Source organism: Ruegeria sp. D3 (genome assembly GCF_056534465.1).
This window is the reverse complement of sequence record NZ_JBQFPK010000002.1, coordinates 396,853-454,523: the sequence shown is the minus strand read 5'-3', so window position 1 is coordinate 454,523 and position 57,671 is coordinate 396,853. Positions and strand designations below refer to the sequence as shown.

Annotated in this window: 53 protein-coding genes and 1 tRNA gene (2 of these 54 only partly in view); 23 read left to right on the top strand and 31 right to left on the bottom strand. The window is 57.3% G+C overall.

The features are described 5' to 3' along the window. The 7 genes from ACR0DX_RS04605 to ACR0DX_RS04575 all read right to left on the bottom strand — a co-directional run. On the bottom strand, positions 1–1,199 hold the 5' portion of the coding sequence (locus tag ACR0DX_RS04605) for an ABC transporter permease (protein WP_480845310.1). It extends 13 nt beyond the left edge of the window; 1,199 of the gene's 1,212 nt are visible here — the first part of the coding sequence; it begins with the start codon at positions 1,197–1,199; its stop codon lies off the left edge, out of view. Between the two features lie 5 nt (positions 1,200–1,204). After that, positions 1,205–2,476, bottom strand: a complete 1,272-nt coding sequence (locus ACR0DX_RS04600) for an ABC transporter permease (protein ID WP_170353071.1) — start codon at positions 2,474–2,476, stop codon at positions 1,205–1,207. A 65-nt stretch (positions 2,477–2,541) separates the two neighbouring features. Further along, positions 2,542–3,630, bottom strand: a complete 1,089-nt coding sequence (locus ACR0DX_RS04595; RefSeq protein WP_170353070.1) for an extracellular solute-binding protein — start codon at positions 3,628–3,630, stop codon at positions 2,542–2,544. 98 nt (positions 3,631–3,728) lie between these two features. Next, positions 3,729–4,820 (bottom strand): ABC transporter ATP-binding protein, encoded by a 1,092-nt coding sequence (locus tag ACR0DX_RS04590; RefSeq protein WP_170527354.1) that lies wholly within the window; start codon positions 4,818–4,820, stop codon positions 3,729–3,731. 148 nt (positions 4,821–4,968) lie between these two features. Next, positions 4,969–5,676, bottom strand: coding sequence for an aspartate racemase/maleate isomerase family protein (locus ACR0DX_RS04585; protein ID WP_170353068.1), 708 nt, complete (start codon positions 5,674–5,676; stop codon positions 4,969–4,971). After that, positions 5,673–6,818, bottom strand: coding sequence for a M24 family metallopeptidase (locus ACR0DX_RS04580; RefSeq protein WP_170353067.1), 1,146 nt, complete (start codon positions 6,816–6,818; stop codon positions 5,673–5,675). Before ACR0DX_RS04580 ends, ACR0DX_RS04585 begins: the two co-directional genes overlap by 4 nt. Continuing rightward, complete coding sequence (locus ACR0DX_RS04575; RefSeq protein WP_170353066.1) at positions 6,815–7,858, bottom strand: pyridoxal-phosphate dependent enzyme; 1,044 nt, start codon at positions 7,856–7,858, stop codon at positions 6,815–6,817. The genes ACR0DX_RS04580 and ACR0DX_RS04575 overlap by 4 nt, the downstream gene beginning before the upstream one ends. Positions 7,859–7,942: 84 nt before the next feature. Between ACR0DX_RS04575 and ACR0DX_RS04570 the strand changes: the two genes are divergently transcribed. Together ACR0DX_RS04570 and argE are read left to right on the top strand one after the other, a co-directional pair. Continuing rightward, positions 7,943–9,127 carry a M24 family metallopeptidase gene (locus ACR0DX_RS04570; RefSeq protein ID WP_170353065.1) on the top strand — a complete coding sequence of 395 codons (1,185 nt, stop codon included), beginning with the start codon at positions 7,943–7,945 and terminating at the stop codon, positions 9,125–9,127. Next, the gene (gene argE, locus ACR0DX_RS04565) at positions 9,124–10,281 is read left to right on the top strand and encodes an acetylornithine deacetylase (protein WP_170353064.1); all 1,158 of its coding nucleotides are present in this window, start codon (positions 9,124–9,126) and stop codon (positions 10,279–10,281) included. The genes ACR0DX_RS04570 and argE overlap by 4 nt, the downstream gene beginning before the upstream one ends. On the opposite strand, the gene ACR0DX_RS04560 is transcribed toward argE, so the two are convergent. From ACR0DX_RS04560 to ACR0DX_RS04535, 6 genes are read right to left on the bottom strand one after another with little or no spacing between them, the layout of a single operon-like run. Continuing rightward, positions 10,278–11,144 (bottom strand): urea carboxylase-associated family protein, encoded by an 867-nt coding sequence (locus tag ACR0DX_RS04560; protein ID WP_480845304.1) that lies wholly within the window; start codon positions 11,142–11,144, stop codon positions 10,278–10,280. The genes argE and ACR0DX_RS04560 overlap by 4 nt on opposite strands. 27 nt (positions 11,145–11,171) lie before the next feature. Continuing rightward, positions 11,172–12,650: an aldehyde dehydrogenase gene (locus ACR0DX_RS04555; protein WP_170353062.1), complete on the bottom strand. Its 1,479-nt coding sequence runs from the start codon at positions 12,648–12,650 to the stop codon at positions 11,172–11,174. Positions 12,651–12,658: 8 nt separating this feature from the next. Then, positions 12,659–13,693: an LLM class flavin-dependent oxidoreductase gene (locus ACR0DX_RS04550; protein ID WP_480845302.1), complete on the bottom strand. Its 1,035-nt coding sequence runs from the start codon at positions 13,691–13,693 to the stop codon at positions 12,659–12,661. After that, positions 13,693–14,610 (bottom strand): flavin reductase family protein, encoded by a 918-nt coding sequence (locus tag ACR0DX_RS04545; RefSeq protein ID WP_170353058.1) that lies wholly within the window; start codon positions 14,608–14,610, stop codon positions 13,693–13,695. The genes ACR0DX_RS04550 and ACR0DX_RS04545 overlap by 1 nt, the downstream gene beginning before the upstream one ends. Next, a complete protein-coding gene (locus ACR0DX_RS04540; RefSeq protein ID WP_480845300.1) occupies positions 14,607–15,383 on the bottom strand; it encodes an alpha/beta fold hydrolase in 777 nt (258 codons plus the stop codon). Before ACR0DX_RS04540 ends, ACR0DX_RS04545 begins: the two co-directional genes overlap by 4 nt. After that, complete coding sequence (locus ACR0DX_RS04535; protein ID WP_170353054.1) at positions 15,355–15,954, bottom strand: amino acid synthesis family protein; 600 nt, start codon at positions 15,952–15,954, stop codon at positions 15,355–15,357. Before ACR0DX_RS04535 ends, ACR0DX_RS04540 begins: the two co-directional genes overlap by 29 nt. A 105-nt stretch (positions 15,955–16,059) precedes the next feature. On the opposite strand from ACR0DX_RS04535, the gene ACR0DX_RS04530 reads away from it, so the two are divergent. From ACR0DX_RS04530 to ACR0DX_RS04510, 5 genes are all read left to right on the top strand, one after another. After that, positions 16,060–16,899 (top strand): LysR family transcriptional regulator, encoded by an 840-nt coding sequence (locus ACR0DX_RS04530; RefSeq protein ID WP_170353052.1) that lies wholly within the window; start codon positions 16,060–16,062, stop codon positions 16,897–16,899. Between the two features lie 77 nt (positions 16,900–16,976). Next, a complete protein-coding gene (locus ACR0DX_RS04525) occupies positions 16,977–18,227 on the top strand; it encodes a sarcosine oxidase subunit beta family protein (protein ID WP_170353050.1) in 1,251 nt (416 codons plus the stop codon). 14 nt (positions 18,228–18,241) lie between these two features. Beyond that, positions 18,242–18,529, top strand: a complete 288-nt coding sequence (locus ACR0DX_RS04520; protein ID WP_170353047.1) for a sarcosine oxidase subunit delta — start codon at positions 18,242–18,244, stop codon at positions 18,527–18,529. After that, positions 18,526–21,468: a sarcosine oxidase subunit alpha family protein gene (locus tag ACR0DX_RS04515; protein WP_170353045.1), complete on the top strand. Its 2,943-nt coding sequence runs from the start codon at positions 18,526–18,528 to the stop codon at positions 21,466–21,468. Before ACR0DX_RS04520 ends, ACR0DX_RS04515 begins: the two co-directional genes overlap by 4 nt. After that, on the top strand, positions 21,461–22,021 hold the full coding sequence (locus tag ACR0DX_RS04510; protein WP_170353043.1) for an aminomethyltransferase family protein: 561 nt from the start codon (positions 21,461–21,463) through the stop codon (positions 22,019–22,021). The genes ACR0DX_RS04515 and ACR0DX_RS04510 overlap by 8 nt, the downstream gene beginning before the upstream one ends. Here the strand turns inward: ACR0DX_RS04510 and ACR0DX_RS04505 are convergent. The 6 genes from ACR0DX_RS04505 to ACR0DX_RS04480 form a co-directional block, all read right to left on the bottom strand. Continuing rightward, positions 22,018–23,022, bottom strand: coding sequence for a helix-turn-helix domain-containing protein (locus ACR0DX_RS04505; RefSeq protein WP_170353042.1), 1,005 nt, complete (start codon positions 23,020–23,022; stop codon positions 22,018–22,020). The two genes, ACR0DX_RS04510 and ACR0DX_RS04505, sit on opposite strands and share 4 nt — an antisense overlap. Positions 23,023–23,090: 68 nt before the next feature. Next, positions 23,091–23,693, bottom strand: a complete 603-nt coding sequence (locus ACR0DX_RS04500; protein WP_170353040.1) for a YrbL family protein — start codon at positions 23,691–23,693, stop codon at positions 23,091–23,093. Positions 23,694–23,863: 170 nt separating this feature from the next. Next, positions 23,864–25,273 (bottom strand): hypothetical protein, encoded by a 1,410-nt coding sequence (locus ACR0DX_RS04495; protein ID WP_480845295.1) that lies wholly within the window; start codon positions 25,271–25,273, stop codon positions 23,864–23,866. Further along, positions 25,273–26,019 carry a methyltransferase domain-containing protein gene (locus ACR0DX_RS04490; RefSeq protein WP_170353036.1) on the bottom strand — a complete coding sequence of 249 codons (747 nt, stop codon included), beginning with the start codon at positions 26,017–26,019 and terminating at the stop codon, positions 25,273–25,275. Before ACR0DX_RS04490 ends, ACR0DX_RS04495 begins: the two co-directional genes overlap by 1 nt. A gap of 9 nt (positions 26,020–26,028) precedes the next feature. Then, a complete protein-coding gene (locus ACR0DX_RS04485; protein ID WP_170353034.1) occupies positions 26,029–26,415 on the bottom strand; it encodes a GtrA family protein in 387 nt (128 codons plus the stop codon). Beyond that, positions 26,412–27,371, bottom strand: coding sequence for a glycosyltransferase family 2 protein (locus tag ACR0DX_RS04480; protein ID WP_170353032.1), 960 nt, complete (start codon positions 27,369–27,371; stop codon positions 26,412–26,414). Before ACR0DX_RS04480 ends, ACR0DX_RS04485 begins: the two co-directional genes overlap by 4 nt. Before the next feature lie 400 nt (positions 27,372–27,771). Between ACR0DX_RS04480 and ACR0DX_RS04475 the strand changes: the two genes are divergently transcribed. The 5 genes from ACR0DX_RS04475 to ACR0DX_RS04455 are packed head-to-tail and all read left to right on the top strand — an operon-like array spanning position 27,772 to position 32,285. After that, entirely contained in the window at positions 27,772–28,902 is a 1,131-nt protein-coding gene (locus tag ACR0DX_RS04475; RefSeq protein ID WP_170353030.1) for an ABC transporter substrate-binding protein, read from the top strand. 54 nt (positions 28,903–28,956) lie between these two features. Beyond that, positions 28,957–29,877, top strand: coding sequence for a branched-chain amino acid ABC transporter permease (locus ACR0DX_RS04470; protein ID WP_170353028.1), 921 nt, complete (start codon positions 28,957–28,959; stop codon positions 29,875–29,877). After that, positions 29,874–30,860 (top strand): branched-chain amino acid ABC transporter permease, encoded by a 987-nt coding sequence (locus tag ACR0DX_RS04465; protein WP_170353026.1) that lies wholly within the window; start codon positions 29,874–29,876, stop codon positions 30,858–30,860. Before ACR0DX_RS04470 ends, ACR0DX_RS04465 begins: the two co-directional genes overlap by 4 nt. After that, complete coding sequence (locus tag ACR0DX_RS04460) at positions 30,853–31,602, top strand: ABC transporter ATP-binding protein (RefSeq protein WP_480845291.1); 750 nt, start codon at positions 30,853–30,855, stop codon at positions 31,600–31,602. Before ACR0DX_RS04465 ends, ACR0DX_RS04460 begins: the two co-directional genes overlap by 8 nt. Next, positions 31,599–32,285, top strand: a complete 687-nt coding sequence (locus ACR0DX_RS04455) for a branched-chain amino acid ABC transporter ATP-binding protein (protein ID WP_170353022.1) — start codon at positions 31,599–31,601, stop codon at positions 32,283–32,285. The genes ACR0DX_RS04460 and ACR0DX_RS04455 overlap by 4 nt, the downstream gene beginning before the upstream one ends. 41 nt (positions 32,286–32,326) lie before the next feature. Here the strand turns inward: ACR0DX_RS04455 and ACR0DX_RS04450 are convergent. From ACR0DX_RS04450 to pyrH, 9 genes are all read right to left on the bottom strand, one after another. Continuing rightward, a tRNA-Ser gene (locus ACR0DX_RS04450) sits at positions 32,327–32,416 on the bottom strand. 90 nt (positions 32,417–32,506) lie between these two features. After that, positions 32,507–34,933, bottom strand: a complete 2,427-nt coding sequence (locus ACR0DX_RS04445; RefSeq protein ID WP_170353021.1) for a DUF3772 domain-containing protein — start codon at positions 34,931–34,933, stop codon at positions 32,507–32,509. Then, positions 34,933–35,967 carry a cysteine synthase A gene (locus ACR0DX_RS04440; protein ID WP_170353019.1) on the bottom strand — a complete coding sequence of 345 codons (1,035 nt, stop codon included), beginning with the start codon at positions 35,965–35,967 and terminating at the stop codon, positions 34,933–34,935. Before ACR0DX_RS04440 ends, ACR0DX_RS04445 begins: the two co-directional genes overlap by 1 nt. A gap of 69 nt (positions 35,968–36,036) precedes the next feature. After that, positions 36,037–37,152, bottom strand: a complete 1,116-nt coding sequence (locus tag ACR0DX_RS04435; protein WP_170353017.1) for an NUDIX domain-containing protein — start codon at positions 37,150–37,152, stop codon at positions 36,037–36,039. Between the two features lie 28 nt (positions 37,153–37,180). Beyond that, entirely contained in the window at positions 37,181–37,621 is a 441-nt protein-coding gene (locus tag ACR0DX_RS04430) for a TrgA family protein (protein ID WP_170353015.1), read from the bottom strand. A 16-nt stretch (positions 37,622–37,637) separates the two neighbouring features. Beyond that, on the bottom strand, positions 37,638–38,846 hold the full coding sequence (locus tag ACR0DX_RS04425) for a class I SAM-dependent methyltransferase (RefSeq protein ID WP_170353013.1): 1,209 nt from the start codon (positions 38,844–38,846) through the stop codon (positions 37,638–37,640). Positions 38,847–38,915: 69 nt separating this feature from the next. Then, positions 38,916–40,340 carry a cryptochrome/photolyase family protein gene (locus tag ACR0DX_RS04420; protein WP_170353011.1) on the bottom strand — a complete coding sequence of 475 codons (1,425 nt, stop codon included), beginning with the start codon at positions 40,338–40,340 and terminating at the stop codon, positions 38,916–38,918. 47 nt (positions 40,341–40,387) lie between these two features. Beyond that, positions 40,388–41,614: an aminotransferase class V-fold PLP-dependent enzyme gene (locus tag ACR0DX_RS04415; protein WP_170353009.1), complete on the bottom strand. Its 1,227-nt coding sequence runs from the start codon at positions 41,612–41,614 to the stop codon at positions 40,388–40,390. 209 nt (positions 41,615–41,823) lie between these two features. Continuing rightward, positions 41,824–42,567 carry a UMP kinase gene (gene pyrH / locus ACR0DX_RS04410; protein WP_170353007.1) on the bottom strand — a complete coding sequence of 248 codons (744 nt, stop codon included), beginning with the start codon at positions 42,565–42,567 and terminating at the stop codon, positions 41,824–41,826. Positions 42,568–42,663: 96 nt separating this feature from the next. Between pyrH and miaA the strand changes: the two genes are divergently transcribed. The 5 genes from miaA to ACR0DX_RS04385 all read left to right on the top strand — a co-directional run bounded on the left by miaA (position 42,664) and on the right by ACR0DX_RS04385 (position 50,379). Further along, positions 42,664–43,557, top strand: a complete 894-nt coding sequence (miaA, locus tag ACR0DX_RS04405; protein ID WP_170353005.1) for a tRNA (adenosine(37)-N6)-dimethylallyltransferase MiaA — start codon at positions 42,664–42,666, stop codon at positions 43,555–43,557. 324 nt (positions 43,558–43,881) lie between these two features. After that, complete coding sequence (locus ACR0DX_RS04400; protein ID WP_170353003.1) at positions 43,882–45,552, top strand: ABC transporter substrate-binding protein; 1,671 nt, start codon at positions 43,882–43,884, stop codon at positions 45,550–45,552. A 121-nt stretch (positions 45,553–45,673) separates the two neighbouring features. Then, positions 45,674–46,720, top strand: a complete 1,047-nt coding sequence (locus ACR0DX_RS04395) for an ABC transporter permease (RefSeq protein WP_170353001.1) — start codon at positions 45,674–45,676, stop codon at positions 46,718–46,720. A 13-nt stretch (positions 46,721–46,733) separates the two neighbouring features. After that, a complete protein-coding gene (locus ACR0DX_RS04390) occupies positions 46,734–48,197 on the top strand; it encodes an ABC transporter permease (RefSeq protein ID WP_170352999.1) in 1,464 nt (487 codons plus the stop codon). Positions 48,198–48,291: 94 nt separating this feature from the next. Further along, positions 48,292–50,379 carry an ABC transporter ATP-binding protein gene (locus ACR0DX_RS04385; RefSeq protein ID WP_170724163.1) on the top strand — a complete coding sequence of 696 codons (2,088 nt, stop codon included), beginning with the start codon at positions 48,292–48,294 and terminating at the stop codon, positions 50,377–50,379. Between the two features lie 59 nt (positions 50,380–50,438). Here the strand turns inward: ACR0DX_RS04385 and ACR0DX_RS04380 are convergent, their stop codons facing one another. Further along, positions 50,439–51,017 (bottom strand): lytic transglycosylase domain-containing protein, encoded by a 579-nt coding sequence (locus tag ACR0DX_RS04380; RefSeq protein WP_480845344.1) that lies wholly within the window; start codon positions 51,015–51,017, stop codon positions 50,439–50,441. A 207-nt stretch (positions 51,018–51,224) separates the two neighbouring features. Between ACR0DX_RS04380 and ssb the strand changes: the two genes are divergently transcribed. Together ssb and ACR0DX_RS04370 are read left to right on the top strand one after the other, a co-directional pair. Next, positions 51,225–51,731: a single-stranded DNA-binding protein gene (ssb, locus tag ACR0DX_RS04375; RefSeq protein ID WP_170352995.1), complete on the top strand. Its 507-nt coding sequence runs from the start codon at positions 51,225–51,227 to the stop codon at positions 51,729–51,731. Between the two features lie 18 nt (positions 51,732–51,749). Beyond that, positions 51,750–52,820: a site-2 protease family protein gene (locus ACR0DX_RS04370; protein WP_480845284.1), complete on the top strand. Its 1,071-nt coding sequence runs from the start codon at positions 51,750–51,752 to the stop codon at positions 52,818–52,820. Here the strand turns inward: ACR0DX_RS04370 and aroB are convergent, their stop codons facing one another. Both aroB and ACR0DX_RS04360 read right to left on the bottom strand, forming a co-directional pair. After that, positions 52,821–53,933 (bottom strand): 3-dehydroquinate synthase, encoded by a 1,113-nt coding sequence (aroB, locus tag ACR0DX_RS04365; protein ID WP_170352991.1) that lies wholly within the window; start codon positions 53,931–53,933, stop codon positions 52,821–52,823. After that, on the bottom strand, positions 53,934–54,521 hold the full coding sequence (locus ACR0DX_RS04360) for a shikimate kinase (protein WP_170352989.1): 588 nt from the start codon (positions 54,519–54,521) through the stop codon (positions 53,934–53,936). 79 nt (positions 54,522–54,600) lie between these two features. On the opposite strand from ACR0DX_RS04360, the gene ACR0DX_RS04355 reads away from it, so the two are divergent. From ACR0DX_RS04355 to ACR0DX_RS04340, 4 genes are all read left to right on the top strand, one after another. Beyond that, positions 54,601–54,750, top strand: a complete 150-nt coding sequence (locus ACR0DX_RS04355) for a hypothetical protein (protein WP_170352987.1) — start codon at positions 54,601–54,603, stop codon at positions 54,748–54,750. Then, complete coding sequence (locus tag ACR0DX_RS04350) at positions 54,740–56,263, top strand: hypothetical protein (protein WP_170352986.1); 1,524 nt, start codon at positions 54,740–54,742, stop codon at positions 56,261–56,263. The genes ACR0DX_RS04355 and ACR0DX_RS04350 overlap by 11 nt, the downstream gene beginning before the upstream one ends. A gap of 2 nt (positions 56,264–56,265) precedes the next feature. Continuing rightward, positions 56,266–57,219 (top strand): tyrosine recombinase, encoded by a 954-nt coding sequence (locus ACR0DX_RS04345; RefSeq protein WP_170353152.1) that lies wholly within the window; start codon positions 56,266–56,268, stop codon positions 57,217–57,219. An 81-nt stretch (positions 57,220–57,300) separates the two neighbouring features. Next, positions 57,301–57,671: the 5' end (the start) of an HlyC/CorC family transporter gene (locus ACR0DX_RS04340; RefSeq protein ID WP_414478911.1), read on the top strand. 919 nt of this gene lie beyond the right edge of the window; only the first 371 of its 1,290 coding nucleotides appear in the window; it begins with the start codon at positions 57,301–57,303; the stop codon falls past the right edge of the window.

The window sequence follows — 57,671 nt, the reverse complement described above, 5'->3', positions numbered from 1 at the left end:
AGACCCCGCAGACGCTCGGACCGGCGGCGCAGCAATTCAACCGTGGTCAACAGCGCGATTGAGATTACCACAAGGATTGTCGCCACCGCCAAAATGGTCGGGCTGATCTGTTCGCGCAGACCTGTGAACATCTGCCATGGCAGCGTTTTCTGGCTGGCCGAGCCGACGAACAGCACCACAACCACCTCATCAAACGAAGTGATAAAGGCGAACAAGCCACCTGAGATTACACCCGGCAGGATCAGCGGCATCTGGATCTTGAAGAAGGTCCGCACCGGCCCTGCCCCCATGTTCGCCGCTGCACGGGTGAGCGACTGGTCAAAGCCGACCAAGGTCGCCGTCACAGTGATGATCACGAACGGAATGCCCAGAACCGCGTGCGCAAGAACAACCTTAACATAGCCCACAAAGTTCTTGTCCATGCCCAGCGTTCCTTCAAGGAACCGGCCGATATCGCTGTAGAAAAAGAACATGCCGGTGGCCGAGATGATCAGCGGCACGATCATGGGTGAAATCAGGATACCCATAATCGCCCGTTTGCCCGGAACGTGGCTCTGGCTGAGGCCGATGGCCGCCAGTGTGCCCAGCGACACGGAGATGATCGTCGCAATCGGTGCGATGATCAGCGAGTTCTTGAAGCTGCGCTGCCATTCATTGTTGGTGAAGAAGTCACGGTAATGCTTCAGTGAATAGCCTTCGGGGTCCAGCCGCAGCATTTCAGGCGTGAAGGTAAAGAAATCCTGCGCGTTGAACGACAGTGGCAGAACCACAAGGATCGGTGTGATCAGGAACACAAATATCGCACCGCAGATCACCCGGAAAGTATAGTGCCAGAACACCTGTCGACCGGTCATATAAGGCAGCAGTTTTTGGCGGTATCGTCCTTCGTAAAGCCAGAAGATGAAGAAGGCAAAAAACCACCCCATCAGCAGGCCGATGATCAGGCCAGTCGCCCCAGCGAACACAATGCCCAGCACGCCCATCCCAAGGATCGTGATCCAGCGGGCGACACGCTCATTGTCCAGGACATTCATGTAAAGCCAAGCCAGACCCGCCATCAGAGCGGCTCCGACCACGATACCCAGCAGGACACTGCCCTGCCCGGCGCCGACGAACATACCGACGAAACCTCCGGCGATGGCCACAGCGGGCAGAACCACCGACATGGGTTTGCGGGATATTGGTGTTAGTGCTGCCATCGTCTTTATCCCAGCTTCACGTTGTCGATGCCTACGATCTTGTCATAGCACCAGTAGAGTAACAGAACGACCGCCAGCAGGATCGTCCCGAGCGCAGCCGCCAATCCCCAGTTCAGCGAGGATGAGATGTGGTACGCAATCCGGTTCGAGATGAAGACACCCTTGGTCCCGCCAACGATTTCCGGCGTGATGTAGTAGCCGATGGCAAGGATGAACACGAGGATCGACCCCGCGCCGATGCCCGGAATGGATTGCGGGAAGTAGATGCGCCAGAAAGTCGTCCAGTTCGTTGCGCCCATGGATTTCGCGGCGCGGGTGTAGGATTCTGGAATGGTCTGCATCACCGAATACATCGGCAGTATCATGAACGGCAGCAGGATATGCGTCATCGCGATAATCGTGCCGAACTGGTTGTTGATGATCACCAATCGCGCGTCATCCGCTACCAATCCCAGCCAGACCAGCGTTTCGTTGATCACCCCCTGTTGCTGCAACATCACCTTCCATGCCGATGTCCGCACCAAAAGCGAGGTCCAGAACGGCAGCAACACAAGGATCATCAGCAGGTTCGACACCCGCATCGGCAGGGTCGCCAGGATATATGACACCGGATAGGCAAGTAGGATGCACGAAGCAGTGATGATCAGCGACATCATCAGCGTACGGCCAAACAGCTTGATCAGGATCTGTTTGTCCTCAGGCTGCGCCTGCGCACCTTCGGGCGTACGGCGCATGTCGATTGCGTTCAGGAAATATCCGTTGGTGATCGGAACAGCGTGGGTCTTGATGGTGCGCCAGGTTTCGACATCCCCCCAACCGTCGTGAATGTCGATCAGCTTGTCCTTGAACGGGCCATCGGTTTCAGGGTCAAGTTTTTTAATCTGGCGGCCCGAGCGACGGAACATCGAGGACATACCCGTCTGCTCATAGTTCAGGCGCGAGCCAAGCCGGGTGTGTGTCTTTTCGTCAATGGCAACGACCATATCTTTGATGAACGCGGCGTATAATGCCTCATCCGGTAGTTCGCCGCTTTCCGCATCCCAGTTCTTCAACTCGACCACGGTCAGGGGCAGCGTATCAGCCACAATCCCGTTCTCGACCGAACGGAACAACATGGACACGATCGGGATCACAAAGGACAACAGCACAAACAGCAGCAACGGCGCAATAAGGGCCAGCGCCCTAAGTTTGCGACGTCTTAACGACCGCGCCAGCGATTTTTTCAGAGGCGTGCCGTCAGCGGCCAGCATCGGACCTGATTGAGTTGCGTCAGTCATCTGCGTCCCTTGGTCTTTTGGTGGGTTGGGGCCAAAACCGGCCCCAACCATTTGTCACAAAAGGCTTATTGTGCCAGCCACGCCTGGAACTTGGCGTCGATATCGTCGCGGTAGTCTGCCCAGAACTCGTAGTTATACAGGAACGTATTCTTGGCGTTTTCCGGGTCGGTCGGCATGTGCGGTGCCATGTCGATGCCCAGATCGGCGTGCTGACCAACCAGCGGCGCCGACGAGGCACGGGCCGGACCGTACGAGATGTACTTGGCCTGATCCGCCAGACGCTGGGTGTCAGTTGCGAACATGATGTAGTCCAGCGCGCGCTGCTGACGCTCTTCGCTCAGACCGGCGGGGATGATCCAGCCATCCAGATCGAATACCTGCGCGTCCCACAGCATGGCGACGGGCTGTTTCTGCTCTTCGATCACGCTGAACAGACGACCGTTATAGGTCGAGCCCATGATGACTTCGCCGTCGGCCAGCAACTGCGGTGTGTCGGCACCGGCAGACCACCAGACTACGCTGTCCTTAATAGTATCCAGCTTGGCAAGAGCCTGATCCTGACCTTCCGGTGTCGCCAGAACGTCATAGACGTCGTCCTTGGCTACGCCATCACACAGAAGCGCCCATTCCATATTGTTGATCGGACGCTTTTCCAGCGAACGTTTGCCGGGATAGTTTTCCAGATCGAACACGGCGCAGATCTCGGTCGGAGGCGTGTCACCCACCAGATCGGTACGATAGCCGAAAGTGGTCGAGTACACGATCTGCGGGATAAAGCAGTCACTGACCAACAGATCACCGAAATCTTCGGATGCGGGTGTCCCGTCAGGTGCGGCGGCCAGTTGGCTGTCGAAATCGATCTCCATCGCCAGACCTTCGTCGCACAAACGAATCGCATCCGCTGCAACAACATCCACCACATCCCAAGTGATGTTGCCCGCTTCGTTCATCGCGCGCAGTTTAGCCACCGCCTCAGCCGAGCTGTCATCGTTAAGGATGGTGACGCCTGTCTTTTCCGAATAGGGCTCGTGATATGCTTTCAGCTGCGACTTGGAATAAGCACCGCCCCAGGACACGATGGTCATTTCTTCGGCCATCGCACCACCGGCTACGGCAGCAACCGCACTTGCCATAAGAGTGGTTTTAACTTTCATGTTTAACTCCCTGTTATACCCGTTACTTTTACTTTCTTAGGCCGGATCACGGGGCAAACCAGCCAACTCTTGCCCCGCAGACGCGGGGGGTTCTGTGTTCAGGCGTCCAGCGCCCGGCAATCATGCGCCAGCCAGCCGATTTCGACCTCTTGACCCGGCGAAAGACGCACCGCATCTGGCGCGTTGCGGGTCTTGATGATGAAGTCATCGTTCCCGGCAACCGACAAACGAAAACGGAATACGTCGCCCATATAGATGAACTCTTTCACCGTCGCTTTGAGCGTATGTGCATCAGCGTGCAAGCGATCCTTGTTGAACTCGACCCGTTCAGGCCGGATAGAGACCTTGGTCCGTTCGCCCGCCTTCGTCACATTCACCGGCTTGGCGTCAATCTCGGATCCATCGTCCAGCGCAACAACACACGAGTCGCCGTCAATCGACTTAACGACACCTTCCAATGTGTTGTTTTCACCAATAAATTGAGCCACAAAGCTGTTTTCTGGCTCTTCATACAGCAAATCGGGCGGCGCAAGTTGCTGAATTCGTCCGTCGTCGAAAACAGCCACACGGTCCGACATGGTCAACGCTTCGGTCTGGTCGTGGGTTACGTAAACAGTGGTAATACCCAGCTCATGCGCCAGACGCGTGATTTCGAACTGCATATGCTCGCGCAACTGTTTATCCAACGCACCCAACGGCTCGTCCATCAAAACAAGCTCGGGTTCAAAAACTAGTGCGCGGGCCAATGCGATCCGCTGCTGTTGACCACCGGACAACTGAGCGGGGCGCCGGCTGCCAAATGCCCCCATCTGAACCATATCTAGGGCGCGTTTCACTTTTTCTTCGCGCTCGTCCTTCCCGATTTTTCGAACTTCCAGCGGGAAAGCGAGATTTTCGGCAACCGTCATGTGCGGGAAAAGCGCATAGTTCTGAAAAACCATGCCAATCCCCCGCTTGTGGGGCGGAATATTGTTGATCGGACGACCATCCAACATGATCTCGCCATGGGTTGCTGTTTCGAACCCGGCCAACATCATAAGGCAAGTGGTTTTGCCTGACCCGGACGGGCCGAGCATTGTCAGGAACTCACCTTTAGGCATTGAAAGATTAAGATCTTTTACGACAAGGATCTCGCCGTCGTAAGATTTCTGGACACGCTGAAACTCGACGAACGCTGCGTCATTAGACATTACCAACTTGGCTCCCCTGTCTGTCCTTGCTTGCCCGGTTTATCCGGATCTCAAGGACCTGTCAGAGCCCATTTAAGGACAAGCAGGACGGGCGACGCAACCAAAATATGTCAGGAGAATGACAAAGAAAGCGCCACACGCCTGATATTCAGGCGTCATTCAAGCGTCGCATATGCCACGCAAGGCTTTGATTGCTTGAAAGAACCGGCTTTCCCAGCCGACTTTCAATTTCTGGCAAAGCGTCAAAAGTCCTTAGATTCGTGCAGCTTATAAAAACACCCTCGACCGCCGAATCAGAGCCCAGGTTAAGCGCCGCGTCGACTAGCGATTGGCGGGATATTCGAACAACTTTGGATTCCTCGGACTCACCGAATGAGCCAAAAACGTCCATTGTCACCCCGTTTTTTGCGAAGGCACGGCGTAATGGATCGTTCACTTCTTCGATATAGGGCGACAGCAAAGCGAATTTGGAAACACCTTTTGCCGCAGCGCAGGCGGAAGCTGCACGCAGCGGGTTCGTGACGGTCGCAACGTTGCAGGTCTTTTGAACCATGCGCTCGACCATAGCTGAACCGATCACGGAGCTGGCCGAGGTGCAGCCATACCCCACAACCTTATAAGGCCGGACTTTGGGCAACAGATCTGAGGCTGCAGGAAGGGCGTTCTCCATCTGGGCCAGCGTGCCCGTTGTCACCTCTGCGCCGCTGGGAATTCTGGAAACGTAAATCGGCGCGCGGCAATGTGCGAAATACGCGCTGAATTCCGGTTCAATCGTTTCGTCCGTCTGCAAAACGATCAGGCCCATCGGGTTGAGCTGCGGGTCGTCCTCTTCCAGTTCATAGGGTAAATAGCTCATATCACAGGCAACTCCGGCCCAAGCCGAGGGCTGATGAACCGCGGCGCGTCTTCGGTAATCACGATGTTCTCTTCGTGAACCAGAATTTTGTCGCCAACGGCTATTCCGGGTTCGAGCGTCAAAACCATGCCGGGTTGCAACACAGTATGATCGTCGGGAATCAACGAAGGCCATTCTGTGAGGGACATCCCCAGGCCATGCCCCAGACGCCCAGCCCCCGTATCCGCATTTTGACGTGACAGAACACTGTTCATTGCGTGATGCAGGTCGGAAGCGGTCGCGCCCGGCTTTGCAATCTCGAATGCTGCATCAGACGCCTCAATCAAGGTTGCATACGCAGAACGCACTGACATCGAGGTCGGACCAATGGACCAGTTTCGGTCGTAGTCACAAAAATACCCGTCCCACACCAAACCAGTGTCCAACATCAGGACATCTCCGGCCTCCATCGCCGTATCTCGGGCCGGAGAGATTACATCCGTATATCCCCCCTGCTCGGCACCGCCCGCAAGATAGGGCACCCAATCGGCGCCTTCCTCCAGACACAGCATTTGGAACTTTCTAAACACCTCATCAACGGCAATGCCAGATCCTGCGATTTCAGGAACACGCTGAAAAGCCCGCGCGGCAATCGCGCAGGCGGTTTCGATTTTCGCGATCTCCGCCGTTGATTTGATCATCCGAAGGCCGCGCATAAGTTCCGCATCGCCAGCAACCCTCCGCGAGCCCAATAGCGATTGAAGGCGCAACAAATCGGCCATCGGCATACGGACATGGGTTTCGTGCCCATCAGGCAAACCAACAGTGGCATCCGTCGGAGTGACCTCGATCAGGGTTTCCGCCAACAGACTAACGCCGTCATCCAACAAGTCCGGCGAGCTCCAGGTTCGGATATCGTCGATCCAGGTTTGCCCCATCAGTGCAGCACCAATAGAGGGGATAACGGCAATCGGTTTTCCACTGACCGGAACCACCAGAAACCAAGGTCGGGTCGGGCTTTCCCAAAACCGGGTCAAGTAGCCGGTAAAGTACCGAATCTCGGGTTCAGTTGTCAGCAGCAAGGCAGACAAGTCCGCTTGGACCATCATCTTTTGCGCACGCTGCAACCGGGCGGTGAACTCAGCAGTGTCGAACCCTCTCATTCCGCAATCTCGGACAGAAAGCACAGAACCTTGGCGTCCGCACCAATTCCTAAACGCTGCAGCACTTGGGCATTCATGGCAGCGGCAATCCCTGCCCCACCGGATGCCGTCGTTGCCACCCCAGCCGCCGCCATCGCAGGCAAATGCTGAACAACCTCGTCATCGGTCAAAGTCAAAAACGCGTCGGCATCTCTGGCCAAGCCGTTCAGAGCGATCAACGAAGGTTCTTTGCAATCCAGACGTCCCATTATGCTGTCAGGGCCATCCGCGAAAACGCAGGCCCCGGCCTCGATACTCGCTTGTAGCGCGGGGGCAGACTCGGGCTCGACCACGATGATTTTGGGCGCGTCACCCCAGACATGGCGCGCATAGGCCGCCACCGCGCCGGCCAGCCCGCCAACCCCGGCCTGCAGCATGATGTGGCTGGGCATTTCCGGACATTGACGCACGGCCTCGGCAGCCATCTGCAGATACCCCTCCATAAGCATATGCGGAATTTCGATATATCCGTCCCAAGAACTGTCGGACAGCAACGTCCACCCGTTTTCCTGTGCGGCTTGGTTGGCGGCCTCCATACTGGCGGCATAATCGACGCCTTGCCGCACAACCTGCGCCCTTTGCGCGCGGAGGCGGTCCGCGAAACTCTCCGGTACAGTTTCGGCGATATAGACGACCGCCTGCGCGCCAAATACCCGCGCGCCTGCGGCGACGCTCATGCCATGGTTTCCTGCACTGGCCGTGACATAAGTTCGACTGTTCAATGTATTGCGGTCCGGCGCATCCGTTGCCTCGGCCGCGTGCCGCGCGATCACGTAGGCCGCCCCAAGCGACTTGAAAGACCCAAGATTCATGCGGCCGCGCTCGTCCTTGATCCAAAGATTGGCCACGTCGGCAAGCTCTTTTGCATCGACCAATGGAGTTTCACCCGCAGCGGGGCATTGCGACAGAAGATCGGCTACGCGGGCTGCATCAATGGACGGGTACGGAGCAGAAGCGGCAAGTTTCCGGCCTCCGCGATGTGGATTAAGTGTGATCTTCAATGGGGCGTCTTTCCTGAGTTGCCCATTGACGTGACTGCATTCGTCCAGTTCTGTCAACATAACTCGAACACGACTGGAGCTGCTATGCCTCATGCCAATCCGGCCTTTTCACGCGCCGAATATGATCGCCGGCTTACCAAGACGCGTTCCGCAATGGCAGCCGCTGGTTTAAATGCCCTGTTTGTGCAGGACCCATCGAATATGGCGTGGCTGACCGGGTATGAGGGCTGGTCCTTCTACGTGCATCAGGGCGTCGTCGTTCTACACGATGCCGATCCAATCTGGTGGGGCCGCAATCAGGACGCCAACGGCGCGCGGCGCACGGTCTGGATGAGCGATGACCGCATTCACGGCTATGCAGATAACTATGTTCAATCGACCGAGCGGCACCCAATGCAAGACCTTGCTAAGTTGCTGCTTGAAAATGGCCTTGGGCAGGCGCGTATCGGGGTTGAGTTGGACAATTACTATTACTCGGCCAAGGCGCATCTGACATTGGCCGCCGAATTGCCTCAGGCCACGTTGGTCGATGGCAACGCTTTGGTGAACTGGCAGCGTGCCGTGAAATCCGGTGAAGAGATCGCCCTGATGCGCAAAGCTGCGCGGATTTCGGAACATGTGATTGATGGGGTGATAGAACGGATCGAACCCGGCCTGCGCAAGAACGAACTGGTGGCGCAGATTTACCATGACGCGGTCTCGGGCGTGGGTGAGGATTGGGGAGACTATGCCGCCATCGTGCCCCTTCTGCCCTCGGGGCCCGATGCCGCTGCGCCGCATCTGACATGGGATGGCGCGCCATTCAAAACCGGGGAGTGCACCTTCTTCGAGCTCTCGGGCTGCTATCGCCGCTATCACGCACCTTTCTGCCGGTCGGTATTTCTGGGTCAACCGCCCGACCACCTGCTGCGGGCCGAGGCCGCGCTGGTCGAGGGGCTTGAGGCTGGGCTAAACGCCGCCCGCGCTGGCAATCGGGCGCGCGATATCGCTCTGGCGCTGGCCGCCCCGCTAGAACGCGCCGGGATCGAACGCGGCGCTCGATGCGGGTATCCGGTGGGTCTCAGCTATCCGCCGGATTGGGGTGAGCGCACCATATCCTTGCGCGCGGAAGATGAAACCGTTCTGGAACCCGGCATGACGTTCCACTTCATGCCCGGTCTTTGGATGGACGACTGGGGGCTTGAGATCACCGAGACCATCCTGATCACCGACTCCGGCCCTGCAGAATGCCTGTGCAACCGGCCCCGCAAACTGTTCATGAAACCATGACCCTGACCCGAACCAAAGATATTCTAGCCGATCTGATTGCGTTCGAGACGGTCTCGGCCGACAGCAATCTTGAGATCATCCGATTCCTGACCAACCACCTTCAAACCTTGGGTGCGCGCTGTATCGAGACGCGCGATGAGACAGGCAAGAAGGCCAATGTCTTTGCCACCCTCGGCCCCGACATACCCGGCGGTATCCTGCTGTCTGGTCATACGGATGTGGTGCCGGTGGCCGATCAGGACTGGACCACAGACCCGTTCGAAATGGTCGAGCGTGATGGCCGCCTGTATGGGCGCGGCACCTGCGATATGAAGGGGTTTATCGCGGCATCGCTCGCCTTTGCCGAAGCGTTGGACGTCGAAAAACTGACCCAACCGCTGCATTTCGCCTTTACCTATGATGAGGAAACCGGCTGTCTGGGCGCGCAGAATTTGGTCAATGACCTCTCCGAACGCGGCATTGTTCCGGACATTGCCATCATCGGCGAACCGACCGAAATGCGGGTGATCGAAGGCCATAAGGGTTGCTTTGAATACACCACGCGTTTTACCGGTCTGGAGGGTCACAGTTCGGCCCCGGATGACGGCGTGAATGCTGCCGAATACGCCGCGCGCTATGTCAGCAAGCTGTTGGAATTGCGCCAGGTTCTGAAATCCCGCGCCCCTGCGGGCAGCTTGTTTGAACCCCCATGGACCACGATCAATGTCGGGTTCTTCAACGGCGGCGTAGCGCATAACGTGATCGCCAGCAAAGCCGAGATCGGCTGGGAAATGCGCCCGGTTCAGGCCAGCGACGCCGATCTCGTCAATCAGACGCTCAGAGATTACGTGACCCATACACTGTTGCCCGAAATGCAGGCTGTCCACCCCGAGGCCAGCATCACCCAAGACGTGGTGGCCGAGGTGCAAGGGCTGGAGCCGATGGAGGACAACGCCGCCCGCAAACTGGTGGCCGAGCTGACCGGCGCCAATGGCACCGGCACCGTCGCCTTCGCCACCGAGGCCGGTCTGTTCCAGCAGCTTGGCGTTCAAGCTATCGTCTGCGGCCCGGGCTCGATCACACAGGCGCACAGGGCCGACGAATATGTCGAGATCGAGCAGCTGGACCTGTGTTGCCGGATGCTCGACCGATTGGGCCGCCGCCTGACCGCCTAGCCCGCGCCGTGGGTCCGGTCATAGGCGGAGCGCGGCGGCTGAACATGGGCCGCGCGGGCATCCGCGCCGGGGTCATAGACCTCCATCAGCAGCGGATAGCAGGCGGCCACGTCCGAGGAATGTTCGGATGAACAATCGCCGCCGGGACAGGCCGACAGCCCCACGATCAGGTCAATCTCGGCGTAAAACTCAAGAAAATCGCCCGGTCGCACCGGGCTGGCCTTCATGAAATACTGCCCTGTGTCGCGGGTAAAGCCGGTACACATGAAGACATTCAGCACGTCATGCAAATGCATCTCGGCCTCGTGCAGCGGCAGATCGCAATGATCAGCCAAGGCGCGGGTCAGGTTGGAATGGCAGCAATAGTGATAGTCGTCCCCCGACAGCAGCCGTCCTGTATAGGGATCACAGCGCGTCCCGATCACATCATGGACCGAGCCGCCATAGGCATCGAACCCGTACCAATCCAGCGTATCCCCCACAATCGTCGCCATCGGGCGCATGTTGGGAAAGCTGGACCACATGCGGTCGCCGGTCGATAAATGCGTACCGTGCAAAGCGCGAGTTTTACCGGAATAGAACCGCTCGGACAGGTCGTGCTTGTTCCACATGTTCAGATCGCCGACCTGCGGACCATCCACCGATACCACGCGCACAAAGGCCCCGGCGGGCACCTCGATACAGGCCGCGTCACGCGGGGCCGCCGTGGCCTCAGCCGTTTTGGCCGCGCTTTGCCGCAGGGCGTTCAACCCCGCGATATCGGGTTGCGGCAACGTATCCGGCGGATAGCAGACGAGCGGAGGGATGTCCTTACGCTCCCCCGCATCTGCGGGGGCTGGGAAGTGGGGTGTCTTCAGTTTCATGCGCGCTCTCCCTGTGTTTCCACAGGTTTAGCGCATCACAAACGGGTTCGCCATCGGCTCTTGCGCGGTGCTGATCCACGTGGTTTTGGTGCGGGTGTACTCCAGGATCGCTTCAACCCCGGCCTCGCGCCCGTAACCTGACTGATTGAACCCGCCAAACGGGGCAATCGGGGAAATCGCACGATAGGTATTCACCCAGCAAATCCCCGCGCGGATGCGTTTCGACACCCGATGCGCCCGCGCAAGGTTCTGCGTGAAGACGCCGGAACCCAGACCGTAAGGCGTGGAATTGGCAAGCGCGATGGCCTCTTCTTCGGTCTCGAACGGCAGCAGAGACATGACCGGACCGAACATCTCGACCTTCAGCGTCTCGGTCTCAGGCACTGCACATTCGACCAGCGTGGGCGTCATATAGTTGCCCGGTCGATCTGCGGGCGCGCCGCCAAAGCGTATATTGGCCCCCTGCCCCTGGGCTGTGGCCAGTGTCGCCTCAATCTTGCTGACCTGCGCGGCGGTGCACAGCGGGCCGACATGGGTGTCGGGCTGCAGCGGATCGCCCAGCCGAATGGCGCTGGCCTTCTGTGAAATCTTTTCTATCAGCGGCTCAAGGATCGAACGATGCACCAATCCCCGCGTCCCCGCCACACAGCTTTGACCCGAGGCCCCGAAATTCCCGGCGATCAGCCCGTTTGCAGCCCCGTCCAGATCGGCGTCGTCAAACACAAGGATCGGAGATTTCCCGCCCAGCTCCAGCGAGGTCACCGCGAAATTCTCGGCCGAGTTTCGCACCACGTGGCGTGCAGTCTCGGGCCCTCCGGTAAAGGCAATGCGGTCCACATCCGCGTGGCGAGTCAGCGGGATGGCGCAGTTCTGGGCATCACCGGTGATGACCGAAACGACGCCGGGCGGGAACCCGGCCAATTCGATCAGCCGCGCGAATTCCAACATCGGCGCGGGGGCGATTTCCGAGGCTTTCAGAACCACCGAGCACCCCGCCGCAAGCGCCGGACCCAGCTTGGTGGCCGTCAGGAACATCTGCGCGTTCCATGGCACGATAGCGGCAACAACACCAATTGGCTCGCGCGTGGTAAAGACATGCATGTCGGGCTTGTCGATGGGCAGTACTGTGCCCTCGACCTTGTCGGCAAGCCCCGCGAAATAGCGATAATAGTCAGCCACATAGCCCGTCTGCATCGCCGTTTCCGCCAGCAGCTTGCCGCTGTCGGTGGTCTCCAGCTCGCCCAACTTCTGCGCGTGCTCCGCCACCAGATCGGCCAACCGGTACAGCAACTTACCGCGCGCTGTCGCCGTCATGTCGCGCCATGCGGGGTCGTCCAACACGCGCTTGGCTGCGGCCACAGCGCGATTCACGTCATCGGGCGCGGCGCAGGCGAACGTGGCCCAGCCCTGCCCGGTGGCCGGGTTTTCCGAGGTCATGACTTGCGCATCCGCGCCCTCGGACCATGCGCCGTCAATGAAAAGCTGAAAATGTGGAAGGTTTCCCATGGTGTTCCTCACTTAAAGGCTGGCATGACTTCGTCGATGAACCGCGCCAACGAGGCGCGCTTGCGGTCATTGGTCATGCCGCTATCGACCCAGAACGAGAACTCATCATATCCCAAATCCTCGTACCGTTTGATCCTGTCGATCACCTGCTGCGTTGTGCCAACGGTCAGGTCCTGGCCTAGTTTCTCGGTCGTATACATCGGGTTGGCGTCCATCTCCTGATCCGAGATCGGTTCGATCAACCCTTGCTGGACGGGCCGCTTGTTCAGGAACCATGCGCCGAAGTAGTTGTAATAACGGCGCAATTCCTGCACACCCTGCGCCACGTCATCTTCATCCGCACCTACATAGGTGTGATGCAACAGCATGATCTTGGGGCGTGGGCCGGAATAGCTTTCGCAGGCGGCATTGAAACGGCCCATCAGCGTTTCGATCTCTTCCATGCCCTGCCACAGCGGTGTGACCTGAATGTTGAACCCGTTGTGAACACCGAATTCGTGGCTGTTGGGATCGCGCGCGGCGATCCAGATAGGGGGGCCATTTTCCTGATACGGTTTCGGGGCCGAGGTGGCCGCCGGGAACGAATAGAACTCGCCCTCATGCGCGTAATCCCCGCGCCAGATTTGCGGCACCAGAGGGGTGCATTCGCGCATGCGCTGCCCGGCCTCCCACGCATCCATGCCGGGCATCAGTCGCTCGTATTCATAGGAATAGGCCCCGCGCGCGATCCCCAGCTCGATCCGGCCCTTGGTCATCTGGTCCGCCGCCGCGGCCTCACCCGCCAGCTTGATCGGATGCCAGAAGGGCGCGATCACCGTACCAGTGCCCAAGCGCACATTCTTGGTGTGATGCGCCAGATCGACCAGAGACAGGAACGGATTCGGCGCGATGGTAAATTCCATCCCGTGATGTTCACCCGTCCAGACCGCGCGCATGCCGCCATCATCGGCCATTTTCACGAGGCTCACGAACTCATCATGCAACACGTCATGGGGCTGATCGGGTGTCAGACGTTCCATATGGGCAAAGAGAGAAAACTCCATCAACCGGCTCCTTTGTCGAAACTGTGCAGCTCACCCCGGTCGGCATCGCCAAGGTAGAGCGAAAAATCCCCTTCGCGCGCTTCCAGCGCAAAGCGTGTCATCATTTTGCCCACCGACGGGGTGGCATAGGTCAGGTTGGGCAGGTGTTCGATGGCGATCCATTCGGTCCCATCGGGGGCCGCTGCCCCGGCGGATGAGGCCAGAAAGAACGTGTAATGCAGCTTGGTCGTCGCGTCGTTGAACGAGGAATAGACCTGCTCTAGCCGCGCCTTGATCCCCCGGTCCGCCAGACCCTGCGCCAGCCGCAGACGCTGCCCGCCGGGCTCGGCACCGGCGATGTGGAAGGGACTGTGGGTGGTCCCCTTCCGCTCCATCAAAACCGCGTCACCGGCCCGGATGATCGCGCCGCAGATAGTGGGCTGATCGCTGTCCATCTCCTGTTCCAGCCCTAGGCTGAAATACGAGCCGCCGACATAACCGAGCCCCCGGCCCCCGGCATGCGAGAAATCCGTGACCTGCCCGATCAGCACCGTATGGTCACCCGCCGGGATCGTCTGATGAGTCGAGCAACAGAACTGCGCCAGCGCACCGTCGATCAGCGGCAGATCATGGGCCCCTGTGCTGTGGGCCACTTTGGCGAAACGGTCGCCCTTATAGCTTGCGAACGTGTTCGAGGCGTCCTGCTGCCCCTCGGCCAGAATGTTGACGGCAAAGTGGCTGCAGCCCGCAAACACCTCATAGCTGGATAGAAACTTGCCCGGACAGACCAGCAACAAAGGCGGATCCAGCGAGACGGACGAGAACGAATTGGCCGTGAACCCGACTGGGTTGCCTGATGCATCGCGGGTCGTCACCACGGTCACACCGGTCATGAAACTGCCGAAAGCGTCGCGCAGCGCGCGGGGATCAAGCGTCATGAATGGCACTCCTTAACAAACGACAACAGAGTCGCGTTGACCTGTTGGGAATGTGTCATCGGCATCATGTGAGCCGCGTTCGGGATGATCTCGGCCCGCCCGTTCGGGGCAAGCGCGGCCATGTCTCGCGACATGCGCGGGGTCGAGTTCGGCTCATCCTCGCCCGTCAGAAACAGTGCTGGACAGGAGATCGCAGCCAACTGCTCGGCAGTCGGGCCGTTGCTTTCGGCGAAGACGGTATAGGCGGCCTTGTAGGCGCGTGGATCGACCTTTTGCAGCCAGCTATCGCAGGCGTCCCGCTCGGGGGATGCCCTGTCATCGAACCAGCGCTGCAACGTGGTCGAGGGGTCATTGGCCCGCTCGGCATCCAGCGCCTGAGCCCGTGCCAGAACCGCCGTACGGGCCTCATCCGGCCGCTGGAAAATCGCGTTCAGCGCGGCCACGCCTTTGACGTTTCCGCCCTCTGCAGCAATCCGGATTGCGATCAGTGCGCCCATCGAATGCCCGATCAAAACGGCCGGTTGGTCGATCAGCGCCGCCACGGGTACGGCATAGCTCTCTAGTCCCTCCACCGGGTTAAACGCTGAGTCCCCGTGCCCCGGCATGTCCGGGCACAGCACCCGGAACCCAGCCGCGACCAGAGCGTCAATCTGCGCGCCCCACGCCTCGGCCCGCAGGCCAACACCGTGCAACAGGATGACCAGCGGCCCCTCACCCGCGTCAATCGCGGCGAGGCCGCCGATCTCAGACCGAGGCCGGGTTGTCCACGTCATGTCCCAGATCCTTCAGGTCTTGGTAGCGGTCTCCGATGCGATGATGTGGCCGCCCCGTCGTCGCCCCGCCCAGCACCACCACGACCTCATCTGCGCGAGGCGCATCAGGGACGGAGAATTGTAGCGTCAAGTAATGCGACCGGCGGCCCGAATCGTTCTTGTCCATCATCGGCACCATGATCGGCGTATTCGCCGGGCCGCGCGTGTTGGTGAAGGACAGGTAGGATTTGGCCCCCACCGCCTGCCGGTAGAAATTGCCGAAATGCAGCGTGTGGATCAGGCCCGAGGCATGTTCAACCTCACCATCCAAACCCACCACGGCCGCCTTGCCATAGGCTTCGATCGCCTCACCGCTACCGGCCAGCGCCACCATCCGCTCGGTCATCACCTCGCCCAGCACCGGACCATAGGCCAGAATTTCGGGGCGCAGGTCTTCAACATACCGTCCGGCCCAAGGGTTCTTGATCACAGCTGCCACGGCGAACATCCGCCACGGGCGCTCCGCCGGGCGGAAACCTTCGATCAGAACCTCTTCGTCGTACGTCACAATTTTGCGGATTTCTGGCTGCACGGTGTCCTCCTGCGTGTTTCACGGAATATCCACGGCAGAGTCATGTTTTGACAAATGAAAGAAGTTCAGCCTTAGGTATTACCATCACTACTAGGTAGGTTACCGATGGCCAAAACTCTGCCCCCGCTGACATGGTTCAGATCCTTCGAGGCCGCCGCCCGACGGCTAAGCTCCACCGCCGCTGCCGATGAGATCGGGTTGACCCAATCCGCCGTCAGCCAGCAGATCCGAGCGCTGGAAACGCGGCTGGGCGTGGTTCTGTTTCACCGCCACGCGCGGGGGCTGTCCCTGACGGATGAAGGGCGCAAATTACTGCCGCAGGTCGAGGCCGCGCTTGAGATGCTGGAAACCGCAGCCTCTCCCTATCTGACCGAGGAGAAGGCGCGCCACATCACCGTTGCGGCTTCGATCAGTATCATCGAATGGGTGATCGCCCCCGCTCTACCCGCGTTTCAGGCGCAACACCCGGAGACCTCGGTTCGATTTGTCAGCACGATCTGGCCCGACGAATACGCCGCCGCGCGTGCTGATGTGGAAATCCGCTTTGGGTCGGCGAAACAGGTGGGCAAGGACGCGGTGGCGCTGCAGCCCAATCGGCTTGTGCCGGTGAAATCCCCAGCTCTGGCAGGTGATGACCTACCGCTGATCGAATCTGTCGGCACTTCCGACAGCTGGGTCACTTGGGCCGAGACAACAGGCCAAACCATGGGCACCCCGACTTATTTCGTGGATTCCTATGGTCTGGCGCTGCAGATGGCGGCGTCCGGCAACGGGGTCGCTTTGGTCAACCAACTGATCGCCACCCACGCGCTGGGTTCTGGTCAAGTGGTGCGGGCCTCAGACCATACTGCCCCCGCGACCGAAGGGTATTTTCTGGCCGTCCAACGCCGGTCAGCCGAGATAGACGCCTTCACCGCGTGGTTTTACGACTTGCTAAGGGTCTGATTCAGACATGTCTATGTCGCATCCGAGGATATCAAACCGCGCCAAAATAGTGAATTCTGGCAAAAAAGGTCCGATTCATGCGATATTCCGGCTTTCGAGTCATCAAAGAGGCACTGACCGGCCACAAGGGCTGGAAACCGGTCTGGCGCGAGCCTGAGCCCAAACCCCATTACGACGTCATCATTATTGGCGGCGGCGGTCACGGGCTAGCCACGGCCCACTATCTGTCCAAAGTCTACGGTCAGCGCAATGTAGCCGTGGTCGAGAAAGGCTGGATTGGGGGCGGCAATGTGGGGCGGAACACGACGATTGTGCGCTCGAACTATATGCTGGACGGGAATGAGCCGTTCTACGAGTTTTCGCTGAAACTGTGGGAGGGGCTGGAGCAGGACGTCAACTATAACGCCATGATGAGCCAGCGCGGGATCATCAACCTGTTCCATACCGACGGCCAGCGCGATTCGTATATCAGACGCGGCAATGCGATGATCCTGAACGGTGCGGATGCGGAACTGCTGGACGCCGATCAGGTCCGGGCCGAGCATCCCTATCTGAATTTTGATGACGCCCGGTTTCCCATCAAAGGCGGTCTAGTCCAGCGCCGCGCGGGCACGGCCCGCCACGACGCGGTCGCCTGGGGCTATGCGCGGTCGGCGGATTTGCACGGGGTGGACATTATCCAGAATTGCGAGGTCACGGCCCTGCGGATTGAAAATGGCACCTGCTTGGGCGTCGAAACCTCAAAAGGCTTTATCGGGGCCAGCAAAGTGGGCTGTGCGGTCGCTGGAAACTCGGGCCGCGTGATGGGCATGGCCGGGATGCGGCTGCCCATTGAAAGCCATGTGTTGCAGGCGTTTGTGTCCGAGGGGCTGAAGCCCGTTCTGCCCAGCGTCATCACCTTTGGTGCGGGACATTTCTATGTCAGCCAATCCGACAAAGGCGGTCTGGTCTTTGGCGGCGATATAGACGGCTATAACACCTATGCCCAACGCGGCAACCTGCCCGTAGTCGAGGATGTGTGCGAGGGCGGCATGGCCCTGATGCCCATGATCGGCCGCGCGCGGTTGCTGCGGATGTGGGGCGGTGTAATGGACATGTCGATGGACGGCTCACCCATCATCGACCGCACCCCGGTTCAGGGGCTCTATTTCAATGGCGGCTGGTGCTATGGCGGGTTCAAGGCCACGCCTGCCTCGGGCTATTGCTTTGCGCATCTGCTGGCAAAAGACGAACCACACCCCGTTGCCACCGCCTATCGTCTGGACCGGTTCCGTACTGGCCGGATGATCGACGAAAAAGGCGCGGGCAACCAGCCCAACCTGCACTAGAGGGGACCACGGATATGATCATCAACCACCCTCTTCTTGGGCCTCGCGATGCCTCAGAGTTCACCTATCTGGGCGATGCATCTCTGATCGACCGGCCCGACGGGACGGCCGAGAATGCCGCCGAGGCGTTCTATGACTATGCCTATCTGCGTGATAACCCTGCCGGTGAGCACCGTGAGCTGTGGTACCATGAAGCCGGGGATCGGTCCTGGCTGGTTGTCACCCGCAACACTCTGACCCACGAGATTTCCAAGGTTGAACTGGCCCGCGATGTGGCCCGCGCGCGGGGGCGTTCGAAATGACACAAGTGAACCGGCTGACCGGCGGGCAGATCGACCGCGATACGACCCTGAACTTCTACTTCGACGGACGCAGCTATACGGCGCATCCCGGCGATACTCTGGCTTCTGCGCTGCTGGCCAATAATGTGCGACTGATCGGGCGGTCGTTCAAATACCACCGCCCACGCGGGCTGCTGACGGCGGGATCCGAGGAACCCAACGGCATGGTGGAACTGCGCGCAGGCGCCCGCAAGGAACCCAACACCCGCGCCACGACGATCGAGATGTTCGACGGGTTGATCGCAAACTCGCAAAACCGCTGGCCAAGTCTGCGATTCGACGCGCTGGCGGTGAATGACTTGTTTTCCAACTTCCTGTCGGCGGGGTTCTACTACAAAACCTTTATGTGGCCCGCCGAGTTTTGGGAGAAGCTGTACGAGCCGATCATACGCCGCGCTGCTGGCCTTGGCTCACTGTCGATGCAGGCCGACCCGGATGAATACGACAAAGGGTTTCGTCACTGCGATCTGCTGATCATCGGTGCCGGGCCTGCGGGTCTGATGGCAGCGCTGACCGCCGGGCGTGCGGGCGCAGATGTCATACTGGCAGACGAGGATTTCACGCTGGGCGGACGTCTGAACAGCGAGACCTTCTCGGTCGGCGACCACAGCGCGCCCGATTGGGCTGCACAGGCTGTGGCCGAACTGTCGGCAATGCCGAACGTTCGACTGATGCCGCGCACCACGGTGATCGGAGCTTTCGACCACGGCATATACGGGGCCGTCGAGCGGACGGGCGATCACTTGCCCTCGCTGCCCGCTGGCAAACCGCGCCAGATCCTGTGGCGGATCTATAGCCAAAAGGCGCTGCTTTGTGCCGGGGCGACCGAGCGGCCGATTGCGTTTGAAAATAATGACCGACCCGGCATCATGACGGCCAGCGCGCTGAGAACTTATGCCAATCGCTTTGCGGTGACAGCTTCGCCTCGGGTTGCGATCTTTACCAACAATGATGACGGCCACCGCACGGCCGCGGACCTGCACGCCAAGGGCGTTAAAATCGCGGCCGTGGTAGATGTGCGCAACGATGCCCCGTTCAGCTATGACTATGAGGTGCTGAAAGGCGCGCAGGTCATAAACACCAAGGGCCGTCTGGGCCTGAGCTTTGTCGAGGTCGCATTGCCCGATGGTTCGACCCGGACACTGGACTGTGGCGCGCTGGGCGTGTCGGGCGGCTGGAACCCGAATGTCCACCTGACCTGCCACCAACGCGGACGCCCTGTTTGGAACGAAGCCCTTGCTGCTTTCGTTCCGGGAGAAAACCTACCGGTTGGCATGTCCGTCGCGGGTTCTGCCAGTGGCGTCATGTCAACCCATGGCGCACTGCGCTCGGGAGCCGAAGCGGCCGCTGCCGCGCTGGACCTGACCACTCTGCCCGACCTGCCAGAAGCCGAGGACGCGCCCATTGCACAAAAGCCGTTCTGGTATGTGCAGGGATGCAAACGCGCCTGGGTCGATCAGCAGAACGACGTGACCGTCAAGGATGTGAAGCTCAGCTATCAGGAAGGCTTCCGCTCGGTCGAACATCTGAAACGCTATACCACGCTGGGCATGGCGACCGATCAGGGCAAGACCTCGAACATCACGGGTCTTGCAATCATGGCCGAGGTTGCGGGCAAATCGATCCCCGAAACCGGCACCACCATTTTCCGCCCACCCTACACACCCGTGCCCATCGGCGCGTTCGCCGGTCGAATGACGGGCAAAGAGTTTCACCCGATCCGCCTGACTCCGTCACACCATTGGGCCAAGGAACGCGGCGCAGTGTTTGTCGAGGCCGGGAACTGGCTGCGCGCACAGTGGTTCCCCCTGCCCGGTGAGACTCATTGGCGCGAGTCCGTCGACCGCGAGGTACGCCAAACCCGCGCCTCGGTCGGGGTGTGCGATTGCACCACCCTGGGCAAGATCGACGTGCAGGGCACGGATGCAGCCGAGTTCCTCAACCGCGTCTACGCCAACGGCTTTGCCAAGCTGGCGGTGGGCAAAACCCGCTATGGGCTGATGCTGCGCGAGGATGGAATGGTCATGGATGACGGCACCGCCGCGCGGCTGGCCGAGGATCATTTCGTCGTCACCACCACCACGGCGAATGCTGTAAGTGTCTATCGCCACATGGAATTTGTGCGCCAGTGCCTGTTCCCGGACATGGATGTGCAGCTGATTTCGACCACCGATGGTTGGGCGCAATACGCGGTGGCGGGGCCGAATTCCCGCAAGCTTCTGCAAAAGATCGTGGACCCCGAATTTGATATTTCGAACGAGGCTTTCCCCTTCATGGCCTGCGGCAAGATCACCGTCTGCGGTGGACTACGGGCGCGGCTGTTTCGTATCTCGTTCTCGGGCGAATTGGCGTTCGAGATCGCCGTCCCGTCGCGCTATGGCGATGCACTGATGCGGCGGCTGATGACCGAAGGCAAAGAGTTCGACGTCACCCCCTATGGCACCGAAGCGCTGAGCGTGATGCGCATCGAAAAGGGCCACCCGGTCGGCAATGAGTTGAACGGCACCACCACGGCGCTGAATCTTGGTCTGGGCAAGATGGTATCAAAGAAGAAAGACAGCATTGGATCGGTTCTATGCGAACGCGAGGCCCTGATCGCTCACGATGTGCTTAAACTGGTCGGGCTGAAACCGGTCAACCCCGAGGAAAAGATCACAGCTGGCGGCCACTTGATGAACACGGATGGCCCGGTCGATGCCGCGCATGATCAGGGCTATGTGACCTCGGCGGCCTATTCGCCCAATCTGAACAGCAATATCGGGCTGGGCCTGCTGAAACGCGGCGATGCGCGGATGGGAGAGAAGATGCGCCTTGTGTCGCCACTGACCGACCTAACGGTCGAGGTCGAAATTGTCTCGGCCCATTTTATTGATCCCGAAGGAGAACGTCTGCGTGCATGATCTTGTAGCAATAACCGCCCTCGGCGGGGCCGCGCCGCGCGTAGATACGGTCGGGCCGGTCACATGTGCCGAGGTGCCCGACGTGGCGCTGGCCTCGGTCGCGGCCCGGTTGGGACAGGAAGCCAAGGCACGTGAGGCGCTGGCCAACGTGATCGGCGCGCCTGCACCCGACATCCAGCGCATAGCAGGTGGCGAGACAACCGCTTTTTGGTCCGGCCCCGATCAATGGATGATTGAGGCCCCATATAAAGGCCACCACGACCTTGCGGATCAGGTTAAAGCAGGCGTAGGGAATACGGCGTCCGTCACCGAACAGACCGACGCCTGGATACGGTTCGACCTGCGCGGCGATGGCATTCCGTCAGTGTTGGAATTGCTAAGCCAACTGGACCTGCGCCGCCTACCCCCCGGCACCACAGCACGCTGTTCGATCCACCATGTCGGGTGTTACCTTTTGTGCCGCGATGCAGATCATTACAGCATATACGGCCCACGATCCTCGGCCGGGTCGCTACATCACGCTGCGCTGACCTCGATGCGATCGGTCTACTAAACTGATGGCAGTGGCGCGTTGCCCTCGACCCGGAACCGGTTGATCCGGCGGCGATCCTCGGCCGGGCTGAGTCCGAATGCAGCCCGGTAATGTGTCACCAAAGGCGCGGCGGAACTATAGCCGACCGATGCAGCGATCTCGGGGATCGGATCCGCTGTATACATCACCATCTGCCGCGCGGCCTTCATACGCATGGCCCTGTAGTAGTGACTGGGGCTTTTGCCAGTTGCCCGTTTGAAGGCACGTTCAATTTGGCGCGGCGTGACGCCTATTTGCCGCGCGACGTCGGCGATCGAGACTGGTTCGCTCATATCCTGCCCAAACAGCGCAACGCAACGCGCGACAAGCGGCGGAATACTGTCGCCCGTTTCCGGTTGTGTGGCACTGGGCACCTGTTGGCGCACCCCGGCTCCACGCATCATGGGGTGCTGAAACCAACACGCAACCTCATGCGCTATTTCCGCTCCAAGACGATCCTGAATCAGATGCAATGCCAGATCAAACCCTGCTGCGGCCCCGGCGGCTGTGTAGCGTGTTGCGGTTCTGACGATGACTTCACTCCGGGCATCAAAATCGGGAAACTCGGCCTCGAACGCCGCTTCATAGCACCAATGAACCGAGACCGGTTGCCCTTGCATCGTGCCCGAGCGAACAAGCGGGAACACACCACCGCTGATCCCACCCAGAATTGTTCCGTGTCGCCCAAGACTGCGCAGAGCGGCATTGCCCGCGCTAGCGTTTTCAAACCGCGAGGTCGGGCTACTAAGAAGGAACAGAATGTCGACTTCACCGTGATCCAGCAAGCCACGCATTGCGTCAAATCCCACCTCGGCGCTAGAACGTACCTTTTGTCCGCGCTCGGACAGTAACGTCCAACAAAAGGTCTCCTGCCCTGCGATCTCGTTGGCGGCACGCAAAGGTTCGATAACCGAAGTCAGGCAAGCCATCGGAAAGCCATCAAACAGCAGAAATCCAATCTCGATTCTGTCATCTCTGCACATTGGATTATCCTGGCCGAAAGTCCGCATCCGTGAACAGATTCTTCACGAACGGAAACAACCCTGACGAATTACGGGCGCAGCATACCAAGCATCCTCTCACGTCGACGTTGTATCGACTTGCGAAAAGCTAAATCACTGACCAGAGCCAGCGGAAGCAGAACCCTCTCACCGACGCCGTCGATGACAGTCAACTTTCCGCCACGCTCTTGAGCGCGCACTACGTTTTCATGGCTCATGTCTCCGACGATGATCCGTCCACGTTCCAGATCGTCCATTAGCTCGGCGAAATCATCGTGCAAACGCTTCAGACCAACGGGATCGTCTTTGACCAACAGCCACTCACTGTAAACCGTCGGCGCCAGCCCGCCATCGGGACCTGTCAGTTTTTCTACGGCCATGGCTGGCCCTAATGAGGTTGGTGCGTAACCCATAAACAGCGCAAGGCGCTCAATTTCTGGACACCCCCTGTGCAGCGCGGCGAGGTATTCGTTAGCCTCGCGGTTCCATTGGCGTAAATTGCCGTATCGTCTTTCGGCATAGCGCTGGACAGCGTGATTTCTGACAGGAATGTCCGCTCTGACCTTTAGCAGCGCGTCTTCGTGATCAGGGTGTTCGAAAATCAGGTAGTTGCGACTTTCTCGCAAAGGCTTACGCCCACTGAGATCAATCATTTAGTGTTGCCCTATGATAGAAGACGACGGTCGCGTCATTCGGAATAAAGTGTCAAACCGGAATTGGCTTAATAAAACCTTCTTAGAATTGTTACAAATGACTTTTGCCCAAACCAAATGAAAAACGCCCCGTCGGGAAAGACAGGGCGTAGTTAGTTCATACCGTCCTGTTACGGCCCGACCGGAGGCGGAGGCAACAGAAGAAAGCTGACCTCGCCCCGGCTTTCAACTACCGGAACATGTGTCCAATCCATAGGGTCGAAAGGAGGCGTTTCCTTTTCGCAATCTTCAGGTTGTTTATGACAGATAAAAACCTCGGCCCCAGTTAGATAAGCCAGGCGCAGCTGCAGCCCACGCGAAAACTGGATTCCAGCCGAACGCGCGCCGTTCAAGCCAAGAAATTCTCCATAAATATGGATCGCGCTCGTGCCTTCAGGAATGGACGCTGCCAAATCGCGGGTGGTTTTTTGCCATTCCGGAATTTGAAGGTAAGTCGCGCGTCCAAATAGGATCAACTTGATCAACAGCACATACATTATTGTAATCCGCGCGACACTCGCCCACCTGCCTGGTGTTTTGGCCATGTGCAAGGTTGCTGTGGTAAAGGTAAATCCGATGAGGATCCAAATCCAGCCATAGGCGCGCACAGGCACTAACACGCCAGACATCAGTGACTTGGCGAACAAAGGTGCAACACCGGCCAGCGCTGCTGCCAAAACGGCTATCGCAGTGAACCGTTGCCAACGAAACAAGCAAACCCATGCCCCAACAAAAAACAGCAACAGCACAGCTCCGGTTCCTGCAGTCCCACCCCCGAATTGGCGGACGGTCATCATTAGAAACCTTTTTAGCTTGCCCAGATTTACTATCAGGTCATCCAGCGTTTTGGCTTCTGTCGGGGCCCGCCACTCGGCTATGGGGATACCGAAAACCCCGTGGTAGAGATAATTGAGCGAGTAAACCGACACGACCGCCAGGACGAGACTGACAAAGAAGACAAGCAGTGTGGTGACCATGCTTTTGTAAGTCTGTGGCGCTTTGTGCGACAATAACAGCAGCGTCAGCAACAGAAACGGATAGGTCGTATAGGCCATGAAGGACAGCGGCACTGCGATCAGCATCAAGGCCAGCGCGATCCGATGGGGCAAAAACACGACCGCAAGCGCAAAAAGCGCAATAACCCATGCCCCGGGCAACAACGTGTTGAACCAAAAGCTGATCAAAAATGTCGGGATCGATAGCACCACGAACAAGGTAAAGTAGCCGCGGTACCAACCCGGAGCATCCCGACCAAAAACGATCAAGGCTGTCGATGCCGCAAAAACGGCACTGGCGATCAGGTAGAGTACAAAACTGACTGGTGCAGGCCAAAAATACGGGCGAAACTGCCACCAGTAATTCAACCAGCGCCCTTCATCCAGCGCTTTTATATACGCCATTTCTTTGGTTCCCAGCAAAGCCGGGAAGTCATCATGCCGCACCAGCGGATCGAACAGTAAAGGCGCGTAAACCAGAACAAGCGCCCCCAGTCCCAGCAACGAAAACCGGATGACATCGCGTCCCAAAGACTGTGTACTCATCATTTACTCCGGTGAGCGCGAGCGATGACCGAGGCGCGAGCCTGCGCGATCGAGGTAACGGTTTTTTGCGGCAATTGGCGAACGATCATCTTGCGCAGGTTCCATCCGAAGCTGCCAACCTCTTTCAGAGCACCTGCCGCGACTTTAGTGTTCAAAACCTCTGTCGGCAGAGTTTCGGCTCCTGCCTCACTGGCATAAAGAACACTGTTGTAGCGATACCAAGGCTCAATCGAGCTGTCATTGAACAGAACGGGGCGCAAGCAGTCATAGGCAGTGTAACCACGCTCGGCAAACAGGCCCTGCCAGAATGCCAAAGGCTGCTCGTTGACGTGGAACTCCCCTCCCTGCCCGGGCACTGCCGCCGAAAAAAGTACGAGGTCGCTGTGGGTTGTCAGGCTTTGCACAAGGCGGGCGGACGCCGCATTGGGAAGGTGCTCTCCGACTTCAAGCGATTGCGCCAAACCAAACTTTCGCCCCAGATCAACGGGCTTGCTCAGGTCTTCAGCAAAAAAAGACTCGGGCGCGATAGCCAACCGATCCCGGTCAACATAGTCACCATCGACCCCGGCAACATCCGGGCAACCGGCAGCTGCCCATTCGGACAACCATACACCTCGTCCACATCCGAAATCCACGACGCTTTCTGGTTTAACCCAAGCGTGCAGGCACTTAATCAACCGAACAGCCGACTGCCTTGCGCCGCGGTCGATATAGTCGAAGAACTCGTTGGAATAGATATGTGACATCTCAACTCTCTAAATTGAATTCTCTTCGCGATAGACCCACAGCCGCAGGATCACGAAATTGATGACAGGTAGAACGACGACCACCACCCCAGCCGTTGCAAGCTCGGAGATGTTCAGTCTGGGGCCGAGAACCGATGTCAGAACCGAAGACACGATCAATCCGATGCCGATCATGCACAAAAATCGGCCAAACTGAGCCGGAACGGCCAGCTTCTTTTCAAAGGTCCAACTGGTTTGGCCGACATACTGGATAAGGATGGCCGACCCAAACGCCAGAAAGTTGGCAACCCAAGACGATCCGAACAACCTGAGCAACCCCAGATACGTCAGGATATAGTAGACGGCCACACCTACTCCCACGACCGCAAAGCGGACTATCCGGCGGCGTTCGCTCATGCTTGTTTGCTCATTGTTTCCGGCGTGTTCTCAACCACGCCGCCGACTTGTTCATCGATGAAAAACAAGGGGCGCCCTTTGGCTTCGATGTAGAGCCGCCCGAGGTATTCGCCCATAATTCCCAATGTCAGCAATTGGATACCCGAGAAAAAGCTGATCACCAAAACCGTTGAGGCCCAACCAGCAACGGTATTGTACAGGATCAGCGACCAGAATACGTAAACCAGCATCAGCGCCGCAACGATCAGGGTTAAGAATGCAAGGCGCGTGGCAATCTGCAACGGTTTGATCGAAAAACTGGACAATGCATCAAAGGCCAGGCGGATCATCTTGGACATTGGGTACTTGGTTTCACCAGCCACACGCGGATCCCGCACGTATTCGATACCAATCTGCCGGAACCCAGCCCAGGCGAACATCCCGCGGATGAAACGTGCACGTTCGGGCATATCCAGCACCGCGTTCAACACCCGGCGGCTGACCAATCGGAAATCACCTGTGTCATTCGGGATCGGGACATCCGACAACCGGTTGAGAATGCGATAGAACCCATGAGCGGTCAGCTTTTTGAACCAGCTTTCTCCTTTGCGCTCGCTGCGGCGGCCGTACACCACATCGTATCCGCGATCCATCATCGCCATCATGTCAGACAACAATTCGGGCGGATCCTGCAGATCCGCATCCAACATAAAGATGCGCTCACCCGTTGCGGCCATCAACCCGGCTGTCAAAGCCACCTGATGCCCCCTGTTCGTGGACAGTTTAAGACCACGCACTCGCGGATGCTTCTGGCTTTGCAAACAAATCCCATCCCAGGTGTCGTCGGTCGAACCATCGTCGACCAACAGGATCTCGGTGTCGTCAGACCATGCGTCTGTTGCTGCGATCAAGCGCTCTACCAGAGCTGGCAATGAGTCCTCTTCGTTCATACATGGAACGACTACAGACAGTAACATTTAACCTCCGAACGCGATCTGTCCTGCTCGATTTTGTGGCGAATATTTCGCTTCTGTTGGAACACGTCGCTTTGGTTTAGCTTCTTCGTATTGGGTCGGAACCCTTGATATCTTAACACCCGGTCGCCGCTAATCGGTAAGTTCCAGTTTTCAGACCGTAGTTACCAATGCGACACATTCAATCACCCGTGCAGACGGACTGCACGCAAAATATTCGCGCCGTTCTTGCCTGTACGATGTGGCAGCAATGAGCCCATCTTAAGACAAAGCGTTGTCTGATGATCCAAAACCGCAACTTGATTGCCGGTCTGAACAGTTTTTCCAACGAAATTCAAACCTTCGGCTGGTCATGACCCGCGTTTTTAGTATCAACTGTGGCTAACCAACGAGGGAGAGAAAAATGAAAAAGCTATTGTTGGCTGCATCGGCTGCATCGCTGCTAGCCACATCGGCATTCGCTGAGGTCAAGGTCGGGATGATCACTACCCTTTCGGGCGGCGGCGCCGGCCTGGGTCTTGACGTGCGCGACGGGTTCCTTCTGGCGATTGAACAGTCAGGACGTGACGACATCGAAGTCGTGATCGAGGACGACCAGCGCAAGCCCGACATTGCGGTGCAACTGTCAGACAAGATGATTCAATCAGAACGCGTCGACGTCATGACAGGCATTATTTGGTCGAACCTTGCCATGGCCGTCGTTCCAGCAGCGGTGAACCAGAATGTGTTCTATTTATCCCCCAACGCAGGCCCTTCGGCCTTGGCGGGGAAAGGATGCCATCACAATTATTTCAACGTGGCATGGCAGAATGACAACCTGCACGAAGCGGCTGGAGCATATGCAAATGATGCTGGCTACAAGAAGTCTTTCATTCTGGCTCCGAATTACCCGGCGGGTACGGATGCACTGACCGGGTACAAACGTTTCTTCGATGGCGACCTGGCCGGAGAGATTTACACCCAGCTTGGTCAAACGGACTATGCCGCCGAGCTCGCCCAAATCCGCGCGAGTGACGCCGACAGTGTCTTTTTCTTTCTGCCCGGCGGCATGGGGATTTCTTTTCTCAAGCAATATGCCGACAGCGGAATCGATCTGCCTGTCGTCGGCCCGGCCTTTAGCTTTGATCAGGGTATCTTGCAGGCAGTGGGTGATGCAGCCTTGGGTGTTGTGAACACCTCGCAATGGAACAAGGATATCGACAATCCGACCAACAAGGCTTTTGTCGATAGCTTCAAGGCCGAATACGGCCGCCTGCCGTCGCTTTACGCCAGCCAGGGTTTCGACACCGCAAACCTGCTTTTATCCGCATTGGAAAAAGCCGATCCGTCAGACGCAAATGCTTTCCGCGAAGCCCTGCGAGCCGCTGAGTTCGACAGTACGCGCGGGGATTTTGCATTTGGCCCGAACCACCACCCGGTACAAACGATCTATGCGCGTGAAGTGATCAAGGAAGGTGATGTTTTTACCAACAAGATCATCGGCACCGCGCTTGAAGCTCATTCGGACGCATACGCCGCCGAGTGCAAAATGTAAGAAACGACTGCTGCCCGCCGTCAACCAGACGGCAGGCAGACCACCGGAGTTCCCATGTCCTCGATCCTGATTGTCGAGCAGATCCTCAATGGTCTGCAATTTGGCGTCATGTTATTTCTGATGGCTGCGGGCCTGACACTTATCTTTGGCGTCATGGGGCTGATCAATCTTGCCCACGGTTCGCTTTACATGGTCGGGGCTTTCGCAGCAGCCACTGTGGCCGGTGCCACGGGATCGTTCTTTCTGGGTCTAGTTGCGGCGCTCGCCTCAGCTGCGCTTGCCGGCGCGATGATTGAAATTGTTGTCATACGAAGGCTATACGATGCACCTCATCTGGATCAGGTTCTAGCTACCTTTGCCCTGATACTTATATTTTCGGAGGGAACCCGCTGGTTTTTCGGGTCTTTCCCCTTGTTTTTGAATATCCCGCAAGCTCTTTCGGGGCCTGTCACCCTGCCCGGCGGCATCGAATACCCCCTTTACCGTCTAAGCCTGATCGTCATCGGTGTGGCAATCGCGGGCGGATTATGGCTGTTCATCGAACGTACACGCATAGGCATTCAGATCAGGGCCGGTGAAAACGATCGAGAGATGATCGCGGTGCTTGGCGTTGATATCTCAAAACTCTACACCCTCGTTTTTGCCCTAGGAGCAGCTCTGGCCGGGCTGGCCGGCGCTTTGGTTGGAGCAATTCAATCGGTGCAGGTAGGCATGGGTGAACCCGTTCTGATCCTTGCCTTTGTGGTTATCGTAATCGGCGGTATCGGGTCGATCCGAGGGGCGTTCATTGGTGCATTGCTGGTCGGTTTGACCGACACGTTGGGCGGCGTTTTCCTTCCTGAATTCCTTGGCTTGTTCATGGAGCCCGGTGCAGCGCAAAAAAGCGGGTCAGCCATTGCCTCGATGGGGATTTATATACTGATGGGGCTTGTTCTGATCTGGCGCCCTACTGGCTTGTTCGGAGCCCGCGCATGAGAGTTAAGGAAAGATACATCAATGGCGTCGTTCTAACTGGCCTGCTTCTATTACCCATTTGGGCATTGGCGATGGACGAGCCTTTCACGATCACGTTGGCCACCCGAGCGGTTGTCCTTGCACTGGCAGCTGTCGGGTTGAACCTTGCATTGGGTCTGGGCGGAATGGTCAGCTTGGGCCACGCTGCGTTCTTTGGCCTTGGCGGCTATACCATGGGTATTCTTGCCTATCACGCGCAGACGTATTCAACCTTAAACCTTGGTCTGTTCAGCACTGATGGGACAACGTCGATGCCGTTGATCTGGCTGTCGGCTATGGTCATCTCGGCGCTGGTCGCGTTTTTCATCGGCATGCTGTCACTGCGCACAACCGGGGTTTATTTCATCATGATCACCCTCGCATTTGGCCAGATGTTTTTCTACTTTGCCATCTCATGGGCGCAATATGGCGGCGAGGACGGACTGTCCATTTACGTGCGCAACGGTTTTCCCGGCTTAAACACGCTGGTGCCAATTCAGTTCTTCGGCATCTGTTTCATTCTTCTTTGCATCGTGTTGTTCCTGTTTGCCCGCCTTCAGGCTTCACCCTTCGGTTTGGCACTGAACGCCACGCGCCAAACCAGATCACGCGTTCAGGCAGTCGGTCTGAACCCTACGCGAATTCGTTTGCTGGCCTTTGTTCTTTCAGGCGCAATAACTGGATTGGCGGGCGCGCTCTTCGCTGACCTCAACCGGTTTGTGTCGCCCACAATGTTTAGCTGGCAATTGTCCGGAGAGCTTATCGTATTGATCGTGATTGGCGGCGTTGGACGGCTGATGGGGCCGGTAATCGGGGCTTGTGTCTTTGTAGCACTCGAGCATTTTTTAGGAGCATTGACCGATTATTGGCATGTTTACCTTGGAGTCGTCCTATTGTGCATTGTCCTGTTCGGGCGTGGTGGACTGATCGGCCTACTCACGGGGAAAGAGGGTGCGAATGTCTAAGCCCATCCTTGCCACTGATGCACTTAGCAAACGGTTCGGCGCGTTGACAGCGACACACGATGTGTCAATCGACCTCAACCCAGGGGAAATCCACGCAATCATTGGCCCGAACGGAGCGGGCAAGTCCACGCTGATCAAACAGATATGCGGTGAAATCCACCCCGATTCCGGTCGTGTGTTGTTGGATGATCGGGATGTTTCGGCCCTGCCCCTCCACATTCGCGCACGCGCTGGCTTGGGTCGGACGTTCCAGATTTCCGACTTATGCATGGAAGACACTGTTTTAGAAAACGCGATTTTAGGCTGTCTGGCAATCGAAGGGGCCTCATGGCGGTTCTGGGGGGCCGCTCAAAAATCAAAAACTTTACGGTCCCGTGCAGAAGGTGCACTGGATCGTGTCGGCCTTGCGAATTTTCGCGACACACAGTGCTCCAGCCTCAGTCACGGGCAGCGACGACAGTTGGAAGTCGCCGTTGCGCTTACGCTTTCACCCCGCGCGTTTGTCATGGATGAACCCATGGCCGGTCTCGGAGCAGAGGGGTCCCGGAACCTGACTGCTCTACTCGACGGACTTCGCGCCGAAGCCCCAATACTGCTGGTCGAACACGATATGGATGCCGTTTTTGCTTTGGCAGACCGCATCAGCGTGATGGTTTATGGCGCGGTGATCGCCACAGGATCAGCGGATGACATCCGCCAAAGCGCGGATGTCCGTGAGGCCTACCTGGGAGAAGAAGTATGAGTTTTCTCACGGTCGAGAACCTTCAGGCAGCCTATGGTCCAAGCCAAGCGCTTTTCGGTGTCGATCTGCGCGTGGCTGAGGGCGAAGTTACCGCATTGCTGGGACGGAATGGCATGGGCAAGACAACCACCGTCAAGGCGATCTGTCAGATGATCCGTTCCTCAGGCACGATCACCTTAGATGGCAAAAACTTGCAGGGCCTACCCAGTCACAAAGTTGCGCGGAGCGGTGTAGGTCTGGTTCCCGAAGGGCGCAGGTGTTTCATGGACTTAACCGTGCACGAAAACCTAATCGCTGCAGCCCGCCCCGGAGAATGGGATCTGCGCAAGGTCGCAAGTCTGTTCCCAAGGCTGGATGAACGTGGAAACCAGCGAGCCGCCTCATTGTCTGGCGGTGAACAGCAAATGCTGGCCATCGGTCGTGCATTGATGACGAATCCGCGTCTTATTGTTCTGGATGAAGCAACCGAGGGTCTCGCACCCATCATCAGACAGGAAATCTGGGCTGCAATGCGGCAGTTAAAGCAGAACACCAGCGTCGCAATCCTTTTGATCGACAAGTCCTTGAAAGAATTAGCCACTGTATCAGACACCGCCACCATCCTAGCACGCGGGCGCACAGTCTGGAGTGGCGCCATGTCCGACTTGACGTCCGAGGTGAGCGAAAAGCACATAGGTGTCTAAACTCGTTAGACCAAGCATCGCCAATCAACTTTTAAGGTATGTGGCGGAGAGACAGGGATTCGAACCCTGGAGACGGTTTCCCGCCTACACACTTTCCAGGCGTGCGCCTTCGACCACTCGGCCACCTCTCCGTGCGGGCGATATTTGGACTATCGCTTGCAGATTTGCAAGGCCCCAATAGGGTGAAAATTCAACCTTCCTGAGTGAGGCCGGAAAACCGATCAAATCTCGTCCCCGTCGCTATCCGACATGTCGGCTTCGGTCATTTTAATCGGCGCAGGTTTGGCTGCGGAACCCTCTTCGGAATTGGGGGCAGCCTTCACCTCTGGACCGGTGTTGCGCAGAGTTTCAGGGTTGCGCAACCACACGTCACGCTGCGCGAACGGGATCTCGATGCCCTCTTCAACAAAGCGACGGTTAATCTCATGGTTCATGTCTGACTTTACAGACAGCATCCAATTAACATCCCTCAGAATAGCACGGATCTCAAAATCCAGAGAATCCGCGCCGAAGCCTTGGAAAACAACACTGGGAGCAGGGTTGGCAAGAACCATCGGGTTCGCATTTGCAATTTCGCCCAGGATTTTCTCAACTTTGCGAGTATCAGTTCCGTAGGCAACTCCGACAGGAACAATCACCCGCCCGATTGTGTTGCCGCGGGTGTAGTTGGTCACCACACCGCTAATCAGATCCGAATTGGGGACGATCACATCGGATCGGTCGAAGGTCTCGATCCGCGTCGACCTGACCGAAATATCGCGCACATAGCCCATCATCCCGTTGACGTCGATCCAGTCTCCCTTCGAGATCGGACGCTCGACCAGAAGGATGATGCCTGAAACAAAGTTCGAAACGATGGTCTGCAGGCCGAAACCAATTCCGACCGACAGCGCACCGGCCACAATGGCCAACGAAGAAAGGTCGAACCCGGCGACCATGATGGCGCAAAGGGCGGCAAGGAATATGCCGACATAGCCTGTCCCCGCGACAATTGCGTTTTGGCCGCCGGGATCGATCTTGGTTTTTGGCAGCAATGAGCTGCGCAGCCCCCCTTGAAGCATCCGTGTCAGGCCATACCCCATCAAGAAGACGATCAGGAAGGTAAAGAAATTCTTCGGTGAAACTGTCACGCCACCGACATCGAATCCCAGCAGGATACGCGACCAAACCTCAAGTAAATCCGTCTTGCGCGCGCCCCAGTAGATTGCCAGAACCGGGATGGCGAAAATGGCCATCGCAAAGCCGATCAAGACGGAAAACAGGGAATCCTTGGCCCCGTCGCCCTGTCGCGTGACCCACCCGTAAACAGCAGTCAGGAATCGCTGAACGATGACCAGTGCCGCAATGAGAACAAGGGATTTGACAGCAGGATAAACGATCGCCTCGGCGGCGTTGGTATAACCGACCACTGCCAGCACCGGGCTGGCAATACCCAGCAGAAACAGGGCTCGACGCAGGAATTCTATCAACTGCGCCAAACCCGCGCCTCGGGTCGCGCCGGGCTCATCCGAGTCGACGACAACCTCGGTGCTGCGCACCTGACGCACGCGCAAAAGAACCAGTGCCGTAATGATTGTCACAGGGAAACCGACAACCGCGCGCGTCGCGTCCGAGATATTCTCGATCTGCTCGAATAGATTCACCAATTCGTGCAGGATCAAAAGGACTGCAAGCAGATCGAGATAGACCCGCAGTTCGGCCACCCGCTTCGCGGTCAGACGCTTGAACCCCTGCGCCTCTTGCAGGACATAAACCTGTCGGCCAATCCAGTCATAATAGAGGATAATCGCAGCCCAATACGGGATGTTTTCCAACAGCAAAGTGCCACGCAAGCCCGGCACCCCGGTCATTACGATCGCCTTGACGATCAACCAGACCCCAAGCCAGGGTAAAATAATACGCAGTAGTGAAGTCAGGAACGTCCAAACACCACTGCCTCGGCCGCCCAGCTTACGCAAGTAGCTCCCTGCAAGCTCGGACCAATGCTTGCCGTAGAACAACAGTACCCCGGCGAGAACCACCAGTACAAAAATACCCAAGCCCTGATTGCGCAACTTCTCGTGGGCTACATCAGTTTGCAGATTCCTTCGGGCTTCGTTGAACAGGCCGCGGGCTGCTTCGGTAACATCTGTCCATGCTGGCCCCCAATAGATTGGGTTAATCGGAGACGGACCGCGCTCTAACAGCTCTTTGGTCTGGCGGTTACGCAGAAGCTGATCGATTTCTGCGATCAAACCGTTGGCGCGGCTGAACGCTTCTTCCGAGATAATCCTAGGAACCTGAAGCGCATTCAGTTGCTCTTCAAGATGCGCGCGCAGGGCGGCAATGTCTTTGGGTTCGCTCGCATCCCCTTCGGGCTTCGGCCCAAGCGCCTCGATCTGAGCGTCAAGCGTCTGAATGCGTTCGGTATTTGCACCACGCGCACGATTGAAATCATCGCGATAGGCATGAATTTCCGAACGTAGGTTTTCAAGCGAAGCATTCGAGGCCCGGTCGGCCTCGATCACTACTTCTGCTCGGTCCGCCGTTTTGACCCAACCCTGATAGTACTCGCTCTGTCGGTCGGAAAGCTGAGCAGCCGCAGGGCCGCAGAGAACCGCCAGACAAATTGAGACAAGCGCTAGGAGCAGGCGGACCTGTCGCAGCATCACACGTCCTCGAACACGCCGGGTATGCTGCGCGGGGCTTCGGTCATCCAATCGGGGACCGGCAGCTCTTTTTCACGCAGGAATTCCGGGTTGAACAGCTTGGACTGATAGCGCGTTCCATAGTCGCACAGGATTGTCACGATAGTATGGCCCGGCCCAAGGTCTTTGGCCAAACGCACAGCACCCGCCATGTTGATCGCGGTCGAACCGCCCATGACCAGCCCCTCTTCGCGCAGCAGGTCGAAGATGAGCGGCAGCGCCTCATTGTCGGTCATCTGATAGGCGTAATCGGGCTTGAAGCCTTCGAGGTTCTTCGTGATGCGCACCTGCCCGATGCCTTCGGCGATCGAGCTGCCCTCCATCGCGATTTCGCCAGTGGTGTAATAGGAATAAAGCCCCGCCCCCATCGGATCGACCAGACCGATCTTAACGCCCTTGGGCTGCAAAGCATCCGCCACGCCGGCCAGCGTTCCGCCGGAACCCACGGCACAGACAAAGCCATCGACTTTGCCCCCGGTTTGCTCCCAAATCTCGGGGCCCGTAGTTTCCACATGCGCCTGACGGTTGGCCACGTTATCAAACTGGTTTGCCCAGATCGCGCCATTGGGTTCGGTCTGCGCCAGTTCCTCGGCCAGACGGCGCGAGTAATGGACAAAGTTGTTAGGGTTGCGATAAGGCGCGGCAGGCACCTGCACCAATTGCGCACCGGCAAGGCGCAGCATGTCCTTTTTTTCTTCGGACTGCGTTTCCGGGATCACGATCACGGTCTTAAAGCCCATCGAAGCTCCGACCAAAGCCAGACCGATACCTGTGTTGCCCGCAGTTCCTTCAACGATCGTACCACCGGGCTTCAACTCGCCCCGCGCGATGGCGTCTTTGATGATATAGAGCGCCGCGCGGTCCTTGACCGATTGGCCGGGGTTCATAAACTCGGCCTTTCCAAGGATTTCGCATCCGGTTTCCTCGCTAATGCGCTTCAATCGGATCAGCGGGGTTTTTCCGACTGCGTCGGCAAGGTCTTTCGCAATGCGCATGGCGCCCTCATTTCATTACGGATCAAGGCAGATTTACAGTTGCCGCGCGCCAACCACAAGCAGCGATCATCACGAGCGCAGACGGTTCCGATGTCGCGCGAGCCAATGAGCCAGCGCCAGCAACGGCAAATCTTTGAACCCATGGGCATCAACTCTGTCCATGAAGTCCACAAACGGCAGGATTTGTGTGCGAATGTCCTCGCCCTCGGAGGCAAGGCCACCATTGTTGACTGTCTGATTAAGGTCAGCCAGCCCGACATAGAGATGAAGGTATTCGGTGGATGATCCGCTTGACGAATAGGCTGATCCCGCGCTTTCCAACACCAACAGATTTACATGAGCCTCTTCAAGTGTCTCGCGCCGAGCCGCCTGTTTCGGCGTTTCGCCGGGGTCAATCATTCCAGCGACGGGTTCCCACATCCAAGGCTCCGGATCTTCGGCCATGAAGACCGGTGCCCGGAATTGTTCGACCAATAGGACTGCATCGCGGATCGGATCGTAGGGCAGAACGACAACCGCACTGCCCTGCATCAGCCCGCTACGATGTACGACCGGCCCCATCGAGCCATCATACAGCCGATGCTGCAGCTCGATTCTTTCCATCCCGAAATAGTCGACATACTCTCGCGCGTGTTGTTGCAGGACCACGTCTTTGCGCACATCGCGCGGATCGCCAGTGTGCCGCTTGCGCGCGGCGAGCCTTGCCCAAGCCCGCGTACGAATGGCAGGAAAACTGCGGGAAATCTGGTCAGCGTCGACCTTGCCATAGTAGCCCATCACCTCTTGTGCCGCTGACACCGACATTTCCGCCCAGTCGTCCACCCAATCCTGCAAGGACCAGGGACCGGCAGAGGTCCACAAGTTCGGCTGCGGGTAGAACACGCTTGCCAAAATGCGAGAACCATCAGTGAGGTTCAAAGTGTGAGGCTCCATATCAAAATCGAAACCGGCCTCATAAAACTTTAACCGCTTCAGGTCTTCTGGCCCGAGCCCTTCAACCACCAGCCCCGGGGCATTATGGCCTGTTTCAGAGCAAATCATCGGAAAATGCTCGTCCCGAACATCATAGACCGCGTGGTCTGGCAGAACTGCGTCTCTTATCTGCAAGTCGGAGAGCGATCGATCCAGAACGGTCTCCAACAAAGGCAGATGGCGAAGCGTTCCATAGAAAAACAATGCGGACACAAAATTACCCTCGTAGTGCCAGTAGCCCTCACCGCCAGCGGCGACTGGCCTCTTCCGTGGCGAGACCCGCGATCACAGCACCGATCCCGAGCGTCCACAGGATTTCTGGTGCTAACAACTGCTGACCAAATTCAATGCCAATCTGGAAAATGGCCAACAGTGCCTCAAATGGTCCGTCATACCGATGGCGCATAGCCAATCGGAACATTTCGTTGCACCCTTGAACAAACAGGCCCCAGAAAACCAATGAGACAACCCCGGTCAAACCGTTGTTCAGTCCGGACGTCCACCCTTTGCCAGCTCGCTTTCCCATGATTTTCCAGCCGCACGCAACCGCGATGATCATGTTCACGTAGGTAAAGATACCGTAGTCCTTACCATCTTCCCCATTAGCGATGATCATGCTCGAAACTAAAAAGGCCACCACCAAAAGACAAATGGAGGCTACAAGTCGCGCAGCAGTGGGCATCAGGTGGGTCCGTTCATTACGTTGGTTTTGCTACAGTAATCTGTGTCACATCGCAATTGCCGGTGTCAAAGGCTGCGCCGCAGGCAGTCAAATAATAATTCCACATGCGGCGAAAACGCTCATCAAAGCCCATCTCAGAAATGACGTCCCATTTATCATTGAACGTGTCATACCAGCGGCGCAGAGTCAGATCGTAGCTTTTGCCGAATTCCTTGGACGTCACCACGTTCAAACCTGCCTGAGCGACCTGCTCTTTTAGCACCGAAGGTGCAGGGAGCATACCGCCGGGAAAAATATATTTCTGAATGAAATCAACACCATTGCGGTAAACCTCCCAACGATGATCTGCCACGGTGATAATTTGTAAAGTCGCCTGAGCACCCGGCTTCAAACGTTCGCGCACAACTTCGAAATAGACTGGCCAGTATTTTTGACCAACCGCCTCAAACATCTCAATTGATGCGATACCGTCATACTGGCCACGCTCATCACGGTAGTCCTGCAACTTGAACTCGACCATATCGGACAATCCCGCTTTATCAATGCGTTGCCGGGCATACTTCAACTGCTCTTCGCTGATCGTCAGGCCTGTGACCCGTAGGCCACGCTCTTTTGCTGCATATTCAGCAAATCCCCCCCAGCCACAGCCGATTTCAAGGATGTGATCACCGGGCTTTGCCCCCATCTCATCAACCATACTGGCGTATTTGGCGGTTTGCGCCTTCTCAAGACTTTCCTGCCCAGTCTCAAACAGCGCGCTGGAATAGGTCATCGTATCATCCAGCCACATGGCATAGAATTCATTGCCCAAATCGTAGTGATAAGAGATATTCTTTTTGGCTTGCTTACGGCTATTTCCGTTCAACCAAAAGCGAAGCCTTTCATAGGCTTGAACCAGAAACTTACCGGTGAAATCGTCGTAAACGGTCTCGGTTCCCAAATGGACCAAATCCATGAAAGACCGTAAATCCGGTGTGCTCCAGTCGCCTTCCAAATAGGCGTCCGAGAACCCCAATTCGCCCTCTCGGATCAGCCGGGCAAAGACGTCCGGGTTGTGAATATCGACCCGAGCAATTGGCCCGGGCTTTGTACCTTCGGCTCGGAAAACACGGCCATCCGGCAGCGCGATATCCAGGCGGCCGCATTCCATCTTGTTCAGCATTTTAACAACCTGCCCGAAATAGCGTGGCAGGTCTTTCTGTCCGTCTGTGGTGGTCAGGATCATCCGCTCTCCCCTGTGCGGTTGTTGTTTCAGGCTAGGCCGAGTTTGTGTTTCTGGCAAGTTTTCAGTTCCTTACTGGGTTTTCCGGTGCTCATAGGCGGCCAGTGCCTGTGCTCGTCCTTCGGACAATGTAACGATAGGAGCCGGATAGTTATCAGTGGGTTCAAGGCCCCAGGCCCGAGGGATCGCTTCGAAATACGCCAAGGCAGTATGGGGCGGAGCGGTCTGACCCTCGGCCACCCATTTGCGCACATAGGCGGATGATGGGTCAAATTTCTCTTGTTGTGTCACGGGGTTAAAAATCCGAAAGAACGGCGACGCGTCTGGCCCCGAGCCTGCCACCCACTGCCATCCCATCGCATTCGATGCGGGATCCCAGTCCACCAAACACTCCTCGAACCACCTCAGGCCGACTTTCCAGTGAGTCATCAGATGCTTGGTCAGATAGCTTGCGACGATCATCCGTGCCCGGTTGTGCATCCGCCCGGTTACGTACATCTCGCGCAAGCCGGCATCTACGACGGGAATACCTGTTCTTGCTGTTTTCCAAGCAATTACCTGTGGGTTATCTTCATCGAAACGCCACGGAAATGCGTCCCACTCTGGCTTCCAATTGTCGCCAAGCAGATGTGGAGTGTGAAACATCAGGTGATACGCGAATTCGCGCCACACAAGTTGGCGCAGATACGCATCCGCACCCGACACGCCATTCATCTCAGAGATCCTAACACGATGCCAGATCGACCGTGGGCTTATCTCACCCAGTGAGAGATATTCGGCCAAGGCCGATGTTCCGTTGTAATCCAACCGGTCTCTATCGTTGGAATAGTCAGAAACACGACCAACAAACGCTTCGAGAACGTCAAAGGCGGCCTCTTCACCTGCGCGCACATGCTGCGCGACCACTCCGGCGCCTCGGTTCATTGCCGCCCCCATGGCCCAACTCCCAATGTCATCTGACTTTGGCCAAGCTGGCGGCGCAATCAGACGGTTCGGTGTGGGGACCGGTGGGTCAACGTCCCTGTGTTGCACAGCTCTCCACATCGGCGTGAACACGCGGAAAGGTTGTCCACTCTTCGTTGCTACCGTCCAGGGTTCGAACAGCAGATGGCCGGAAAACGACTTTGCCTCGACCCCTTGGTCCTTCAGCGTTGTCTTGATGCTGCTGTCCCGCTCAATGGAGTCCGGATCATAAGCGCGGGTCCAGTACACTGCAGATGCTCCGGTTTCGCGGACAAGCTGTTGCAAAACCTCAATGGCGTTTCCCTGCCGCAGGATCAACCGACTGCCAACTTGCGTCAAACGCTGCTGCAGCGCTTCCAGCCCTAGCGACAGTCGCCATTTAGGCGCAGCACCCAGCGTCTGAGCAAGATTGTCGAGTATGTAAACGGGAATGACGGAACGACCGCTTTGAACTGCTGCGTTCAAAGCTGGGTGATCCGACAGGCGCAAGTCCCGCCGGTACCAAATGATGATCGGTGACTGCTCGTTTTCCATGATCGCCCTTTGTATTTTCTTTTATACGAAACAGGGCGAAAACCGGATCACAAAACGGTGTCAAGACTTTCCAATAACTGCTTGATTTCGTTCTCAGACGTGTAATGAGTGAAACTGACACGTAGCACACCGCGGGTCAGATCGACACCCATCGCTTCAAGTGGGCGAACTGCGTAGAAATCTCCGCCCCCGGCCATGATCCCGTGCTTGACCAGATTGCTTGCCACATCTTCGGCATTTTGTTCCAAAGCCAAAGCTACGGTTGGCGCACGACGGGCCGCGTTAGAGGTCCCGATCAGCCGGACCGAATTGCGATCCTTCACGGCGTCCAAAACAGGTTGCAGCATTGTAACCTCTTGCCCTCGCATCAAGTTGTGCACAAACGCACCCCGCTCGGTCGCGCCGCTTTGGGGGCCGCCATGATGATCGCACAGAAGGTCGACGTAATCCGCCATCCCCGCGCAGGCCGCGATCTGAGCGTGATCCGGCCCGGCAGGCGTAAACCTTTTGTACAAACTGTCCGCATTGAAATAATGCGCCTGGTTCGGCAGCAACTCACCCAGTGACCGTCGCATGACCATGCACCCCTGATGAGGGCCATAGGTTTTGTAGGCCGAGAACAGATAGATATCCGGCCCCATATCTCCGACATTGGGGAACCCATGCGGCGCGTAAGAAACACCATCCACACACACGAATGCGCCAGCGGCATGAGCGATCGCAGTGATCTCGGTTACCGGATTGATCTCTCCGATCACATTCGAACAATGCGGAAAACAGACCAGACGCACCTTTTCATCTAACAGGTTTTCCAGATCATGCGGGTTCAGCGATCCGGTCTCGGGGTCGATCTGCCATTCCCGGACCTCGATACCCTCCTCAGCAAGGCGGCGCCAGGGACCTGAGTTGGCCTCGTGATCCTGATTGGTCACAATGATCGCCTCTCCGGGTTGCATCCAGCGCCGGAACGCCTGCGCCAATACATAGGTGTTTTGAGTCGTGGAGGGACCAAAGCTCAGCTCGTCAGTATCGACCCCCAGAATTGCTGCCATGCGGACGCGGGCTTCGTCCATTTCCTCGCCCGCCAGCCGACTTGCTTCGTAAGGACCGTAGGGTTGCACTTTGCGCTGGGTGTAAAACCGAAACAGGCGATCCAAAACCGGTTTGCAGGTATAGGATCCGCCTGCATTCTCAAAAAACGCCTGCCCTTGAAGGCTGGGTTCGGCAAAGGCCGGAAACTGCGACCGAACGAAATCGATATCGAGGGTGCTCATGGCACGGGGCTCCTTAGATCATGCACGTCAATCCATGAGGACACCGGTGCATGATTCCGGGTCCCTCGGAAATCATGGCGGGTCTTCCAGCCAAGCCTTCGCGTATGCGATGGCAGCCCCTGCGGTCGCAAAGACCGGGTCAAATTGCCCAGCCTTCGCATCCGCGTCAAGCACTTGAACACAGAATACCCGGTCTTTGAGGGCGAGACTTATCCCTGAACTTTGGTATAGGTTCCTTCACCTGCAAGAATACCGCGGAACCCGCCCGGTTCATCCAGGCCGAACACGATCAGCGGCAGATTATTGTCACGCGCCAGCGCAATAGCCGAGGCATCCATGACCCGCAGACGCTTTGCCAGAACATCATCATAACTGACCGTGTCATAGCGCACTGCATCCGCGTGTTCCTTGGGGTCCTTGTCATACACCCCATCCACACCGTTCTTGCCCATGAATATCGCCTCACAGGCCATTTCATTCGCGCGTAGCGTGGCGGCGGTATCTGTCGTGAAATAAGGGTTACCCGTTCCGGCTGCAAAGATGCACACACGCTTTTTTTCAAGGTGGCGTACAGCGCGGCGGCGAATATAGGGCTCACAAACCTCATCCATGCGAATGGCCGAAATCACACGCGTGAAAACCCCAACTTCCTCAAGTGCTGACTGCATCCCAAGCGCGTTCATAACTGTCGCCAGCATCCCCATATAGTCAGCGGTCGTCCGTTCCATCCCCTGCGCCGAGCCGCTCAGACCGCGGAAAATGTTACCTCCGCCGATGACCATGCAGATTTCGACCCCCAGATCGTGCACGGATTTCACCTCTTGCGCGATGCGCTGAACCGTCGGTGGGTGCAGGCCAAAGCCCTGATCGCCCATAAGCGCCTCGCCTGAAATTTTCAGCATCACGCGACTGTATTTGGTTTTCGGGGTGTCGGTTTCGGGGGAAAGGCTCATATTGCGCTCCGGGCTGGCACGGGTTTTATTTCGCCGCAAAATGAAGCAAAACCTCTGCGGGTTCAATGCGGATCATGAGGAACAAGGCACTCTTGGATGGCCAACACGAACACATCGCAGATTTGGGACCGCCTGCCCCCCATTCCCGCCGATAAACCTGTGCTAATTGCCGGGCCCACAGCCTCGGGCAAATCCGAACTGGCGTTGCGGATCGCTGAAACCTTCGGCGGTGTCATCGTGAATGCCGATGCCAGTCAGGTCTATGCGTGCTGGCAGGTAATTTCAGCCCGGCCATCCGCCGACGACGAAGCGCGCGCACCCCATCGGTTGTATGGGCATATCGCCTATGATCAGGACTATTCCACCGGCCATTGGCTGCGCGAGGTCAAACCATTTTTGAGCGGGCCTCAACGCCCCATCATAGTGGGTGGAACCGGACTCTATTTCTCTGCTTTGACGGAAGGTATGGCTGACATACCGGCAACCCCATCCGACATAAGGACCGAGGCGGATCAGCTTACCCTGCCCGACCTGATCCGTGGCGTTGACCGCGAAACTCTGGCGGGGATCGACACGCAGAACCGCGCACGAGTTCAGCGCGCATGGGAGGTTCTGCGCGCAACCGGTCGCGGCCTACGCGACTGGCAGAACGACACGCCGCCTCCGGTTTTGAACATCGCGGATACAGTGCCCATCGTTTTCGACGTGGACAAACAGTGGTTGCTGAACCGGATCAACCTGCGGTTTGACTTGATGCTGGACACCGGCGCATTGCAAGAGGTCAAAGCCATGCGTGCGCACTACGACGCGTCGCTTTCTGCTTTCAAGGCCATCGGAGTTCCCGAGCTTATGGCCTACCTTGACGGCAACATGACACTCGAGGCCGCCCGTGAACGCGCCACAATCTCGACCCGTCAATTTGCCAAACGTCAGCGGACATGGTTCCGTGCGCGCATGAAAGACTGGAATCGCGTTGATTTCTCAAAGTGATACCACTTTTTGTTGATTGACCACTCAGGCGTATTTTGTGCCCCGCGCAAATATGTCGAATCCCCTGCCTTCAGACCGATCAGCCAATGTAACGCAGGTCCAGACTCGATCGATGTTAGCGGCAACCGACCCCGGCGAATGTCGTTTTTGTACCCTGAATGACGATTTCGAACGTTGACCTGACCCGATTTCTGGTGCCGAATGAACGCATGGGGATGTTCAGTATCACAAAAACGGAAACCCGAGAGCCTGCAACCCGCGCCTGCCGGGCCTGAGCGGTTCTACATTCAATCATAAAAATCTATGTCACAGGGAGAGACATTAATGACAAAGCAAACCTTGACCGGAGCACCGATGCACTGGGCGGCGGAAATGCATGCACAGGAATTTCGTGACGGCAAGCTCAGCCGGCGTGAGTTCATGGCCCGCGCCACGGCATTGGGTGTCGCTGTTCCTGCCGCCTATGGAATGATCGGCCTAAGCTCACCCGCAGCTGCGCAAGAACCACAGCGCGGCGGCACGATCCGCTACCAGATGGAAGTGCGTGCGCTGAAAGATCCGCGCACCTACGACTGGACACAGATTGCCACCTTCACCGCAGGTTGGCTCGAATATCTGGTCGAATACAACAATGACGGCTCATTCAAGCCCATGTTGCTGGAAAGCTGGGAAGCCAATGATGACGCGACCGAATACACGCTGAACGTGCGTAAAGGCGTCAAGTGGAACAACGGTGACGAATTCACCGCCGAAGACGTCGCGCGCAATATCACCGGCTGGTGCGATGCGACCCTAGAGGGCAATTCCATGGCGTCACGCATGGCGTCTTTGGTCGATGAAGCCACCCAAAAGGCGGCGGACGGTGCCATCACCGTGGTCGACTCGCACACTGTAAAACTGAAATGCAACACCCCGGATATTACCATCATCCCAGGCATGGCAGACTATCCGGGTGCCATTGTTCACAGCAGCTTTGACGCAAACAACATGCTGGCCAACCCGATCGGTACTGGATTTATGATCCCGGAAAGCCACGAAGTTGGCGTTAAGGGCGTGCTGGTGCGTAACGAAGGCTTTGACTGGTGGGGATATGAGGCCGGCAAAGGCGGTTATATCGACCGGATCGAGTTCATCGACTACGGCACCGACCCTGCCGCGTTCCTAGCCGCATACGAAGCCGAAGAAATCGACATGAATTGGGAGTCGGTGGGCGAATTCGTCGACATCTTTGATGGTATCGGTCTGGTGCGCTCGGAAATCCCGTCTGGCTTTACCATCGTCATCCGCCCGAACCAGCTGGCCGAGGACGATAGCGGCAACAAGATCTACGGCGACAAGCGGGTTCGTCAGGCGCTGGCAATGGCCGTCGACAATGAGGTCTGCCTAGAGCTGGGCATGTCTGGCTATGGTATTCCTGCCGAAAACTGTCACGTGGGTCCGATGCACCCCGAGTACGACTCGGCCGTGACCCGTATCCCGTATGATCCGGCAGGTGCAAAAGCCCTGATGGAAGAAGCGGGTATGGCTGATTTCGAGCACGAAGTTCAGTCCATCGACGATGACTGGCGTCGGAACACCACTGCGGCTGTTGTTGCACAACTTAATGATGCCGGGATCAAGGCCAAACACACGATCCTTCCGGGCTCGACCTTCTGGAACGACTGGACGAAATACGCATTCTCCTCGACCAACTGGAACCACCGTCCTCTGGGCACGCAGGTTCTGGCATTGGCCTACAAGTCGGGTGTTGCGTGGAACGAATCCGGTTTCGCCAACGAAGAGTTCGACAAATTGCTGGCCGAGGCGAACTCGATCGCAGATGTGGACAAACGCCGCGAAGTGATGGCCAAGCTGCAGGCGATCATGATCGAAGAAGGCGTGACCATCCAGCCTTACTGGCGCACAGCGATGCGTCACCATCGCGACAACATGGTCGGTGTCGAAAAGCACATCGCTGACCTTCCGCAGCTTTATAAATTCGGCCTCGTTTCCTAAGCCGAACAACACAAGGGAGCGCCTGACTGGCGCGGCCTTTTCATCCTGACGACGGCGACCAAAACAACAGCGATGCGCACGGTCCTGCGACCGATGCGCGAGCCTACCAACAGGGGCTAACATGGGATTATTCATCTTAAGGCGCGTCGGCATCATGCTTTTGACAGCGCTGTGCCTTACCTTTCTGGTCTTCTACCTGACGAACCTTTATCCGAACCTCGAAAAACTTGCGAAGACGCAGGGCAACTTCCGTATGTCCGACGAGCAGGTCGAGAGCTTTCTGGAAAAAGGTGGATATCTGCAGTCAACCCCCGTGAAATACGGTGAATGGTTGGGAATCCTGCCATCTTATCGGCACACGAATGAGGACGGCACAGTTCAGGGCAGATGTATCCTGCCCGGCAAGACTGCCGAAGAGTCTCCGAATTTCTGTGGTATTCTGCAGGGGTACTGGGGCTATTCGACCGTGTTCAAAGAAGAGGTCTCGACCGTTGTCGGGACACGTCTTGCCCTGACCGGACGGCTGATGTTCTGGGTGATGCTGCTAATGGTGCCGTCAGCTCTGATCTTGGGTATTTTGGCGGGTATGAAGGAAGGCTCGGCCACCGACCGGACGCTTTCGACCTTTGCCATCACAACAACGGCAACGCCGGAATACGTATCAGGCGTGATCTTCATCGCGATCTTCACGTCCTCTGCCGTGGGGCTAAAATGGTTCAAGGGCACGGCCACACAGGCGATGGAGAATCCGACGTTTGAGAATTTCTTCTTACCCGTGCTGACAATCGCGCTTTATGGGATGGGCTATATCGCCCGGATGACCCGCGCCTCGATGACCGAGGTGATGACGGCGCAGTACATCCGAACCGCGCGCCTGAAGGGTGTCTCGTTCCCGAACATCGTGATGAAACATGCGTTGCGCAATGCGCTGATCGCCCCCTTCACCGTCATAATGCTGCAGTTCCCATGGCTGCTGAACGGTGTGGTGATCGTCGAGACCTTGTTCAACTACAAGGGCTTTGGCTGGGCATTGGTTCAGGCAGCAGGCAACAACGACATCCAATTGCTGCTGGCGATCTCGGTCGTGTCAGTCTTTGTGGTGCTGGTGACCCAGCTGATATCGGATATCGGCTATGTCTACCTGAACCCGCGTATTCGTATTTCGTGAGGAGGCAGAGATCATGGAACCATTAACCTGGACCGGCTCTATTGCCTTCCTGAACCCGCTTTTGGCGATTGCACTCGTTCTTATGGCCGCATCGATCCTGGCTTGGATATTGGCCAGTATCGTTCTGCCCGAACCTCAGATGACGGTGAACCCCGACGGGACGCTGACATCGGGATCTGGCATACGAAATCTAATCCAAGCCCTGATGCGATACAGCTTTCTAGCAAGTGTCGGGCTTGCTGTTGCCTATATCGTCTTGGGCATTTTGATGGGAACCGGCGCAGGTATCATCGGCGCAATGATGCAGCAATTCCTGCCCGTCTGGTTTTCGTTGATCTTGCTGTACGCAATGTCCATCGCGTTCAAACGCAAATTGGGACTCTATGGCAAGCTGTTTGACAGTCCGATTGGCATGATCGGCTTTGGCCTTGTGATGTTCTGGGTTTTCACCGGGATTTTCGGCGCGCTTGACCTGATCGTGACGCATGACTCGCTGTCACAAGTCTCTGGGATGAAGAACAAAGTGCCCGGAACGCCTTTGCCCAGCGTGGAGGACGGAGAATATGCGTGGTACCTTCTGGGGGGCGATAACCTGGCCCGCGACGTCTTTAGCCGAATGGTAAAGGGCGCGTGGATTGTGGTGCAGATCGCGCCTCTGGCGACGATGTTTGCTTTCATGGTCGGGATCACGCTGGGTTTGCCTGCAGGTTACTACGGTGGGCGGCTGGACACGTTGCTGTCTTTCCTTGCGAACCTGATCCTCGCCTTCCCGGTCATTTTGCTGTTCTACTTACTGGTGACGCCCGAGATCGTGGCAACCGGTGTTCCAAACTACATGGCCGCTGTTCTTTTCATCTTTCCGATCATCTTTCTTGGGGTGCTGTTGAACTCGCGCTATTACACACGGCCGACGTTCCGAACGCCTCTTTTGATTGGTGTTCTGGGTGTCGCGCTCTGGCTGTACCTATCGCTGATCTCGACAGGTGGGTATGTGGTTAACACCGACGCCTACGGCATTTGGGGTCTGCCAACCTTTCTGGACCTTTTCGACGTTCCAGCTGGCATCCTTGTGGTCTTCGTTTCGGTGGTCTTCGTGAACTCACCTACGGTGTTCCGCATCGTGCGTGGTTTGGCGATGGACATCAAAACACGCGACTATGTGGCCGCGGCTCAGACGCGGGGTGAAGGACCATGGTACATCATGCTGTGGGAAATCCTGCCCAACGCGCGCGGCCCTCTGATCGTCGATTTCTGTCTGCGGATAGGATATACCACGATCCTTTTGGGTACCTTGGGCTTCTTTGGCCTGGGTCTGCCGCCAGAAAGTCCGGATTGGGGGTCGACCATCAATGAAGGGCGCAAGCTGTTGTCGGTCTATCTGCACCCTGCCCTTCCTCCGGCGTTGGCGCTGTTGTCATTGGTTCTCGGTTTGAACCTGCTGGCAGACGGTCTGCGCGAAGAAAGTCTGAAGGATTGATGTGAAAGCGGCCGGGGGGCCAGCCCCCCGGATCCCCCGAGATATTTTCAGCCAGATGAAGGGGATCCCCTGACTCTCGCGAGGAGAAAACAAGATGAACAAACTGGCGGATTATGATGGGCCAATTCTTGAGATCGATAAGTTGTCGATTTCGTTTTTCACCCGTCTGAGGGAAATCCCCGCTGTCATGGACTTCTCGGTCAGTGTGCAGCCCGGCGAAGCGGTTGGTCTGGTCGGCGAATCCGGCTGCGGCAAATCTACTGTGGCTCTGGGCGTTATGCAGGACCTTGGCAAGAACGGGCGGATCGTGGGTGGAACGATCAAGTTCAAGGGACGTGATTTAGCCGAGATGAGCTCGGACGAGTTACGCGACATTCGCGGCAATGAGATCGCGATGATTTATCAGGAACCAATGGCGTCGCTGAACCCGGCCATGAAGATCGGCAAGCAGTTGATGGAAGTGCCGATGATCCACGAAGGCGTGAGCACGGATGAGGCCTATGCCCGCGCGCTTGAAGTAGTAACAGATGTCCGCCTTCCCGACCCTGAACGGATGTTGAACTCGTTCCCGCATCAACTGTCAGGCGGTCAGCAGCAGCGGATCGTTATTGCGATGGCGCTGATGTCTAAACCGGCTTTGTTGATACTGGACGAACCAACAACAGCACTGGACGTGACCGTCGAGGCCGCCGTAGTCGAATTGGTCAAGGATCTGGGCAAGAAATATGGCACTTCGATGCTATTTATCTCGCACAATCTGGGGCTGGTGCTTGAGACCTGTGACCGTCTGTGCGTGATGTATTCCGGCGAGGCGGTTGAACGCGGCTCAATCCATGACGTGTTCGACGAGATGCAGCACCCGTATACACAGGCACTGTTCCGGTCGATCCCCCTGCCAGGTGCAGACAAGAACGCGCGGCCTTTGGTGGCGATCCCCGGGAACTTCCCGTTGCCGCATGAACGTCCTCCCGGATGTAACTTTGGACCACGTTGCGATTATTTCGAAGAAGGTCGTTGCGACGCACAAGACATTCTAATGGAGGCCGTACCCGGCAATGATCGCCATCACACGCGTTGCCTAAAGTTCAAGGAAATCGACTGGAACGCGCCGATCAGCGTGTCTGAGCAGAAGGAAAAGGCTGAAATCGGTCGGACCGTTCTGAAGATGGACAACCTCAAGAAATACTATGAAGTTGCGGCGAATGCGCTGTTTGGTGGTGGTGCCACAAAGGTGGTTAAAGCCAATGAAACGCTCAGCTTCGAAGCACATGAATCCGAGACACTTGCCATTGTTGGAGAATCCGGTTGCGGTAAGTCCACCTTTGCCAAGGTTCTGATGGGGTTGGAAACCGCGACAGATGGGCAGATCCTTCTGGACAACCGCAATATCGAGGCCGTGCCCATCGAGGAACGCGATGCCAAGACCGTTGGCGAGGTTCAAATGGTCTTCCAGAACCCGTTCGACACGCTGAATCCCTCAATGACTGTAGGTCGCCAGATCATTCGGGCGCTTGAGATTTTCGGTGTTGGCAACTCGGAGGCTGAACGCAAGAAGCGGATGCTCGAGCTTCTGGATCTTGTGAAACTGCCACGCGCCTTTGCAGATCGGATGCCGCGCCAGTTGTCGGGAGGACAAAAACAGCGCGTGGGCATTGCCCGGGCCTTTGCCGGAGATGCGCGGATTGTTGTGGCAGATGAGCCGGTCTCGGCGCTGGATGTCTCGGTGCAGGCAGCAGTGACAGACCTGTTGATGGAGATTCAGCGCGAACACAAAACCACCCTGCTGTTCATCAGCCATGACCTGTCGATTGTACGCTATCTCAGCGACCGGGTGATGGTGATGTATCTGGGCCATGTGGTCGAGTTGGGCACAACAGATCAGGTTTTTGCTCCTCCCTACCATCCCTATACCGAGGCGCTGCTGAGCGCGGTTCCGATTGCGGACACCTCGGTCGAAAAGCAGCATATCGTGTTGGAGGGCGACATCCCGTCAGCCATGAACCCACCGCCCGGTTGCCCATTCCAAACGCGGTGTCGTTGGAAATCCGAAGTACCCGGCGGCTTGTGCGAAGAAAAAGTACCGCCTGTGAAAACTCTGGCCGAAGGCCATCAGGTCAAATGTCACCTGGCGGAAGATATTCTGGCGCGGATGGAACCCGTCATCAAAGTTGCGGCGGAGTAAATCATAAACCCAATTGGACCGGCAGCAATGCCGGTCTAGGCTAGGATAGAGAAGTAAGGTTAACTTCCCCAGATTACACGAACGTAGTTCTGCGTCTCTTTGTAAGGCGGCACGCCACCATGTTTTTCAACGGCTTTTGGTCCGGCATTATATGCCGCCAACGCAAGGCGCCAGGATTTAAACTTGCGGTATTGCCAAGACAGATAGCGCGCACCGCCTTCCAAATTCTGTTTCGGGTCGTGAGGATTTACGCCCAACAACCGTGCTGTTCCGGGCATAAGTTGGGCCAACCCCAGCGCGCCTTTGTGCGACACTGCTTGGGGGTTCCACCCGCTTTCCTGCTGAACAAGCCGTAGGAACAGATCCTCCGGAACGTTATGCTTTCGCGCAGCTTGCCGTGCGAGTGACACAAATTCACCTTTGTATTTTCCGGTATAACGCTGATTGAACTGGCCTTTGGGCCTTTTGGGCTTTAGACGCTCTGAATCTCGGTACTGTGTCGCGGCGCGTGTATCCAAAACCTTGGATTGTTTCAGAAAAATGTCTTTCCGACTCTTGGTTGACAACGTGTCAGCCAATGCTGAAACGGAAACCAGCGCCAGAAAAAGAACTGAAAAACCACTCACCAAAAACCGCATTAACGCCAGTCCTGCATTTTCACGAACCCAATTGAGTATAGGTATTTCAGCCAATAATGAAAGCATGGTTAATCCAGCCTTGGTAAATTCCTGCTTATCTCAATACCCATCAACTGTGTTTTAACCATGACGCAGGCCGTATAGGGTCGCAGTGAGAATTGGCGTCAGATTCGGACGCATACTGTTAGATAAAGAACGGGGACGTATATGGCAGGCTCAGTCAACAAGGTCATTCTGGTAGGAAATCTCGGTCGCGATCCTGAAGTGCGCTCATTCCAGAATGGTGGCAAAGTGTGTAACCTGCGTATCGCCACCTCCGAGAACTGGAAAGACCGCAACACCGGCGAACGCCGCGAGCGTACCGAGTGGCACTCGGTCGCCATTTTCTCGGAGCCTCTGGCACGGATTGCCGAGCAATATCTGCGTAAAGGCAGCAAAGTGTATATCGAAGGCCAACTGGAAACCCGGAAGTGGCAGGACCAATCGGGTCAGGATCGCTACTCGACCGAAGTTGTCTTGCGTCCTTACCGGGGCGAACTGACCCTGCTTGATGCCCGAGGCGAAGGTGGCGGTGGCGGCGGCTATGGTGGTGGCCAGTCAGGTGGATACGGCGGCGGTCAGGCTGGCGGCGGCTATGGTGATCCGTACGGCGCACCATCCAGCGCTCCTGCCCCGGCCTCCAGCGGAATCGACGACGACGAGATTCCGTTCTAAGTAAAACGGAGACATATCATGACATGGTCCTTCTCACTCGGCCGGATATTGGGGTCGGAATTGAGGGTCCATGTCACCTTTTTCCTACTGCTCGCCTGGGTCGGTTTCGCCGCCTACTCCAACGGAGGCCTCGAGGCGGCCGTTGAAAACCTGATTTTCGTGTTGGCGTTGTTTGCCTGTGTGGTCGCTCATGAATTTGGCCACGCCCTGATGGCAAGGCGGTACGGGATCAAGACTCCGGACATCACTCTGTTGCCAATCGGCGGTTTGGCGCGTCTCGAGAGGATGCCGGAAAACCCGTTGCAAGAGGTCTGGGTAGCTTTGGCAGGCCCCGCGGTGAATATCGTGATCTGGATCGTTTTGGTCTTGCTTGGTGCCAACATGCCGATTGAAACGATGGCGCAGATTGACAGCACGACGCCGGGTCTGATGAACCGTCTGGCCTATGTGAACCTGCTGCTGGCTGTGTTCAACATGATCCCCGCCTTTCCAATGGATGGCGGGCGCGTGTTCCGCGCTTTGTTGTGTCTAAAAATGGACCGGGTCAAAGCCACAAGGGTCGCTGCGTTAGCTGGTCAGGCGGTTGCGGTGGGGTTTGGCTTTCTGGGTCTCAGCACAGGAAATCCGCTACTGGTCTTGATCGCAGTGTTCGTCTTCGTTGCCGCCAATGCAGAAAGTCAGGATGTGACCATGCGCGCAGTCGCGCGGCAGGTACAGGCGCGCGACGCCATGATTACCGAGTTCCACGCGCTATCACCAAACGACACGCTAGCGACCGCCGCCCAAGCTGTCATCCACACGACGCAACACGAGTTTCCGGTACTGTCTGACGTCGGCGAATTACTCGGCTTTGTCACGCGCAACCGATTGTTTGCCGCGCTTGCTGATGAAACGCCCCGGTCCAACCCAGCAACGTCAATCATGGAGACGGACGTTCCAACAGTCCGCCTGACCGACGGGCTTGAGGCAGTGTTGGATGGGCTGCACAAAGGTGCTCCGGCCATTGCGGTCTGTACACAGACGGGAGCAATGGTCGGATATATCACGCGGGAAAATATCGGCGAGTTGATGGTGATCCGCAGCCGCTGATCAGGCTGTTGCCAGCGCGTCCTGAAGCACCGACAACACGGCGTCGCGCGGCACATCCGACGTAACGAAAGCCTGACCAATCCCGCGCGCCAGAATGAATCGCAACTGGCCGTCTATGACCTTCTTGTCCTGCGCCATCAGATTGACCAATGCCTCGGCCCCCGGAAGCTCTCCGGGAATGTCGGCCAAGTCGGTCTTCATCCCCATCGCGCGCAAATGCGCCCGCACGCGGCTTGGGTCTTCTTGCGAACAGAGGCCCAGACGAGAGGACAGCTCAAAGGCCAGCGCGCAGCCGATGGCCACGCCTTCTCCATGCAACAGGCGGTCCGAATACCCAGTCGCAGCCTCAAGCGCATGACAGAAAGTGTGACCCAGATTGAGCAAGGCGCGATCGCCCTGCTCGGTCTCGTCCCTTTCCACGATATCAGCTTTCATTTGCACTGAACGGGTCACTGCACGCACACGTGCTGCCATATCACCACCCGAGACCTTGGTCCCGCTTTCTTCAAGCCACTCGAAGAAATCGGCGTCACCCAGCAGCCCGTATTTGACCACCTCACCATATCCGGACAAGAAATCCCGATCCATCATTGTGCTCAAAACCAAGGTGTCGGCCAACACCAGCGAAGGCTGATGGAACGCCCCGATCAGGTTCTTACCCTGTGGCGCGTTGATGCCAGTCTTGCCGCCGACCGAACTGTCCACCTGCGCCAGCAGCGAGGTCGGGATTTGCACAAACCGGACACCGCGCCGCAAAACGGCTGCGGCAAAGCCTGCAAGGTCGCCGATCACGCCGCCGCCAAACGCGATGACAACATCCCGGCGCTCGACCTTCTCGGCCAGCAGCCACTCGACCGCGCGTTCAAAGTGAGGCCAGCTTTTGGTTGCCTCACCCGCAGGCAAGGCCAATGCCGACATCTCGATCCCCGCCGAGGCCAACCCATCGCGCAGGGCATCCAGATGCAAGGCAGCCACATTTTCATCGGTCAAAACGGCGACCTTGGGTCTGTGCAGCAGCGGAGCGATCCGTGTCCCGGATTGCGCCAGCAGATCCGGTCCTATTTCGACGTCATACGAGCGCTCGCCCAGTTCAACATGTACGGTTTGGTGCATTTAAGTCCGTTCCAAAACATCGGGTCGAGTCAGCAATGCGTCCACAACCCGGTCCACCATATTATCTATCGAGATTTCCCCGTCCGACGTAACCGTCAGATCCGCTTGCGCATAAACCGGCACGCGATCCTCATAGAGGGCACGCAATGTCGCATAAGGGTCTGCGGTGCGCAGCAAAGGGCGCGTGTCCTTGTGCTTGACCCTGTTCCAGAGCACGTTCAGATCGGCCCTGAGCCAGACCGATACGCCCCTCTCTGTGATCATCTGGCGGTTATGCCCGGCCAAGAACGCCCCCCCGCCCGTTGAAAGGATGCCTTTTTCCTCGTCCAGAAGCCGCCCGATCACCTGACTTTCCTTGTCACGAAAGAACGGCTCGCCGTCGCGTTCGAAAATCTCGGGGATGGTCATGTTGGCCGCCGATTCGATTTCGGCATCACTGTCGAGGAACGGAACCGCCAATCGCGCCGCCAAAGCGCGGCCGACCGCGGTCTTCCCCGCCCCCATCATGCCCACCAGAACAACCGTTTTGTGCAATAGAAGGCCCGGAGCACGGACTTTCGCATCGGTATTATGCTTAATTTCGCTCATTTCAACGTGAATGACGTGATCTTAAGAAAAATGCCAGCTATAACTGGGACAAAACAGAAAAATGAGGCGATGTTGAGCGATGGGCCGTCTGATAAAATTCCTGATATATCTGATCTGCCTGTGTTTTATCGGGTTGGTGGGCTACGCGTATCTAGGTCCTTTCTTTGGCGTTGATTTTTCGGCCCCGCAGGAAGAAGTGCGCGAGCCGGTCATTCTGAATGTGGATTAAGGCCGCAGCGGCTGCGATGCTGCTGGCCAGTGCGGCACAGGCGCAGCAGGAACCTTTATCTGTGATCGACTGGTTGAGCCAGCCACCGGACAACCTGCCCGGCACTGTTCTGCTGGAACCGCCTGTATCGGATTCCGGGTTGCAACCGGGTGTGGAAGTCACGCCGCTTGAAGCGTTGTCCCAGCCCTTGGGATTGGTGTCGTCGTCGGTGACAGGCCTTCCGGTGGATGTGTGGCAAAACAGCGATCCCGCACGGTTGGCGGAACTGATCGGTCACGTGCCGGTCAAATACAACCCGGCCATGCAACGCCTGCTTTTCACTCTGTTGCTTACCGAAGCTCGTGCGCCATCCGGACCCGATGCCGAGGAGACCTTGCTGCTGGCGCGGCTGGACCGGTTGATGCAGCTTGGCGCAGCTGATCCCGCGCAGTCTCTGGTGCAACTTGCCGGTCCGACGGACAGCCGCGACCGGTTCCAACGCTGGTTTGATGCGACCCTTCTGACCGGAGACGAAGATAGAAGTTGCACAGCGCTGATCGCACAACCGCATCTGTCTCAGGACTACGAAGCCCAGATATTCTGCAAGGCCCGGCGTGGCGATTGGACCTCAGCCGCGCTGACGCTCGAGGCAGCTCATGCGTTGCAGATTCTTCCGGAAATGGACCTTGCCTTGCTGGACAGGTTCCTCAGCCCCGAGCTGTTCGAAGACGCCGAATACCTACCGCAACCCGAGCGCCCCGACCCGCTTACATTCCGACTGTATGAAGCAATTGGCGAGCGCTTGCCCTCGACTTCGCTGCCGCGCGCCTTTGCCAATGCCGATCTGCGAGATGTGGCCGGATGGAAAGCCCAGATCGAAGCAGCCGAACGACTGACTCGCGTGGGTGCTTTGACGCCCAACCAGGTGCTTGGGCTATATACCGAACGCTCTCCGGCTGCATCCGGAGCGGTCTGGGACCGCGTCGCCGCCGTTCAACGTTTCGAAAGTGCGTTGGACTCCGGAAAAACCGGCGCGATCGCGCAGTCCCTACCCACCGTGTGGGAGCAGATGCGCAGCGTGGGGCTTGAAGTTCCATTCGCCGAACTTTTTGCGAACCGGCTGTCAAAAGTCACATTGACCGACCCAGCCGCCGAGGAATTGCGCTGGCGTATTCTGTTGCTGTCCGATCTTTACGAAACCGCTGCCCTGACTGTTCCTGACCAAGGGGAAGAGAACCAATTCCTCGCCGCTTTGGCTCAGGGTGATCCCGGGCGCGCGCGCTCTCCATCGCCTTTGGCAGATGCTGTCGCGCAGGGTTTTGCCTGGGCCGCACCCGTTCCCGCCGATATCGACCGTTTGCTAAGCGACGGACAACTGGGTGAGGCCGTCCTTGAGACGATGGAGTTGTTCGCACATGGGTCACGCGGCAACCTCGTGGACCTTTCAGCCGCCATCGCAACCCTGCGGAGGGTTGGTCTTGAAGACACGGCCCGTCGCGCTGCGCTGAACCTTTTGATCCTACAGGGCACATGACCATGGTAGCCCCGGCCTCGCACGACCTTTGGATTTCAACCTTTCTTCAGGCGCAAGCGGCCGAGCTTGGGGCGTCACCCAATACATTGCTGGCATATGGGCGCGACCTGAAAGACTTCGCCGCGTGGCTCGAGCGTCGAAAAACCACCTTTGATCAGGCGGACCGCGACAGAATCGAACGTTATCTGATCGATTGTGACGCGCAGGGATTGTCCCAATCCACCCGCGCAAGACGGCTGTCCGCGATCAAGCAGCTTTACCGTTTTGCATTCGAGGAAAGCTGGCGTGAGACCAACCCCGCCATCCAGATAAAAGGACCGGGTCGCCAAAAACGCCTGCCGAAAACTCTGGACGTGCCGGAAGTTGACCGTTTGCTGCAAGCCGCGCGTGAAACTGGTCGCACCGAAACCGACCGCATCCGCAACACTTGTTTGATGGAAGTTCTTTATGCAACCGGCATGCGCGTGACCGAGTTAGTCTCGCTGCCGGTGTCTTCCGCACGAGGTGACCCACGAATGTTGTTGGTTCTGGGTAAAGGCGGGAAAGAGAGGCTGGTGCCGCTGTCGCCCCCAGCCCGCGAGGCGCTGGCGCTATGGCTTAAAACGCGGGACGAGGCCGAAGACCAATTGGTGGCCGATGGCGGGCAAAGGTCGCGGTTCCTGTTTCCCTCGCGCGGCAAATCGGGTCATCTGACGAGGCACATGTTCTTTCACCTGATCAAAGAGCTTGCGGTTCAGGGCGGCGTGTCGCCAGAAAAAGTCACTCCGCACACTCTGCGTCATGCGTTTGCCACACATCTTTTGGCAAACGGGGCCGATCTGCGATCGATCCAGACGTTACTGGGTCACGCCGATGTCGCGACCACGGAAATCTACACGCATGTATTGGACGAACGCCTTGCGGAGTTGGTGTTGGAGCATCACCCGCTTGCCAAAGAGCCGCAGGACAAAGGCTAACCCCTTGATCCGCCGGGGCCGCGCCCCCATAACGAATGAAGCAACACCAACCTACAAGGACCAATGGAACCCTCACCCTCTATGATCGACGGCGCATTCTGGTTTACCACAAGCGCTATTCTGCTTTTGCTTGTCCTGTCGGGCTTTTTCTCGGGTTCTGAAACAGCATTGACTGCCTCATCGCGCGGTAAGTTGCGGGCGCAGGCCGACAAAGGGTCTCGCGGCGCACAAAAGGCGCTGGATATCACCGACGACAACGAACGTCTCATCGGCTCGGTCCTGCTTGGCAACAACCTGGTCAACATCCTGGCGGCATCTTTGGCGACTGCTTTGTTCACCAAACTGTTCGGGGAAAGTGGCGTGGCTTTGGCGACGCTGGTGATGACCCTTCTGGTGCTGATTTTTGCCGAGGTGCTGCCAAAAACCTATGCCATCACAAACGCGGAAAAAGC

Bases quoted from the DNA above. Each gene is read 5' to 3' on its own strand.
- ACR0DX_RS04600 (WP_170353071.1), bottom strand. From the start codon at position 2,476: ATGACTGACGCAACTCAATCAGGTCCGATGCTGGCCGCTGACGGCACG.
- ACR0DX_RS04595 (WP_170353070.1), bottom strand. From the start codon at position 3,630: ATGAAAGTTAAAACCACTCTTATGGCAAGTGCGGTTGCTGCCGTAGCC.
- ACR0DX_RS04590 (WP_170527354.1), bottom strand. From the start codon at position 4,820: ATGTCTAATGACGCAGCGTTCGTCGAGTTTCAGCGTGTCCAGAAATCT.
- ACR0DX_RS04585 (WP_170353068.1), bottom strand. From the start codon at position 5,676: ATGAGCTATTTACCCTATGAACTGGAAGAGGACGACCCGCAGCTCAAC.
- ACR0DX_RS04580 (WP_170353067.1), bottom strand. From the start codon at position 6,818: ATGAGAGGGTTCGACACTGCTGAGTTCACCGCCCGGTTGCAGCGTGCG.
- ACR0DX_RS04570 (WP_170353065.1), top strand. From the start codon at position 7,943: ATGCCTCATGCCAATCCGGCCTTTTCACGCGCCGAATATGATCGCCGG.
- argE (WP_170353064.1), top strand. From the start codon at position 9,124: ATGACCCTGACCCGAACCAAAGATATTCTAGCCGATCTGATTGCGTTC.
- ACR0DX_RS04560 (WP_480845304.1), bottom strand. From the start codon at position 11,144: ATGAAACTGAAGACACCCCACTTCCCAGCCCCCGCAGATGCGGGGGAG.
- ACR0DX_RS04555 (WP_170353062.1), bottom strand. From the start codon at position 12,650: ATGGGAAACCTTCCACATTTTCAGCTTTTCATTGACGGCGCATGGTCC.
- ACR0DX_RS04550 (WP_480845302.1), bottom strand. From the start codon at position 13,693: ATGGAGTTTTCTCTCTTTGCCCATATGGAACGTCTGACACCCGATCAG.
- ACR0DX_RS04545 (WP_170353058.1), bottom strand. From the start codon at position 14,610: ATGACGCTTGATCCCCGCGCGCTGCGCGACGCTTTCGGCAGTTTCATG.
- ACR0DX_RS04540 (WP_480845300.1), bottom strand. From the start codon at position 15,383: ATGACGTGGACAACCCGGCCTCGGTCTGAGATCGGCGGCCTCGCCGCG.
- ACR0DX_RS04530 (WP_170353052.1), top strand. From the start codon at position 16,060: ATGGCCAAAACTCTGCCCCCGCTGACATGGTTCAGATCCTTCGAGGCC.
- ACR0DX_RS04525 (WP_170353050.1), top strand. From the start codon at position 16,977: ATGCGATATTCCGGCTTTCGAGTCATCAAAGAGGCACTGACCGGCCAC.
- ACR0DX_RS04520 (WP_170353047.1), top strand. From the start codon at position 18,242: ATGATCATCAACCACCCTCTTCTTGGGCCTCGCGATGCCTCAGAGTTC.
- ACR0DX_RS04515 (WP_170353045.1), top strand. From the start codon at position 18,526: ATGACACAAGTGAACCGGCTGACCGGCGGGCAGATCGACCGCGATACG.
- ACR0DX_RS04505 (WP_170353042.1), bottom strand. From the start codon at position 23,022: ATGTGCAGAGATGACAGAATCGAGATTGGATTTCTGCTGTTTGATGGC.
- ACR0DX_RS04500 (WP_170353040.1), bottom strand. From the start codon at position 23,693: ATGATTGATCTCAGTGGGCGTAAGCCTTTGCGAGAAAGTCGCAACTAC.
- ACR0DX_RS04495 (WP_480845295.1), bottom strand. From the start codon at position 25,273: ATGAGTACACAGTCTTTGGGACGCGATGTCATCCGGTTTTCGTTGCTG.
- ACR0DX_RS04490 (WP_170353036.1), bottom strand. From the start codon at position 26,019: ATGTCACATATCTATTCCAACGAGTTCTTCGACTATATCGACCGCGGC.
- ACR0DX_RS04485 (WP_170353034.1), bottom strand. From the start codon at position 26,415: ATGAGCGAACGCCGCCGGATAGTCCGCTTTGCGGTCGTGGGAGTAGGT.
- ACR0DX_RS04480 (WP_170353032.1), bottom strand. From the start codon at position 27,371: ATGTTACTGTCTGTAGTCGTTCCATGTATGAACGAAGAGGACTCATTG.
- ACR0DX_RS04475 (WP_170353030.1), top strand. From the start codon at position 27,772: ATGAAAAAGCTATTGTTGGCTGCATCGGCTGCATCGCTGCTAGCCACA.
- ACR0DX_RS04470 (WP_170353028.1), top strand. From the start codon at position 28,957: ATGTCCTCGATCCTGATTGTCGAGCAGATCCTCAATGGTCTGCAATTT.
- ACR0DX_RS04465 (WP_170353026.1), top strand. From the start codon at position 29,874: ATGAGAGTTAAGGAAAGATACATCAATGGCGTCGTTCTAACTGGCCTG.
- ACR0DX_RS04460 (WP_480845291.1), top strand. From the start codon at position 30,853: ATGTCTAAGCCCATCCTTGCCACTGATGCACTTAGCAAACGGTTCGGC.
- ACR0DX_RS04455 (WP_170353022.1), top strand. From the start codon at position 31,599: ATGAGTTTTCTCACGGTCGAGAACCTTCAGGCAGCCTATGGTCCAAGC.
- ACR0DX_RS04445 (WP_170353021.1), bottom strand. From the start codon at position 34,933: ATGCTGCGACAGGTCCGCCTGCTCCTAGCGCTTGTCTCAATTTGTCTG.
- ACR0DX_RS04440 (WP_170353019.1), bottom strand. From the start codon at position 35,967: ATGCGCATTGCGAAAGACCTTGCCGACGCAGTCGGAAAAACCCCGCTG.
- ACR0DX_RS04430 (WP_170353015.1), bottom strand. From the start codon at position 37,621: ATGCCCACTGCTGCGCGACTTGTAGCCTCCATTTGTCTTTTGGTGGTG.
- ACR0DX_RS04425 (WP_170353013.1), bottom strand. From the start codon at position 38,846: ATGATCCTGACCACCACAGACGGACAGAAAGACCTGCCACGCTATTTC.
- ACR0DX_RS04420 (WP_170353011.1), bottom strand. From the start codon at position 40,340: ATGGAAAACGAGCAGTCACCGATCATCATTTGGTACCGGCGGGACTTG.
- ACR0DX_RS04415 (WP_170353009.1), bottom strand. From the start codon at position 41,614: ATGAGCACCCTCGATATCGATTTCGTTCGGTCGCAGTTTCCGGCCTTT.
- pyrH (WP_170353007.1), bottom strand. From the start codon at position 42,567: ATGAGCCTTTCCCCCGAAACCGACACCCCGAAAACCAAATACAGTCGC.
- miaA (WP_170353005.1), top strand. From the start codon at position 42,664: ATGGCCAACACGAACACATCGCAGATTTGGGACCGCCTGCCCCCCATT.
- ACR0DX_RS04400 (WP_170353003.1), top strand. From the start codon at position 43,882: ATGACAAAGCAAACCTTGACCGGAGCACCGATGCACTGGGCGGCGGAA.
- ACR0DX_RS04395 (WP_170353001.1), top strand. From the start codon at position 45,674: ATGGGATTATTCATCTTAAGGCGCGTCGGCATCATGCTTTTGACAGCG.
- ACR0DX_RS04390 (WP_170352999.1), top strand. From the start codon at position 46,734: ATGGAACCATTAACCTGGACCGGCTCTATTGCCTTCCTGAACCCGCTT.
- ACR0DX_RS04385 (WP_170724163.1), top strand. From the start codon at position 48,292: ATGAACAAACTGGCGGATTATGATGGGCCAATTCTTGAGATCGATAAG.
- ACR0DX_RS04380 (WP_480845344.1), bottom strand. From the start codon at position 51,017: ATGCGGTTTTTGGTGAGTGGTTTTTCAGTTCTTTTTCTGGCGCTGGTT.
- ssb (WP_170352995.1), top strand. From the start codon at position 51,225: ATGGCAGGCTCAGTCAACAAGGTCATTCTGGTAGGAAATCTCGGTCGC.
- ACR0DX_RS04370 (WP_480845284.1), top strand. From the start codon at position 51,750: ATGACATGGTCCTTCTCACTCGGCCGGATATTGGGGTCGGAATTGAGG.
- aroB (WP_170352991.1), bottom strand. From the start codon at position 53,933: ATGCACCAAACCGTACATGTTGAACTGGGCGAGCGCTCGTATGACGTC.
- ACR0DX_RS04360 (WP_170352989.1), bottom strand. From the start codon at position 54,521: ATGAGCGAAATTAAGCATAATACCGATGCGAAAGTCCGTGCTCCGGGC.
- ACR0DX_RS04355 (WP_170352987.1), top strand. From the start codon at position 54,601: ATGGGCCGTCTGATAAAATTCCTGATATATCTGATCTGCCTGTGTTTT.
- ACR0DX_RS04350 (WP_170352986.1), top strand. From the start codon at position 54,740: ATGTGGATTAAGGCCGCAGCGGCTGCGATGCTGCTGGCCAGTGCGGCA.
- ACR0DX_RS04345 (WP_170353152.1), top strand. From the start codon at position 56,266: ATGGTAGCCCCGGCCTCGCACGACCTTTGGATTTCAACCTTTCTTCAG.